Consider the following 57,671-nt stretch of genomic DNA (forward strand, 5'->3'; position numbering starts at 1 on the left):
GTAGATTAATTTTAGAATCATAATATTTGGTAACCCGAAAATTGGATTTAATTTTCGGGTTATTTTTTTTATCTTCGCACAGAATTTCAAAATTTGACTTTTAAATAGTATTTTTAAAAACAATATTGTCACCCTGAGCGAGTCGAAGGGCTTCTTGTCAAAATAGCTTCAGCCTGACAAACTATAGTAATAGTCGAGAACAAATTCCAAATAGATTTCAATTAATAGGCTTTGGCTTATTTCAAATAAAACATAAACATGAGTTTACAAACACAAATCATGGACGAAATTAAAAACGCCATGAAAGCAAAAGATACTGTAGCTTTAGAAGCTTTAAGAGCTGTAAAATCTGAATTATTATTGGCTTCAACAGCTTCTGGATCTAAAGAAGATTTATCTGAAGAAGATGAAATTAAATTACTTCAAAGATTGGTTAAAACTCGTAAAGAAAGCGCAAGAATCTTTACAGAGCAAAATCGTCCAGATTTAGCAGAACCAGAATTGGCTCAAGTTGCTGTAATTGAGAAGTTTTTACCAGCTCAATTAAGTGAAGCAGAAGTAGAAGCTGTAATCGCAAAAATTATTGCTGAAACAGGAGCTTCTGGAATTGCTTCAATGGGTAAAGTAATGGGATTAGCATCTGCTCAACTTGGCGGAACTGCTGAAGGAAAAACCATTTCTACAATTGTAAAGAAATTATTATCATAAATAATTTTAGATTTTAGAGTGTAGATTTTAGATTTCAATAAGCAATCTAAAATCTGCAATTTAAAATCATAAATTAACTGACCTCGTAGTTCAACTGGATAGAATATCAGATTTCGGCTCTGAGGGTTGGGGGTTCGAACCCCTCCGGGGTCACTATAAAATTTGAAAGCCTGCAAAGTATATATTTTGCAGGCTTTTTTGGTTCGAAAATTAGGTTCATAATTTTTATTCTGTATTTACGCTAATTTTGGTTTGAACTCTGTCAAGTTTCTAAAATTTCTATAAGAACGTTTTATTTGCATATTGACCATAAAGTTATTAAGTTCACTTTATCAAATAATAGTTTAAAAGATTGATTTGACATTAAAATTGGTTCTATTTCACAATAAAAGTAAATGCAAAAAGAATATTCTACAAACTTAACAGATCACTATAATTCCTATTTTGGAATTGTTGGAAAAAAAATGAAATGGGAAATAGGTCCTACGTGGAAAACTCATCCTGAGTTCTTCGTTTTGGAATTTGCTCCAAATAAAGTTCACAACATGTGGACATATTGTACTGTTGGAATGTCAGCCGATTTAATAGATGATAACTTAATTGAGTTAGTTATTTATTCTCCGAGACAAGATAATTCTTTGGTTGAATTATTGACTGTTCATGCTTCTCATCACAGACTGACACCTTTTAATATTCACCATACCTCAAATATTGGAAGGCCTTGGCTTGAAAATTCTATTTGTGACCATGCATTTATTTCATTTCCCTATCTTGACGGAGATAATCTTGAAATTTTTCATTTTCAAGAAAAGGTAATTCATTGTTATTGGCTTATTCCGATTACACAAGTAGAAAGAGATTATAAAATTGAGTATGGTTGTGAGGCATTAGAAGAATTGTTTGAAGAGAAACAACTTGATTACTTAAATCCATTGAGAAACTCATTGGTGTAAATTATCGATTAGCAAAATAAAAGATTAATGCAGTTGATAAGAATGTTTATATCATATATCGAATAGTGCTTTAAATAAATGAAAGTGAAACAAATTATATTAATGCTAATTCTCATCGGTTTAACTAATTGTTCTAACAATTTGAAAATAAAACAATACAATTCTGAATATAATTATTCCATGAATCTTCCTGAGAATTGGAGTGAATATGAAACTGATGAAAAAAACACTAACGCCTTTTTTGATACTACAAGATGGACAGGAAACTTACGAGTAAGTCCCATGGATTATAAGGTTAAAAATCCAAAAGAATTCTTAAGAGAAACGTTAGCTGAAAATAATGGACAGGATATTAAATGGAATAATATCAATGGAGTCTATTATATTGAAAATGAAAAAAATGAGGTAATTCATTATTGGTATTTGATTGAAAATAACAAATTTTACGTTTGTTCCTTTATTATTGGAAATCTTAACGGAAAAACTGAAATAGAAGAAGAATTAAATAGGGTTATTGAAATATTAAAATCAATTAAATCAAAATAACATCATTGTTACTAATTTAAAATCCGCCTACTTAGTAATTGACAGAAATATAAAATTTATATGGATTTTTTTGAAAAGGCAGGTTTTGAACTCCAAAAAGAGAGACCAATATTTCATTCTGAAGATGATTTGTAGCTAGTTCTTGCTGCAGTAGGTTTGGAATACATTGTATTTGTCATCTGCTGTTTTTTCTATTTTGTTATTAAATCTTCGGGATAATATCCATAGCGCATATATACTTTTCCTTCATTAATTTCAAAATAAGGCTCTGGATAAGTGACTTCTAATTTTTGGTGAGATTGCCAACGAGTAACAGTGATTGGTTCAGCCATTTCAACTTTATGCGGTTCTTTGTTGCTTTTTCTTTTAGTCGTATCATATTCCTCAAAAACAGGTATGGCCCACCTTCCATTTTTCATTTTGTAGACGGGCTGATATTGATATTTTTGATGAATTAGTTCATTGCAATATTTGCCAACAAATAAGAGAACATTTTCAAATTCATCGTATCTCACCATTGAAGCATGGTCGTATGATACAAAATCAATAATCTTAAAATCAATATTTTTAGAGAACTTTTTTAAAATTTTATACTTTGATTTATTTTTTGAATCAAAAGGGAAACTATTGCAATATCTTTGATTCTCCACAGGACTAACTTCTATTTTTTTTCCAATGAAAATATATATATCTGGGTCCACTTCATTGCAAGGAATATATTCTACACAAGGTTCACGCTGTAAAATTACTTTTATCGAATCTTTTTTGGAGAGAAGATCAGATATTGTGTGAGTTTGTGAAATATAATCTAGTTCACTAAAAACCAATTTGTCTTTGATGTCTGCAGTAAAAGAAAAATTGCCATTATCGTCCGAAAACCTTACTAAGTCCTCATTTTTCCATATTTTTTGATATTCTAAAGTTGGAAAATTTTTGGGTAGTTTTTGTAAAGTATCATTTAATACAATTAATATATTTCCCCGCTTATCTGAAGTTTGCGCAATGCCTGACACGTTAACTTTTTGCGAATACGATATTTGTAAACTAAAAAATAGGGATAATAAAAATAGTATTTTCATTATTTGATTTTATAAATTAGTTTAAACAATTAATTAGTTTAAACAATTAATTAGTTTTTATGTATTACGTTTCTATTTTGTTAAAATAGGAGATGATTTGTATGGGGCTGACAAAATAGTAAGTTTCATATGTTATCAAATATAAATATAATTACGGATTATAATACATGGTTATTTCAAATTATAATCATAGGTTTACATCTATCAACTTTATTAAAATAATGGACGAGATCATAAATTATTATCCTAAAAAAAATAAAATCTCTACAGATAGTACATCTTCTATTAGTAAAATTAGAGAAGTCATTACAGCTAAAGAATATAGGAGAGAAGCTATTGTAAACCGGACATTGCATGGAATTTCATTTCATACCACTGAAAGTTTTTTTTCTATTGTAATTTACCTTTATGGTGATCATAGATATTCTTTTCATATCTATAAAGATAGTTTTCGCACCTTTCCTGATAAACTTTATATTGCTTATGATTTTGATACATTCGATCTAATATTGGATTATAGAGTTTTTGATGATAAAGGTAAAAGACATCATTACGAAGGATATGATTTTACGAGGGAAGATTTGAATTATGACGAGAAAATAAAATACAGCTCTGAAGTGCTGCAGGTTTATTTTGATAATAAGGAAATTTTTCATCAGAGAGGCTTATTTGTAGGTTCTTATTCGAGTCACAACAATCCGTTTGGTCTCACTCGCGAAGCAGATGAAGCACGTTTAGGAAAAGCATTGTATGGATATTTGGTTCAGGAAAGCATGAAAGAAGTATTAGGGCATACGGTAGAAGATGATTTTATGGAAAAATATGTTCTTCAGAACGAAATTGCCGAAAAAATCATTGCCGAAGATCAAATTGAAAATCCAATAAAATATATCGCAGGTGTTAGCGTGGCGTATGACGATATAGAGCAAAAAATGGTTTCGGCTCTAATGGTAATGGATGTTGAAACGCAAGAAATTGTCGATCAAGCATTTTCAGAATCAGAAGATATTACCGTTCACGTTCCTGATTTATTTGCCTATAATGAAGTTCCTTCGGTCGTGAAAACATTTGAAAAACTCAAAATAAAACCGCAATTAATCTTTTGTGACGGACATGGTATTGAACATCCAAGAAATGTTGGCTTAGCGACTCATTTAGGAATCGAATTGAATATTCCGACAATTGGCTGTCCGAAGAAAAGGCTTGTTGGTTATTATGAGAAAAGCAATTTAGGACCTGTTAGAGGAGATCGTGAAGATTTGTTTTTTGATGATAAAATCGTTGGCAAGGCTTTGCGAACACAAGAAAACAGCAATCCGATTTTTGTTTCTATCGGACATAAAATAAGTCTAGAAACAGCAATGGACTGGGTTATAAAAACAACAACTCATACTCGAGTTCCTGCCGTAGTTCAAGAAGCTATTAATTTGACAGAACAGCTTTTACCGCAAAGAATTAGATATGATTTTCAAGATGATGAAGTAAATAAATATGGAATTATAAAAAATTAAAAAGCCTATTTTCAGGTTGAAATAGACTTTTTATAATGTTTTTACTTCTTCTTTCCAGAATTTTTTATCAAATAATAAACAGAAAATACAAATACAACAATATAAATAACTGCCAATGCAGGATTCTCAAATTTTAGACTTTTGAAATCAAATTGTTTGAATAAGGTTACGCCTAAAATGATCGCAATGATCCAAAAAACAAATGTGATTGGTTTTTTATTTTCCATGGTTGTTAAATTTTAAAATTAATAATCTTCAAACGACTTATCTTTATCCCATTTTTTCTGATTTAAATATTTCCTGCAAGAATCATAACGTTTTATTATGGCTTTTTCGGGATTTGTATTGTATTGAAAAATCCATATTTCATTTTCTATAATTTTGAGTCTGCGAAATTTCCGTGTGTCACAGGCATCTAATGAACAAATGTGTACAGATTTTTTCTTTAAAATTGTTTTCCCATTTGTGTCAATTATCCGATCGACAATAATAATTTTTTTGTGAGGTAATTTCCAAAAAATAAATTTTCGATCTTTCTCTTTTACTTCCGATTTTACAGTTGCATTTTTAAGAGAGCAATTGTGTGTTTTGAGATTAACAACTTTATCTCTATTAGATAATTTATTAGCATTTACTGTTTGAAGTAAAAAGAAACTAATTATAATTAATAATGTTCTAAACATTTAATTAAGTTAAGATTTACAATTTATCCTGTTTTGTCCTTAATAAGTCCGATATTTTTTCATTCTTAAAGTTCTCTAGAAATAAATTCACTAGCGGTACCGTTGGACTTTTCGGATATTTTTTTACAAAACGATCAAACTCTTGAATATTTTCCGGATAGATATAGATATTATCTGTTGCACGTTCTGCTGTCGGAGTATTATCCTGACCAATCAGATAATCCATTTGATAATTTTTGTATTCTTCTTTTACAGCTGGAATCAATTTTGAATTGGGATATTTAGCCATAAAATTTTCCCAAGAAATGACTCTGTCGCCCAAATCTTTAAATGATATTGCAAGTCCTGCATCTGCTGAGTAAAGCGATTTGTTTTCTTCGCTTTTTAAATACAAATAATCTTTATAATCGTCGGTAACATAGTTTTTGAAAATGGTATAATAGAAATCGGGCAGAGGCTCAATTTCAACATATCCTTCTCCAATTTCCCAATATCGCAATTGATGTTCAGTAAGGTTTTCGCCTAAAAGCTGTACCGCTTTTTTGTCGGCTTCATCTTCATTATAAAATTTATCCAATACTCCAGTTTCTTTTCCGGCTATCTGCTGTAATAAAGTACCGTTTTCTTCAAAATATTTTTCATACAAGGCGTTGGCAGCTTCTTTATTAGGCAATGATTTTAATTGATGTACAACTTCATTTTTGTTTTTAGTAAATAATCGAATCAAGTCAGAATCTGATTGTCCTGTTTGTACAGAATTATGAACTTTAGTGCTGTCTTTCTTTTTTACTTCAATTTTGTCAGCAACGCTTTTGTTATCTGTTTGTTTGCAAGAAGAAAGTAAAATTACAGCTGTAATTGCAATAATGGATTTTTTCATTTTATAGGTTAAATTTATAAGCGACTTCGAAAAAGTTTTTTAAAATAAAAAGGACAAAAAAGATAAAATTCTTCTTTTGTCCTTTGTGTTTTTTACTGATTTTAAAGAAAGTTAAAGCGAAATTCGTTTAAATTCTTTCATTCCTTCAAATTCTTTATATTCTTGATATAGGTCAATTCCAAGAATGCTCCATTTTCTAGTTCCTCCAATATGATACTGAAAAACACCTTTTCTTTCAGTTTTATTGATATCAATGTATAATGTAGACCATTCTGTTCCACTAAGAAAACCAGTTCGTCTAATTAGTGCTGAGCGTACATTTTCGCCATCAGTAATTGCATTCAATTTAAATTTGGAGCACACATCATCTTCAAGAATAATGTCCGAAATAAACGTGTCACGATTTGAAGACTGCGTTTTTGTCTCTCTGTTTTCAAATTCAAATTTTTTATCTTTTTCTTCATTGTCTGGTCGTGTAACAAAAGATAAAGCAAAAAATGAAAAGAGAATAGCAACAGGTAACCCCACTTTTTTACGAATCTCTGCCGCTTTTTTTGCAGAAAAAACAAAAAGCCCGATAAACAGTCCAAGATTTAATATTCCCCAAATTAATTGTATCATGATTTTTATTTTTTGGTATATCAAAAATACATTTTTATTTTAAAAATAAGAGAATACTTATTTTTAATTGTTCATGAATGCATATTATTTGGAAAGTGAATTAGTTTATTTCTTCGAAAACAAATTCTCGACCACCCAAGCAGGACCAATCAATAAAAACTGAAGATCTTTTAAGAAAGAAGGTTTTTTGCCTTCGATATTGTGTCCATAAAATTGACCAACCCACGCCAAAGCGAAAACAATAAGCGAGAAAATCCATAGCGGAAAAAGTTGAGAGATGTAATAATTAACAACTAAGCAAAGAATAGAAAAAATGGCAATTTTGATTGCCATTGCAATTGATAATCTGATGTAGAAAACCAGAACAAAAAGCAAAACAAGAAATGCCCAATTTTCGATAATAGGTGCATTCAATTGTAAAGTATTAGCGATTATCGCACTCGGAATACTCATAAGTAAACCAACAATCGAAAAGTAAATGGCAGGAACACAAATATAATGTATTGCCTTGTTTTTTGGGTTCTGATGACTTACGGCATATTCTGCAAACCATTGATCTAATGTTCTCATTTTTGTGGTTTTAAGGTTAGATGCGTAAATCTAATGAAATTTCTTTTATGTTGTTTGAGAACTAACTTTCTGATTGTACTGAAAAACATTGTCCCACAATTCGTCAATGGCAATAAGCGCTTCTTGGAGCGGAATTACAGTCCATTTCCCATTGTTTTCAATTCCTAAACCAATGCTTTTTAATTTTAGTAAAGCGTCGTTTACGTCAAAATCTAGATCGGTATTTAGTTTGGTTTTAAACCAAGATTCAATTTGATTGTCTAGTTCTTCAGCAGTTAAAGATTCTTCGCTTTTATGTAAAAAAGTGTAGGCTAGAATGGTTTCTTTTAAAGCTTCTTCTTCCGAAGAATTTAATAAAGAATAAAATGCACCGCTGTTGTTTCCAACATTTTTAAAATACAAACTGTCTGAAAGTGTTTTTGAATATCGAATTTTCTTGTTGATGAAATTGTTGTATTGGCGAAAACAATACGCTCCCAAAATTCCCAACGCAATTAAACCTTGGTTTAAGGAAGTTTTGCTATTTAATAAATCGATTGTTTCGCCTGTTTGATACGCTTCGTACATATTAATCAAGGCAGGAATCACTTTGGCGCTTAATAATGAAAGTCCACCAAAAACACCTGGAACCCAAAGCAGTAATTTATCCTTCAAAGACATTTTCGGGATGGCATTTGGGAAAATAGTTTCAAGATCGTTTTTAGGCACGCGCTTAAAAATCTTCAATGCGATAGAACCTGGATCAATTGGCATTTTGCCTAATTTGACTTTCTTTTCTTTAAGATAAGCTGCATCGCTGTAATTCAAATAAATTAGAACACGATCGTAATATTCGATTTCAACTTCCTTGGTCCAGAAAAAGTATTTTTTTATTTTTTCTTTCGTTTTATGATGCCCTCGCGCGTAGAGTTCGAAATCTTTAAAAGCATTGAAATCAATAGAAAGGTTTAGACCAATCAAATCAGATTCGTTAAAAGCGTCGTTCAGAGCTTTCTGATTGATTCTATAATAATTTCCACGTTCCAAAACTTTAAGCAGCGTTTCTTTAAAGACAGGAAAATTGCTTTTATTGATAAACTGTTCACGTTCTTTTTCGCTTAAATCGGGATCATAAAGTGCGTAATGCTGTTTTAAATTTCGATTAAGATTAAAAGACTCGTAATGATAATAATGCTCGATTATTTCGAACAGCTTCTTAAAATCACTAACCTTTTCTCCATCCTCAGCAAAAGTTAAAATTTGCTGTTCTAGTAAAAATTCTTTGTTAAACGGAATGTAATGTTCTCTAGTCATTTGGGCTTCAATTTCACGGCATTTACAGAACGCAAAAATACTGCCTGAAATTTGATTTTACAGTTTAAGAGGGATATTTTTTTAACCGAAAATGCGCAAGATTATTTTCTAATTGGATTGTCTACAATTGCATAGTTCGAAAAGTTTTGTGGTAAAATAGTTTTCCCGCAGATTTTGCAGATTAAGCAGATAAAATGAAATCTCTTAGATCTGCCAAATCTGCGAGAGAAAAATTTAACGGACATTTCGTAATCCTTTGCGAACTTAGCGATTAAAAACAAAAAAAAGTGAAATTTCCAATCGGTACCAGCGATTTGAAATTCCACTTTCTGTTCCAAAAAAAAAGTGACAAAAAATTAAGAAGTCTTCTCGAAGAAAACTTTATAGAAACTAAAAATTATTCAGTACAATATTATCGCTAAATAAAAATGTAGGTAAGAGTATTTATACCTGTTTTTTATAAAATGCTTTTCTTTAGTTTTTAAAAAGAATTTAGATTGGAATTACTTTTTTAAAACATAATATTTTACGGAGGCGATTTTCATCGATTTTATCAATCCAATATTTAATGAACTTTCTTGGTCAAATGTAAAAATGCAACTTGATTTGGCCTCAATTCCATTACATGGTGATGAGGCATTTGACGCAAAACTTCCAACAGATTCTTTTCCATCAACATTCAAAGTAATATACGGATAACCAACAACATTAAAGTTATTAAGATTGTTCAATTTTATTTCCATCTGTAGTCGATTCGTATTTTTACCTGTGTCTGGAGTAAAGACGAAATTTAAAATTTCATAAGAGAAATTCTCAAGTTCTTTGGTGTTTTCTTCCAGAGGTTTAATTTCAAAATCACAAGGTACTTCTTTCTCATATGCGGGTATATAAGACGATCCCGATGGTGTTTGAACAACGACTTCAGGTATGGTGATCATTTTTGTACAATCTCCTGAGGAACATCCCAAAAGCAATATAAAAGATATTGCTAAAAAAAGCGATTTTAAAGTTCTAATCATATGTATATTGATTTGCGAATAATGTGTGGAAAATAATCAAATTATAGTATTTGATACTTTCAAAAATGATAAAAGTGGAACTTTTTAGTTCAATTCAGATTTTTTGAGATCGATTACACCTTGAATGTATTTTATTAGTTCTTCTTTGGTTACAGCAAAATTTGCTTTCTCGGCTTCGGTGTTTAAGTACAAATTGGCAATGTTTTCTGCATCAAGATTTTGAGTAAGGAAATGATGCTCTGCGAATGCGATAAGATGATCTACAAAAACTTCGCGTTGTTTTCCTTTTTCGACAGTTTCAGGATCGCCTTCTTTTATTTTTTCGATTGTAGATTCTGGTAAATCTATTGTGAGGTACATGCAGTCAACAGCAACTTTCGAAAGTATTTCTTTGGGGACTCTTCCTGTTGCATCGCAGTAGGCGCATGGCGCGGGAACCCATTTTAATTGTCGGTTTAAACGGCGAATATCATCCCAATCAACAAATCTTTTTCCAAGACATCTGGGACATTTTATAGTAGATCTTGTACGGAAATTAAAAATGCGCATTGGTTTGTAATAGGTTAGGGGGTTGGTTACGCAGCGAATTTAAAGAATTAAGTAGGAAAAGTTGCTTGTTTAAGCATTTTTTTTAAGAAAACAATTAACAAAATTGCAAGATTGTAAATTGGTTAAACGTAGGAATATTCAAAAAACAATATGGGTATTAAATAAAAAAGCTTTTGAAAATATACAAAAAATCTCACTTTATTTCCTTTAAATTTGATAGAGAATTCATTTATAAAAAATAATCTTTACATATGGAAAATGTTAAAACTTCAAAACTGCAGAATGGTATTCGAATATTTTTGGGATTGTTTATGATAACAGCTGCGATCGGACATTTTACTTTTCAGCGAACAGATTTTCAGGCGCAGGTTCCCAATTGGGTTCCAATGGACAAAGATTTGGTTGTGATACTTTCTGGAATTGTCGAAATTATTTTAGGTTTGGCAATGGTATTTTTAACCCAATACAAAGTGAAAGTCGGAATAACGCTGGCCATATTTTACGTTTTAGTTTTCCCTGGAAATATAGCACAATACCTAAACGGAACTTCTGCCTTTGGACTCGGCACCGATCAGGCGCGTTTAATACGATTGTTTTTTCAACCCGTTTTAATTTTTCTGGCTTTATGGTCAACTGGGGCACTTGCTGCGTTGTTTGGAAATAAGAAATATTGAGAGTGAATCTTCTGGCGTTGATTTACATTTTGGATTTTGAATGTTCGATTAAACAAAAAAGCCCAACTTTAAAAAAGTCGAGCTTTTCAAAAATTATCTAATTATCTAATTGACAAATTATCTCAATTACCGAACAGGTAAATTGTTTAGCAGAATCTGATATTTCCTTCCCACAGGAATTATTTCGTTATTGCACATCGTTAAAGTTTTCGAAGTTACACTTGCAATTTTTTCTGTGTTAACAATATATGAACGATGTACTTGTACAAAATTTACACTATCAATTTCTGAAGCAATACTCGAAAGCGAACCGTAAATAATATGCGGTAAATTGAGTTTGGTGCTGTACAATTTCATATAGTTTCCTAAACTTTCAATATACAGAATATCGCAAATGGGCATTTCTATATTTTGTCCGTTCAGGCGATACGAAAATACTTTTGCGTTGGTTTGGACCTCTTTTTTAAGACTGTTTCCAGAAAAATAGGTTTTGGCTTTTTCTATAGCCTTGGCAAATTTGTCAGGCGAAATTGGTTTTAAAAGATAATCGATCGCATCGTTTTGGTAAGCAGAAAGCGCATAGTCAGAATAAGCGGTTGTGACAATCGTAAGCGGACGATTGGGTTGCAATTCCATTAATTCTACACCCGAAATTACAGGCATATTTATGTCTAGAAAAATAATATCATATTGGTTTTCGTTGAGCAGTTTTATGGCCTCCATACCATTAAAAGCGCTTCCAGAATGTTCCAGTTCGTCAAATTTGGAGATGTGCGAAATCAAGGCTTTGTGTGCCGGCGATTCGTCATCAATTATCAGACAGCGGTAGGTAAGTGCCATATGCTCAATTTTACAATAAATAGGTTCTTTTCTTTTTTACAGCTTAAAGTATGTTTTAAACCATAAACTTCCAAACGTCTTTTTAGATTTTCAATTCCGATTCCTGTGCTCGAAAGTCGAGATTCTGTATCCAAACAATTATTTTTAAGCGTAAAACACAAACTTCGGCAATTTACTTTTAAATCGAGATTTATAAAGGGCTCAGCCGTTTCGGCAGAAAACTTTACCGCATTCTCTACCAAAGGCAGAAAGAACAAAGGCGGAATCTCGATTTGATCGTGAACGCCCTCAATATTTTGTGTTACAGCGAGTCTTTCGTTTCTAAACGTATAATATTCAATATATTTTTTTATAAAACCGATTTCTTCCTCCATTAAAACAAAGTCTTTTTTAGAGGCTTCAATTTGGTAGCGTAACAAATCTGAAAGATTCAGTATTCGATCGGGAACTTTGTCAGGTTCAGCAAGCGCTTCTCCGTAAAGGTTGTTCATAGCATTCAATAAAAAATGCGGGTTCAGCTGTTGTTTTAAAAACGAAAGTTCCGACTTGAAATTCATAATGTCTTTATCGGCCTGACTCATTTTTTTGCTAATAACGATGTGCAGAAAATAGAAAAAACATCCGTTTATGATAAGTGATACAATCTGTAGCGTTTTTAAATTTCCTAATCCGACAAGAGGGAAAAACCAATTCATAAAAAAGTAAAAACCAGTCCAGTAAACCGCAAGAAGCGTGAAAAAGATTTTAAATCTCTTATGAAATAAAAAAGGATTGATAATGCAGATGTTGAAAACGGTAATCCAAACAATACACGGAAAATAACCCACAGCAATTTTGCCGAGAATATACGACCAGCTATGTCCGTCGAGTCTTATTTCGTCATAAATACAGGCCAAAATGACCAAATAAACGAGGGTATTTACGATTAAGTTTCTGAGAAAAAAATTCTGGTAGATTTTTGCAATTGTCATAGTGGCAAAAATAATATAATCATATAGTTTGGAAGCATTTATCAAGAATAATTTATACCAACGCCATTCGTATAAATCATACGCCGTTAGTATAAAAATGCTGTATTGATAGCGGTTTGTAGTTTATTTTTGAATTAAAATTTCTATAATCTTTTTAATAAAAAATAAAATGTACCAGTTTAAAGAATTACAAGAGGCAGATTTTGCAGTAGAGATTTTTAAAACCAATATTCAGAAAGAATCCGATTGCGATTATGTCATAGCGGTGATACAAAATCAGTTTCCAGATTATAAAATTAATTTTGATCTAGAAGATTGCGATAAAATATTAAGAATTGAAGGTGTTGATTTACAATATGATAATATTGTGAGTCACGTTTGCGATTTGGGTTATACTTGCGTGAGATTGGAATAATTATATTTTAAATCAGGTGTAAATACGCTAACGTATTTGCTTTTTTTGTAAGTATTTTGTGCAATATTCTAACTCTAAAAAATAATACTGAAATGATAAGTTTTATACTTTCTCTTTTTCTTTTTCTTGTTGAACAGTTATTCTGATTTAGCTGTTTTTTTCTTTATAAGTTCCCTTAATGCTTTTTATCATATAAAAGGTTTGTTCTTTTTTGCGTATAATTTGTTTAATTTTGCGCCATGAAAAAAGCATTCCAACTCTTCGATTTTAGCCAAAAAATCAATTATAAAAACGAAATTTTAGCAGGTTTAACTGTAGCAATGACCATGATTCCAGAATCGTTGTCGTTTGCTATTTTAGCAGGTTTTCCGCCTTTGGTTGGACTGTACGCTGCTTTTATTGCCGGTTTAGTTACCGCTATTTTTGGAGGTAGGCCAGGAATGATTTCGGGCGGAGCAGGAGCAACGGTGATTGTTTTAATCGCCTTGATGAAATCGCACGGAATAGAATATGTTTTTGCAGCCGTTGCGCTTGGTGGCGTTGTCCAAATTTGTATCGGACTTTTTAAACTTGGAAAATTCATTCGATTGGTTCCGCAACCCGTTATGTTTGGTTTTGTAAACGGTTTGGCAGTCGTGATTTTTATGTCGCAATTGGAACAGTTTAAGACAGTAATTAATGGGCAGGTTTCTTGGCTTCAGGGAACTCCGCTCTACACTATGTTAGGTTTGGTTGCTTTGACGATTGCTATAGTTTTAATTTTTCCGAAGATTACAAAAGCAGTTCCAGCATCTTTGGTTGCCATTATGGTCGTTTTTGCGTTGGTAATTGTTTTTAATATTGAAACCAAAACGGTAGAAGATATTGCCTCAGTTCAAGGCGGATTTCCTCCGTTTCATATTCCGAATATTCCAATTTCTTTTGAAACTTTTAAAGTCATATTTCCGTATTCGGTTATTGTGGCAGCTGTTGGTTTAACGGAAGGTCTGCTTACGCTGAATTTAGTTGATGAAATTACGGGTACAAGAGGAAACAGTAATAGAGAATGTATTGCGCAAGGAAGTTCAAACATCTTAAACGGTTTTTTCTACGGGATGGGAGGCTGTCCTATGATTGCACAAACTTTAGTTAATCTTGGAGCAGGCTCAAGAGCAAGACTTGCTGGAATTATTGGCGCTTTGACTATTTTAATGATTATTCTTTTTGGTGCTCCTGTAATTGGGAAATTGCCAATGGCAGCTTTGGTTGGAGTCATGATGATGGTTGCTATTACGACTTTTGAATGGGCAAGTTTTAGGATTATTAATAAAATGCCGAAACACGATATTTTCGTCGGAATTCTAGTTGCTGTAATTACCATTGTATTGCATAATCTAGCTTTGGCAGTGTTAATTGGTGTAATTATTTCAGCGTTGGTTTTTGCTTGGGAAAGTGCAAAAAGAATCCGTGCAAGACATTATATCGATGAAAACGGAATAAAACATTACGAAATCTACGGACCGTTATTCTTTGGTTCAACCACTACTTTTTTAGAAAAATTCGATATTCAGAACGATCCGAATCATATTATAATTGATTTTAAAGAAAGTCGTGTTTCAGATATGTCAGCAATTGAAGCTTTGAATAATTTGACGAAAAAATACAATCAGTTACAGAAAAAAGTGGAATTAAAACATTTAAGCGAAGATTGCAGACAATTGCTAAAAAATGCTGATGCCGTTATTGATGTAAATGTGATTGAAGATCCGACGTATAAAGTGGTTTCTTAATTAGAGAATGTGTCAATTTGATAATTGGAAAATTATCTTAGCAAACGTATATTATTTGTTGATAAACCCAACCCGACAGGTTTTTAAAATCTGTCGGGTTTATTGTTTTATAAGGAATCAAGTTTTGTCAGGCTGAGCCCATTCGACTTCGCTCAGGGTGACAGATAGGATGTCTAATTTTCTAATTGACACATTCTCAAATTATCTAATTAAAATAATTTGATTTTTATAACTTTGTAAAATGAAGCTAACAGAAACATTAGAAGATTTTTACACGGTTAAAATCAACGGAATGCCTGAGAATCTGAAAAAAGAAATCGGACATTTTAATGTTTTTAAACTGGATGAATACGTTGGAAGTACTTGCAGTCCATTGCCTTATACTCGAAAAGACTTTTATAAGATAAGTTTAATCATTGGTAAAAATAAGGTTCATTATGCAGATAAAGTCGTAACGATAGAAGATCAGGCTTTATTTTTTGCAAATCCGCAAATTCCGTATAGTTGGGAACATATTGATGAAAATCAAACTGGGTTTTTCTGCATTTTTACTGACGCATTTTTTAGCCAGTTTGGGAATTTAAAAGAATATCCTTTGTTTCAGCCAGGCGGAAATCCTGTTGTTCCCGTTTCTGTGGAATTAGCAGAATCTTTAAAGACAGTTTATTTAAAAATGTTGGAAGAAATCAATTCTGATTATGCTTTTAAATATGACGTGCTTAGAAATCTGGTTTTTGAAATTATTCATTTAGCATTAAAAACACAAACTGTAACGGCTTCATTATACAGTAAATCGAATGCTACCATCCGAGTTTCTTCTTTGTTTTTAGAATTATTGGAAAGACAATTTCCTGTAGAATCCATTTCGCAGCAAATTAATTTTCGTTCGCCTTCAGAATATGCGAGTCAGTTAAATGTGCATGTGAACCATTTAAATAAAGCCTTAAAGGAAACAACTGGAAAAACTACTTCTCAAATTATTTCAGAAAGAATAATTCAAGAATCCATGATTTTGCTGAAACAGACCAATTGGAATATTAATGAAATTGCGTGGTGTTTAGGTTTCGAAGAATTGTCTCATTTCATTAATTTCTTCAAGAAAAATGTTCAAGTTTCACCCAAAACCTATCGATTAGCAGAAATTGATTGATTTTTGTAACTTCTTGCTTGATTGCTTTAATTTTTAAGAAGCACTTCGCCAATATCTTTGTCCTGTAATTATAAACGTAAAAATTTAAAATCATGGGAAATAACAAAGTTTGGTTTATCACAGGTGCGTCAAAAGGACTTGGATTAGAATTAGCTAAAAAATTATTAGCAGAAGGTTTTAAAGTTGCCGCAACGTCAAGAAATGAAGTTTCTTTAATTTCAGAATTAGGAAATGCGTCAGATAATTTTCTTCCTCTTGAAATGGATTTAGTTAATGAAAAAAGCGTAAAAATAGCAATTGATAAAACTATAAATCATTTTAAAACAATTGATGTTTTAGTAAACAACGCAGGTTACGGATTGTTAGGAGCTTTAGAAGAGCTAACAGATGCTGAAGCTAGAAAAAACTACGAAGTAAATGTTTTCGGATTATTAAATGTAATTAGAAATACAATGCCAATTCTTCGTGCGAATCAATCGGGACATATTTTTAATATTTCTTCTGTTGGAGGATATTTTGGAGAATTTCCAGGTTGGGGAATTTATTGCTCTACAAAATTTGCGGTTGCAGGTTTAACAGAATCTTTAGCAGCAGAAATAAAACCTTTTGGAGTTCATGCTACAATTGTTTATCCAGGTTATTTTAGAACCGATTTCTTAAAAGATAGTTCGCTTTTAGTGCCAGAAAATCCAATTGAGGAATACAAAGAAGTAAGACAATCTCAAAGTGCGCACAAAGATGATATAAACGAAAATCAACCGGGAGATCCAGTAAAATTAGCTGAAGCTTTAATTAAAGTGAGTCAAGATCAAAATCCGCCTTTGCATTTATTTTTGGGTGAAGATGCTTTTAATATGGCAAATCAGAAAATTGCAAGTGTTCAAAGTGAATTAGGGAAATGGAAAGAGGTTTCTGTTGGAACTAATCTTTAATTAGAAAATGTGTCAATGTGGTAATGTGTCAATTTGATAATTAGATAATTAGATAATGATTTGACATATCGCATATCTGTAGAGAAGCACTGCAGTGCGTCTAACATTTGCAAATTTAAACCCGACAGGTTTTAAAAATCTGTCGGGTTTAGTTCTTTTTATTTGTTTATTTTGAATTACCTCCAGATTTATCTGGAGGAATAAGATGAATAATGAAAAAGGGCTTTAGCCAAACTTTGTAGTTTGGCTAAAGCCCTTTCGTATTCTATAAATTAACCTCCAGATAAATCTGGAGGCAATTGATTTTTTTAATTAAGAGAAATTTTCTAATTGACAAATTTTCTAATTACCTCATTATTTCAGCATTGCGTCAACATCACTTAATTTTCCATCAATTTCTCCAATTTTTAAACCTAAAATTTCAGCAATTAAAGGATAAACCGATACATTCGGGAATGTTTTTACTTTTTTATTTACTTTAAAAGCTGGGCCTTTAGCATAAAAAATGGCGTGCATATCTTTTTCATTATTGTCATAACCGTGAGTTCCACCTTTAATATGTGTGCTTTCTTTGCTTACTAAGCTCCATCCTTTTTCGGCTTCAATAACAAAATCATGTACACGCGGATTTGTTCCATAATGCAATCTTTTAGGTACTTCAGTCGATTTCCAGAATTTAATATGTGGCACTTTTTTCAACGCAGTAGCAATTGAATCTTGATAACCAGGCTTTGCCTGTAAACTCATAATTGGGTTAACAACATCTTTGTAACCCAGCCATTCTGGTTTTAAATAATCTAAAACGGCTACTTTTTTATCATTACTGATATTTGCCATTCCATGATCTGAAACAATAATTAAATTGATTTGTTTTCCAATGGGCAACTGATCTAATCTTCTAGAAATTTCACCCATAATTGAATCCATTTTAATTACAGTTTTTCTAGTTTCTGTCGAAAGCGGACCAAAATTATGTCCGGTATGATCTGGCTCATCAAAATATAAAGTAACCAAATGAGGTCTTTGTTTTTCAGGTAGCTGCAACCATTTCATAACTGTATCGATTCTAGCTCCGTATGGAACTTTGCCATCGTAATTTTTGAAATAACTCGGGTTTCTTTTGTCGATATCAGAACCTGGCCAAAAGAAGGAAGCTGTTTTTACGCCTTGTTCTTCTGCCAAATTCCAAATAGGATTTCCGCCATAAAAACGAGAATCATTTTTTGCATTGCTTGATAATGAAAAGGATTGATTTAGCGAAGAATCGTAAAAAACATTATTGATGATGCCGTGATGATCTGGATAAAGTCCAGTTACAATAGAATAATGATTCGGAAAAGTTTTGCTTGGATAAGAAGGTTTCATTGATTTGGCATGAACGCCTTCTTTTTCAATTTGCTTTAAATTAGGAAGATTAAATTGTTTCCCATAATCCCAACGAAATCCATCCATTGAAACTAAAACAACATAAGTGTCTTTATTATTTTGGGCTTGTAAAAAAGTGGTAAGAAGTAAGAATGTAAAAAATAAAAGGTGAGTAGTGAATTTTCTCATTTTGCAATTTTAAATAGAACTGCAAAGGTATTAATATCACATTTTTTAAAGAGAAAGAGAATGTTAAATAAAAAAGTTTGCCACAAATTGCACGAATTTCCACTAATTCTTTGTGTAAAAAGTTGCCACAGATTAAAAGGATTCTCACAGATTACAATCTTTTAATTAGAAAAAATAATTGTGAAAATTCGTGCAATTTGTGGCAAAAAAAAAAAACGCCAGACATTTATCTGGCGTTTAAGTTTTAAGAAGAGAATGAATTACATCATTCCTGGCATTCCGCCTCCCATTGGCATTCCGCCACCTGCGTTTTCTTCTTTAATATCAATTAATGCACATTCTGTAGTTAAGATCATTCCAGAAACAGATGCAGCGTTTTCTAATGCAACACGAGTTACTTTTTTAGGATCGATAATTCCAGCAGTAAGCATGTCTACATATTCGTCAGTTTTTGCATTGTATCCAAAATCACCTGAACCTTCAGAAACTTTAGCCACAACAACAGAGCCTTCAAGACCAGCGTTTTCAACGATAGTTCTCAATGGAGCTTCAACAGCGCGAGAAACGATTTGGATTCCAGTTGCTTCATCCGCATTGTCTGCTTTCAAATCAGCTAAAGCGATTTTAGCTCTTAATAAAGCTACACCACCACCAGCAACGATTCCTTCTTCTACAGCAGCGCGAGTTGCATGTAAAGCATCATCAACTCTATCTTTTTTCTCTTTCATTTCAACTTCAGAAGCTGCACCAACGTAAAGAACTGCAACACCTCCAGCTAATTTAGCCAAACGCTCTTGTAATTTTTCTTTATCGTAATCAGATGTAGTAGTTTCCATCTGACCTTTAATTTGGTTCACACGGTTTTTAATGATATCTGCTTCACCAGCACCACTAACAATAGTTGTATTGTCTTTATCGATAGAAACTCTTTTTGCGTTTCCTAACATTTCGATAGTTGTATTTTCTAGAGTATAACCTCTTTCTTCAGAAATTACAGTTCCACCAGTTAAGATTGCGATATCTTCTAACATTGCTTTTCTTCTGTCTCCGAAACCTGGAGCTTTTACTGCAGCAATTTTAAGAGCGCCTCTTAATTTGTTTACTACTAAAGTAGAAAGCGCTTCACCATCTACATCTTCAGCGATAATCAATAATGGTTTTCCTGATTGAGCAACTGGCTCTAAAACTGGAAGTAATTCTTTTAAAGAAGATACTTTTTTGTCGTATAATAAGATGTATGGAGAGTCTAATTCAACTTCCATTTTCTCTGGATTTGTTACAAAGTAAGGAGAAAGGTATCCTCTGTCAAACTGCATTCCTTCAACAACGTCAACGAAAGTATCCGTTCCTTTTGCTTCTTCAACAGTGATAACACCTTCTTTTCCAACTTTAGCGAAAGCTGTAGCGATTAATTCACCAATAACTTCGTCGTTGTTAGCAGAGATAGAAGCAATTTGTTGGATTTTGTCAGAATCGCTTCCAACAACTTTAGCTTGTTTCGCAAGGTCAGCCACGATAGTTTCAACAGCTTTGTCGATACCGCGTTTCAAGTCCATTGGATTTGCTCCAGCAGCAACGTTTTTCAAACCTTCTTTTACGATAGCTTGAGCTAAAACAGTTGCAGTTGTAGTTCCGTCTCCAGCTAAATCATTGGTTTTAGAAGCAACTTCTTTCACCATTTGCGCTCCCATGTTTTCTAGAGCGTCTTTTAATTCGATTTCTTTTGCAACAGAAACACCATCTTTAGTAACTGTTGGTCCACCAAATGATTTTCCGATAATTACGTTACGACCTTTTGGTCCAAGAGTTACTTTTACAGCATTTGCTAATGCATCAACACCACGTTTTAAACCGTCACGTGCTTCAATATCAAATTTTATATCTTTTGCCATTTTAATTTTGTTTAAAGTTTGATTTGTTTCAAGTTAACGAAGTTCTTAATTGTTAATACTTCGTGCTTTAGACATTTTATTTTTTAGATAATCGCTAAAATATCATCCTCGCGCATGATTAGATAATCAGTGCCTTCAAGTTTTAGCTCTGTCCCTGCATATTTTCCGTAAAGAACAGTATCTCCAACTTTTACAGTCATTGTGTGATCTTTAGTTCCGTTTCCTACTGCAACTACAGTTCCTTTTTGTGGTTTTTCTTTGGCAGTATCAGGAATAAAAATACCTGAGGCAGTTTTAGTTTCAGCTGCAACAGGCTCAATAAGTACGCGGTCTGAAAGCGGTTTAATGTTTAAAGCCATGATTTTATATTATTATAAGTTATACGTTTTTTTTCTGTTCTATAAACTTTCAGAAACTATGCCATGCTAGAAAAACTGACATTATTTCTTAAAAAAAATGCCAGCTTTGACAGGCTGGCATTAGATTTTTATATCGACTAAAATTATTTAGTAGCTGGTGCTGCTGGAGCAGGAGTATTTCCTTGTGCTGGAGCTGCAGGTGCATTTACAGGAGCTTCAGTTTTGTCAATGATTTTAGATTCAGTATCGCTTAGAGATCCTGAGAAGCTTAAGCTTGAAAGTAAAATTAGCACAATTAAAACAGTAGCTAAAGTCCAAGTACTTTTATCTAAAAAGTCAGTTGTTTTTTGTACTCCACCTAACATTTGCGTTCCGCTGATAGTAGAAGACAATCCGCCTCCTTTAGGGTTTTGTACCATGATAACGATGATCAATAGAAAACAAACTATTGTAATTAAAACTAAAAAAATTGAAAATGTGCTCATTACTTAATTATTGTTATTGTTATTTTGTTGTAAAATCTTTATATCCGATATGCGGTCTGCAAAGAAAGTAATTTTTTCTGGATATTTCAAAATTAATATTTCATATGCCTGAATTGCCTTCGTATATTTCTTTTGTTCCAAATAAACTCTAGCCAAAGTCTCGGTCATTAGGTATGAATTATCCTCAGAACTGCTTTCAATTTGCACTGCTGGAGCATTGCTTCCGGGTTTTATTGGAGAGATTTTCGGATTACTTTCGATAAATTTATCAATAATTTCAGCCTTCTTTTGTCTCTCTTCTTCTAGTTTTGCTTTTTCTTCTGCTTCTTTCTCCGCTTTTTCTTCCGGCGACATTTCGTTTGAACGGTCAATAGGTTCTGTTCTAGATAATTGCAGCCATTCTTGAAAAGAGTGTTTTTCGCTAAGAGAAAAATCCAAAGGTTTTCCGATTTCTAAATGTTCTGCAGCTGTTTTGGCTGGTTCATTAGATTCTTCTTCTTCGATTATTTCTTCAATCGACTCTTCATTTTCCTCTTTGATTTCTTCTTCCTTATCTTCAGATTTAATTACCTCTTGAATTTCTGCTTTTGGTTCTTCAGGAACTTTTGTTTCAGCTTCTCTGATAGAAGAAAGAATTGATCTTTCAATGGTATTCATTTTAAATTCTGGAATAACCATTTCTTCGATAACACTGTCATCTTCCTCTTCTTCAATTGCATTTAAAACAGGTTCTGCGGCAGACTCTACTATAGAAGGCTCTTCCTCTACTTCTTCTGTTTTTGCAATTTGTTCAGCAGTTGCCGCTTCAGCTTCTTTAATAGAACTTAAAATAGAGTTTTCGATGCGGTCGTTTTTAGGTTCCTCTTTTGGTTCTTCAGCTTTTATTGGATCTGGAGCAGAAAGTGTTTCAGCAACTTTAATAGAGCTTAAAATAGAATTTTCAATACGATCCATTTTAGGTTCTTCAGTTTGTATTGTTTCTATAAACGGAGCTGTTTCAATTTCTTCTGCTTCATCCGAAATAGTAGATGCAGCAATCTCGATTTTCTGCTCAACCTCTTCTGCAATTGCTGGTTTTCCATAAGTAACCGATTGCGCTTCTTTTATTACTGAAAAAATTGATGGATCTATTTCAGGAAGTGGTTTTGGCTCTTCTTGCTTTGTAGTTGGTTTTTCAAAAGTTATAGTCTGCGCTTCTTTTATTGCTAAAAAAATAGAAGGATCTATTTCTGGAAACTTTTTAGGCTCTTCGCTAATTACCGGTTCCTGCTTTTTTATTTCTCCAGCTTGTATTGGCTCTTCAGGTTTTACTGCTTCTTCAACTTTGACAAAATCTTCAATTTTTACAGGTTCAACAGCCGAAGGTATCTCAATAGAAGTAGTTTGCACTTCTTGGCTTGTATTTGAAACAGGCTGTTCTTCAACATCTGTTTTTATTTCAATTGCCTTTTGAATCTGTTCTGGCGAAATAATTTCGCTGTCAAAAACAGTAATTTCCAAAAGATCTCTCAGCTTTTGTTCGTAAAAATCATTTTGAATAGAAGTGAAAGCCTCAGAAGTTATAAAATCAAATAAAACAGAACGATCAGCAGTATATGCTGCCGTAACTTTTAAAGCATAATTATACTTAAAGCTGTTTTGATTGTAAAGTCCTTTTAATCGCAATGCACGCGCACTTTGAAAATACGGAAATTCATTCAAAACACTTCCTAATGCGTCCGCCTGCTTTTCTGTGATAGCATCGGGTTTGTTCATTAAGTAGGTATAATCGCTAACGTTCATTCTTTTTTGTTTAATCGTTTATTTGTTTAATCATTTATTTGGTCTAACTGTTTAATCGATTAAACGGTTTAACGATTAAACGATCTAACAAGCAAAATTACCATTTAGCTAATGATTCATTAAAGATATCTTGAGTGATTCTTTCAAAAATCGTTGTGATAGCTGTATTTAAAACCGATCCTGTAGGAAGGTCTCGTCCAGGGAAATCATAGTAGAATTCAAAAGATTTTTCAAAATCATCCGTTTCTTTTCTTTTATTCATAAATCGCACATTAACACGAATCGATAAACGGTTTTGTGCTGCTCCTGCTTGACCATTTGCATCCACAGCAGTTGCAGTCATTGGCGTTATTCGGTAATCGACAATTTCACCCTCATAAACCAAATCGCCGCCATTACTAACTAAGTTTAAGTTAGTCTGATTCATGATTAGATCCTGTAATGTCAAGGTAAAGGTTCTGTCGATTCCTGGCTCAATTAAGTCTGCATTATTCTGGAAGAAGTTAACCTGAAATGTTTTAGCGTCGATTTTTCCTGTTCCCGTAAAATTATAAACAGAACAGCCACTCAACATAAAAAGGCTTAATAAGGCAAAAAGAGAATATATTTTTTTCATAATATTTAAGAGGAAATTCCAATTTTTAAATTCCAAATTCCAATTGTGCCAAATATAGGTAATTGGAATTTGGAATTTCGAAATTGTAATTTAATTATTTTTATAGGTCGAATTGCTTGATTTTACGATAAAGAGTTCTTTCAGAAATACCCAATTCATCTGCCGCAGCTTTACGTTTTCCTTTGTTCTTTTCTAATGATTTTTTGATCATTTCGATTTCTTTCTGCTCCAGACGTAAAATTTCCTCTTCTTCGATAGTTTCCGCAAACAAATAATTATCATCTTGCATTTGATAATTGTCTTCACGAACAGAAGGAGTGGTCATCACAGCTGTTCTAGGCTCTTCTTCAAAATCAATTTCGCTGTCATTTTGCTGATTTCCGTATATTTTCTGAATCAAATTCGGATTGATGTCTTGAACTTTTGAAGTTCCGTTTTTCATCAGTTCGAGAGTCAGTTTTTTCAAATCGTTCAAATCGCTTCTCATGTCAAAAAGCACTTTGTACAAAATGTCTCTTTCAGTACTGAAGTCACTTTCTTTTTTGCTATCGCTAATTACAGAAGGTAAATTGCTTCCTTCAGCTGGCAAATAGGATTGTAAGGTTGCAAGGCTAATATCACGATTGGTTTCTAAGACTGAAATTTGCTCGGCAACATTTCGAAGCTGACGAATATTTCCGCTCCATCTGAATTTTTGTAAAAGCTGAACAGCATCGTCATCCAGCCTCAAAGGAGGCATTTTGTATTTATGGGCAAAGTCGGCTACAAACTTTCTGAACAACAAATGAATATCGTCATTTCTTTCTCTTAAAGGAGGTAAAGTGATTTCTACAGTACTTAAACGATAGTATAGATCCTCACGGAATTTACCTTTTTCGATAGCATTAAATAAATTCACGTTGGTTGCTGCTACGATACGAACATTTGTTTTTTGGACCTGAGATGAACCTACTTTTATAAATTCACCATTTTCCAAAACACGAAGTAATCTTACTTGAGTTGTTAGCGGAAGTTCACCAACTTCATCTAGGAAAATTGTTCCGCCGTCTGCCACTTCAAAGTAACCTTCGCGTGTGCTTGTTGCTCCTGTAAAAGCACCTTTTTCGTGACCAAAAAGTTCACTGTCAATGGTTCCCTCAGGAATTGCACCGCAGTTTACGGCAATATATTTACCATGCTTTCTGTGCGAAAGCGAATGTATAATTCTCGGAATATTTTCTTTACCAACACCACTTTCCCCAGTTACCATTACTGAAATATCAGTTGGAGCAACCTGAATGGCTTTTTCGATAGCACGATTTAATTTCGGATCATTACCAATAATCTCAAATCGTTGTTTTATTGCTTGAACTGTTTCCATGTGTATTTTGTTTCAAGTTTTTTATTGTTTCAGGTTTCAAGTTTTATACTTTGCCCTTAACTTTAAACTTCTGGCTGATAAATGATTTTTAACTTCTTAATTTCTTTTCTAAGTCTAATTTCTGAATTAATTCTTTAAAATCAATAAGTTGTTGTCCAGAAAAAAAACGTTTTGGAAAAAAATCAGTTTGATAATTATTTTGTTTTACAAGAAAATAATTTTCTGTTTCCACAATAGATTTATAAGAAGTCCAAGGTTTTTTTACATCAGAAAGTTCTTTTTTTATTCTAAAATAATCTGAATTAAAAATAAAAAGGATTTCTTCGTCTTTTTGTTTCTGAACTGCTTTTTTTAGCATTAAATAGATAGAACTTGGAAAAATTATAAATACTAAAACTGGAAGTATTATATTAAAAATTGGAATTCCATTAGAAAACGGTACTAAGTTACTGGTTTGAAATAAATATACTAAATCCAATACTACCATCAATAAAGCAATTATAACTATAAGTTTAGTGCTCCATTTAGAAAATAAATTTTTATATGTAAAATGTAAATATTCTTTTAGTGTATAGTTGGGTTTTATTACTATTCCATTATCCATAAAATTCGTTCTTTTTAATTCATTTCACTCAACCCCACAGCTTCACCTTTTAAAGTTCCACTTGTACAGCTTGTGATTTTTACGTTTACGAAATCTCCGATTTTATAATTCTCTTTTGGGAAAACAACCGTAATACTTTGAGAGTTTCTTCCTGAGAATTCATCTTTAGATTTCTTAGAAACTTTTTCTACTAAAACTTCAACTGTTTTTCCAACAAATTCCTCGCTTCTAAACCAAGCGTGTTTTTGTTGTAAATCAACAATTTCTTGTAATCTTCTTGCTTTGGTTTCTTCCTCGACATCATCTTCCATTTTTCTTCCCGCAAGAGTTCCTGGGCGTTCAGAATACGAATACATATAACCAAAATTATATTTTACATATTCCATCAAACTCATTGTATCTTGATGATCTTGTTCAGTTTCGGTTGGGAAACCAGCGATCATATCTTGCGAAATCGAGGCATCGGGAACAATTGCTCTAATTTTATCAATTAAAGCCATATATTCTTCACGAGAATGCAGACGATTCATTTCTTTTAAAATTCTATTGCTTCCAGATTGAACTGGCAAGTGAATGTGTTTACAGATATTTGGATATTTCGCAATGACATGCAAAATGCTTTCGTGCATATCCTGCGGATTCGAAGTCGAAAAACGAATACGCATTTTAGGAAAACCGACAGCAACCATTTCAAGCAATTGATCAAAATCAACTGCAGTTGCTTTTTGCATTTCAGAAGCGTTTACGAAATCCTTTTTCAATCCGCCGCCGTACCAAAGGTAGCTGTCAACGTTTTGTCCAAGAAGCGTAACTTCTTTATAGCCATTATTCCATAAATCTTGAATTTCATTCATAATACTTTGCGGTTCACGACTTCTTTCACGACCGCGTGTAAAAGGAACAACGCAGAAAGTACACATATTATCGCAACCACGAGTGATCGAAACCAAAGCCGTAATTCCGTTACTCATCAAACGAACTGGCGAAATATCTCCGTAAGTTTCCTCTTTTGATAAGATTACATTGATAGCATCACGTCCTTCTTCAACTTCTGCTAATAAATTCGGAAGATCTTTATAAGCATCTGGACCCACAACAAGATCCACGATTTTTTCTTCTTCCAAAAATTGGCTTTTCAAACGTTCTGCCATACAGCCCAAAACACCCACTTTCATTTTTGGGTTGGTGCGTTTTACGGCATTGTATTTTTCAAGACGTTTACGAATAGTCTGTTCAGCCTTGTCTCGAATTGAGCAAGTATTAACTAAAACCAAATCGGCTTCTTCTAAAATCAAAGTGGTATTATATCCTCCGTCAGATAAAATGGAAGCCACGACTTCACTGTCCGAAAAATTCATCGCACAGCCGTAACTTTCTATAAATAGTTTTTTAGTATTCTCAGGTTTGTTTTCCAGAACAAGACTTTCGCCCTGTTTGCTTTCTTCAATAATCTTTTCCATTGTAAAAATTCAAAGTGCAAAGATAGGTTAATTGAAACGAATATGACAAGATGGCAGAAAAGAATTTTAGATTTTAGATTTGAGATTTCAGATTGATCAAACAGAAAAAAGCGCAGCTTTTTTAAAATCTAAAATCTAAAATCTAAAATCTAAAATCTAAAATCTAAAATCTAAAATCTAAAATCTAAAATCTAAAATCTAAAATCTAAAATCTAAAATCTAAAATCTAAAATCTAAAATCTAAAATCTAAAATAAAAAGCACATTTCTTGGTCAAGAATCACTAAAAGTTATACCTATATATATTATCGAGATTATTACAGATAAATCTGCAATTTTAAGTTTCATAATATCAAAATACTTCAAAAATGCATTCGTAAGGTTAATATTTAAAAAAAATAGATACTTTTGTTGCAGAAAAATAGAGCAATGGCAAAGAATTTAGTAATAGTAGAGTCACCTGCAAAGGCGAAAACGATCGAGAAATTCCTCGGTAGCGATTTTCAGGTGGAGTCGAGTTATGGACACATAGCCGACCTACCGTCAAAGGAAATAGGAGTAGATGTTGAAAATGGTTTTAAACCTAAATATGAAGTATCTCCCGATAAAAAAGCCTTGGTAACAAAACTAAAATCACTTTCTAAGAATGCCGAGACGGTTTGGTTAGCAAGCGATGAGGACCGCGAGGGAGAGGCTATTTCATGGCACTTGGCGGAAGAATTAAAGCTAGATACAAAAAAAACCAAACGTATTGTTTTTCATGAGATTACAAAATCTGCGATTCTTAAAGCAATTGACAATCCAAGAGAAATCGATTATAATTTAGTAAATGCACAACAAGCACGTCGTGTTTTAGACCGTTTAGTAGGTTACGAATTATCTCCGGTTTTATGGAGAAAAATCAAAGGCGGACTTTCAGCAGGTCGTGTACAATCTGTTTCTGTACGTTTGATCGTAGAAAGAGAACGTGAAATTCAAAATTTTAATGCAGTTGCAACCTATTCAATTGTTGCAGAATTTGTAAACGAAGCAGGAAAAGCTTTTAAAGCAAAACTTCCAAAAAACTTCAATACTAAAAAAGAAGCCGAAGATTTCTTAAATCAAAATATCGATTCTAAATATAAGGTAGCCGATTTAGAAACTAAACCTACCAAAAAATCTCCAACAGCACCTTTTACAACTTCTACGCTGCAACAAGAAGCGGCAAGAAAATTATACTTGCCAGTTGGAATTACCATGCAATTAGCACAGCGTCTCTACGAAGCGGGACTTATTACGTATATGAGAACGGATTCGGTAAATCTTTCTAAAGAAGCAATGGACGCTGCCGAAGCTGAAATCATTAAGTCTTACGGAAAAGAATTTTCTAAACCGAGAGTTTTTGCTAATAAAAACAAAGGAGCACAAGAAGCGCACGAAGCAATTCGTCCAACCGATATGTCTCGTCACTCTGTAAATATTGATCGTGATCAAGCTCGTTTGTACGATTTGATCTGGAAAAGAACGCTGGCCTCTCAAATGAGCGATGCGCAATTGGAAAGAACAAACGTAAAAATAGAAGCAGATAATCATAGCGAAATTTTTACAGCTTCTGGAGAAGTATTGCTTTTTGAAGGTTTCTTAAAAGTGTACTTAGAGGGACATGATGATGATGAAGAAGAGCAAGAAGGAATGCTTCCTGCTTTAAAAGTAAATGAAAAACTGGCTAATAACTATATTACAGCCACAGAAAGATATTCAAGACCGCCTGCACGTTATACAGAGGCGTCTTTGGTTAAAAAGTTAGAAGAACTTGGTATTGGTCGTCCGTCTACTTATGCTCCGACTATTTCAACAATTATCAATAGAAATTATGTTGAAAAAGGAACTTTAGAAGGTCAGGAAAGAAATTATACGCAGCTTACTTTGCAAAATAACAAAGTTGGAGAGAAGTTGTTAAAAGAAAACACAGGTTCTGATAAAGGAAAATTGGTTCCAACTGATATCGGAACTATTGTTACGGATTTCTTAGTAAAGAATTTTGAAAATATTCTGGATTACAATTTTACTGCAAAAGTGGAACAGGATTTTGACGAAATTGCAGAAGGAAATATTGACTGGGCTAAGATGATGCAGGACTTTTATAATCACTTTCATCCAAATGTAAAAGAAGTCGAAGCAAATGCTGAACGCGAAAGTGGCGAAAGAATTCTAGGAAAAGATGCCGACGGAAGACAAGTTTCAGTTCGTTTAGGGAAATTTGGGCCAATGGCACAGATTGGAGAAGCAGATGATGAAGATAAGAAGTTTGCTAGTTTAATGGCAGACCAAAATATAGGAAACATTACGCTTGAAGAAGCTTTAAATTTATTCTTGCTTCCAAAAAGTTTAGGTGAATATAAAGGCGAAGAAGTAGAAGTGAACAATGGCCGTTACGGTCCTTATGTGCGTCACGGAAGCGTTTTTATTTCGTTGCCAAGAGGAGAAGATCCGCTTAATGTTTCTAAAGAAAGAGCGCAAGAATTAATTGATGAAAAAGCACTTGCTGACGCACCAATTGCAGTTTATAAGGGAGAAGCAGTTCAAAAAGGGGTCGGACGTTTTGGGCCATTTATCAAATGGAACGGACTTTTTGTAAACGTAAGCAAGAAATACAATTTTGATAATCTTTCTCAAGCTGATGTTGAAGAGTTAATTGAAGATAAACTTCAGAAAAACATTGACAAAGTTCTTCATAATTGGGAGGAAGAAGGAATTGTAGTGGAAAAAGCCCGTTGGGGACGTTCTGTAATTCTAAAAGGCAAAATCAAAATTGAATTAAGTAAAGATGTTGATGCAACAAAATTAACATTGGCTCAAGTTCAAGAAATGATTGCGGCAAAAACACCAGCAAAGAAAACTGCTGCTAAAAAAACAACAACGGCTAAAAAAGCACCAGCTAAAAAAACAGCTGCTAAAAAGAAATAAATATAAATGGAATTTGATTTTCTAGAACCAGTTAATGACGGAATTGTAAAATTCGTCGGAGCACTGTCTTCACAAGAGCTTGGAAGTAAAGTTGTCTTTCATACCCAAGATCAGTTTCCTGATATTGCACAGATTAATATCGCTATAATTGGTGTTTTAGAAGACCGTACCAATATTAATATGGTTAACGAAGTTAATCTTTCTGCTGTCCGTAAAAAGCTTTACGGTATGTTTCCTGGCAACTGGGATGCTTCAATTGCGGATCTAGGAGATATAATTGCAGGCGATTCTGTGGAGGATACTTATTTTGCATTAAAGAAAGTTACGGCAGCATTAATTAAGAATAAAGTCATTCCTATAGTCCTGGGAGGTTCTCAGGATTTGACCTATGCAATGTATCGTGCCTACGATGATTTGGAGCAGATGGTGAATTTGGTTGCAGTCGATAATAAATTTGATTTCGGTAAAGAAAATGAGTCAGTTTCAGCTAATTCATATTTGACGAAAATTATTATTGATGAGCCAAATAACCTTTTCAATTACTGCAACATAGGATATCAAACATATTATAATTCACAAGAAGAAATCGATTTGATCGAAAAGCTGTTTTTTGATGCTTATCGTCTGGGTGAGATTTCGAATAAAATTACTTTGGCTGAACCGGTTTTCAGAGATGCTGATTTGGTTAGTATAGATTTGAATTCTGTAAAATCTTCAGCTTCAGCAAACATGGTTACTTTTGAGCCAAACGGATTTAATGGGAAAGAGATTTGTGCTTTAGCAAGATACGCTGGTATCAGTGATAAAGTTTCTTCTTTTGGAATATTCAATCATAACAGTACAACGGCTGAATCGGCTATTATTTCACAGATTGTATGGTATTTTATTGAAGGATATCACTATCGTTCGAAAGAGTATCCATTTGGAAGCAGAGCAAACTATTTGAAATATATCGTTCCGCTGGATGATGAAGAGTTGATCTTCTATAAAAGTGATAAAACAGATCGTTGGTGGATTGAAATTCCGTTTGAATCAAATGGTCACAATAAATTAAAAAGAAATACGTTATTACCCTGTTCTTACGACGAATATTTGTCGGCTTGCAATCAAGAATTGCCAGAAAGATGGTGGAAAGCGCAACGAAAAAATGCTTTGTAGATCAAAAATTTAAGTGAATTCTTAGGTTTTTAAAACCTGATTAAAAAGGTTAAAATTAATTAGTAGGAAAATAAGTATAAAGTATAAAAATTAACGTTTTACATCGATTTTTTGTAACAGTTTATCGATAAAATATTTTTTTTTTATTTTATTTAACATTATTTTTGAACGGTAAAATAAATTCGCAAATAGGTATTGTTTTTTAGATAAATAATAAATACGTTTACGGACTTTTAATAATGAATAGATAATCCCAAATTTATATGAAGAAGTTTATTGCATTTGCAGCAATGTTAACACTAGTAATCGGCTGTGGTAAGTCAGGTGACAAAGGTGAATTGGTTGGTGTTACAGGAGGGAAATGGCATCCTGAGAAACCTTACGGAATGACATTAGTTCCTGGCGGATCTTTTATAATGGGTAAATCAGATGCTGATTTAGCTAACGTAGAAGATGCTCCAACTAAAACTGTAACTGTTCGTTCATTTTACATGGATGAAACCGAGATTACAAATAGTGAGTATCGTCAATTTGTAGAGTGGGTAAAAGATTCTACAATGAGAGTTCGTTTAGCAATCTTAGCAGACGAAACTGGACAAAAAGCTACTGATGGAAAAGGTAAAAAAGGTGGAAGTATTGCTGACTACGCTTTTAACGATTCTGATCCAGAAAAAATGACCGCTTATGATAAATACATGTACGATAACTACTATAGTGTGGGTACAAAAGATGATCCATATGCTGGAAGAAAATTAAACAAAAAAGTTAAGTTAATTAAAGATACAAAAGCATATCCGGATGAGTATTATACTGAGGTAATGGATTCTATGTATCTTCCAATTGAAGAGTCATACAATGGTTTAAGAACAATTGACGTAAATAAATTGAAATTCCGTTATTCTTGGATGGATATTCAAGCTGCTGCAAAAGCTAAAGTTGGAAAAAGAAGTGACTTCGTAAAAACGGAACAAGTAAATGTTTACCCTGACACTGCTGTTTGGATTAAAGATTTCGCTTACTCATACAATGAGCCAATGCATAATGATTATTTCTGGCATAAAGCTTATGGGGATTATCCTGTAGTAGGTGTTACTTGGAAACAAGCTAAAGCGTTTTGTGCTTGGAGAACCCTAAACAAAAACAGTTATATCAAATCTAAGAAAAAAGGGCGTGACCTTGTAAATGCTTTCAGATTACCAACTGAGGCAGAGTGGGAGTACGCTGCTAGAGGAGGTCTGGAGTCTGCTACTTACCCATGGGGAGGTCCTTATACTAAAAGTGATAGAGGTTGTTTCTTAGCAAACTTTAAACCAAGTAGAGGAGATTATGCTGCTGACGAAGCGCTTTACACTGTTGAAGCTAAATCTTATGATGTAAACGGTTACGGATTATACAATATGGCAGGAAACGTTTCAGAATGGACAGATTCAGCTTATAATCCAAATGCTTACGAGTACGTATCTACAATGAATCCAAACGTAATCGATGGTAAAAACCAAAGAAAAGTTGTGCGTGGAGGTTCTTGGAAAGACGTTGCTTATTTCCTACAGGTAAGCACTCGTGACCACGAATATGCTGATTCTGCTAGAAGTTATATCGGATTCAGAACTGTACAAGATTACATGGGAACGCAAGTTACCGGAAACAGAAAAAAGTAATTTATAATTTTATCAATATCCAACAAATCTATTTTAAACCTAAAAAAAAAGTATTATGGCATTATTAAGTAAAAAAGCAATGAATTTCGCTTATGGTATGGGAGCGGCAGTGGTAATCGTTGGAGCGTTATTCAAAATTACTCACTTTGAGATTGGACCGTTAACTGGTACAGTTATGCTTTCTGTAGGATTAGTAACTGAAGCGTTAATTTTCGCTCTTTCTGCTTTCGAACCAGTTGAAGAAGAACTAGATTGGACTTTAGTTTACCCAGAATTAGCTAATGGACAAGCTAGAGAGAAAAAGGTGAAAGCTGAGAACCCAACTGAAGCTCAAGGGTTATTATCTCAAAAATTAGATTCATTATTAAAAGAAGCTAAAATTGACGGTGAATTAATGTCAAGTTTAGGAAATTCAATCAAAAACTTCGAATCTGCTGCTAAAGGAATTGCTCCAACTGTAGATTCAATCGCAGGACAAAAGAAATATTCTGAAGAATTGTCTTTAGCTGCTGCTCAAATGGAATCATTAAACAGTTTATATAAAGTACAATTAGAAAGTGCTTCTAGAAATGCTGAGGCTAACAAAGAAATCGCTGAAAATGCTTCTAAATTAAAAGAGCAAATGGCATCTATGACAGCAAACATCGCTTCTCTAAACAGCGTTTACGGTGGTATGCTTTCTGCAATGAGTAACAAAGGATAATTAGTTTTTAACTAAATATTAAATTTATTAATAAGAACTAATTAGAAAAAAATGGCAGGAGGAAAATTAACCCCTAGACAGAAGATGATTAACCTGATGTACTTGGTTTTCATCGCGATGTTAGCAATGAACGTATCAAAAGAAGTAATTTCTGCTTTTGGTTTGATGAATGAAAAATTCGAAGGAGCTAATACTACTTCAAATACGGCTAATGCTGGTTTATTGACAGCTTTAGATCAAAAAGCGGCAGAAGCAAAAGGAGAATTTGCTATGGCTGCAGCTACAGCGCACAAAGTTGAAACAATTACAAAAGATTTTTATGATTATATAGCTACTCTAAAAGCTCAGGCTGTTAAAGGTTTCGAAGTTGATAAAGAAACTGGAAAAATGCCTTATGAGTCTATGGATAGAGGAGATAACATCGACGACTGGTTTACAGGAGACGGTTATACTAAAAAAGGTAATGAAATTATCTCTAAAATCGAAAAATATAAAGCTGATATCAAAGCAGCTTTAGGAACAGATAAAAAATACGCAGGAATCATTGCGGAGGTTGAGAAAAAATTTGATGTTTCTGATGTAAAAAACAAAGAAGGCATTAAAGAAAAATACTTAGCGTACCACTTCAAAGGATTTCCAGCAATCGCTACAGCTGCAAAACTTTCAGCTTGGCAAAATGACGTTAAGAAAGTTGAAGCTGACGTTTACAACAGTGCATTAGGTAAAGCTGCAGTTGCTGCTGCTTCTTACAGCAACTACCAAGCAATCGTTGTTTTAGATAAAAATGCTTATTTCCAAGGTGAAAAAGTAACAGGTAAAGTAGTTTTAGGTCGTTATGACGAAAACACAACACCTACTTCATTCCAAGGTCCTGGACAAATTGTGAACGGACAAGCTGTTATCTCTTTAACTGCTGGTGGAGTTGGAGAACAAGACATCAATGGACAATTTACTTTCTTAGAAGATGGAAAAAACATTCCATTAAAATTCTCTGGAAAATATGTTGTGGTTCCAAGACCAAACGCTGCTACAATTTCTGCAGACAAAATGAACGTAGTGTATAGAGGAGTGGTTAACCCAATCTCTGTATCTTTTGCGGGAGTTGATGCTAACAAGATTGTTGCTAGTGCTCCAGGTTTATCTTCTGCTGGAAAACCAGGAAAATATAACATGAGCCCAGGTCAAGGTACTGAAACTACAATTTCTGTAACAGGTACTTTACCAAATGGTGACAAAGTAACTGATAAGAAAACATTCAGAATTAAAGGTATTCCTGGTCCAACAGGAACAATTAGAGGTGAGATGGGAGTTGTTAAAGGTCCTAAATCTAACTTAGAGATTGCTACTATTGGTGCTAAACTTCTTGATTTTGATTTTGAAGTTGGTTTAGATGTTGTTGGATTCAATATGAAAATTGCTGGACAGCCTACAGTTGTTGTTACAGGAAACAAAATGAATGCACAATGTAAACAAGTACTTTCAAGAGCAGGTAAAGGAGACCAAGTTACTATTTCTGAAATTAAAACTAAACTTGTTGGAGCTGGTAGTTATTTATTGCCAAGAACTGCTCCTGTAATTTACGAAATACAATAATAAAGGTAGTGTAAACTACATTCAATATCTTATAACGATACCACGATGAAAGTAAGAAATTTTTTAATAGCTATTGTTTCTATCGCTGGAGGTTTTGCTTCTAATGCGCAATCTAATTTGCTAAATGCAAAGACCCCAGATCAGATTGGACTTAAGACTCCTGCTCAATTAATCTCTGATAATGATAAACCATTGGCTTATGGTTATGTAGATGATAGAGATATCTTGATGGGAAAAACAACATGGGAAATCATTGATTTAAATGAGAAAATTAACTTCCCAATGTATTTTCCGGTAGATACAGCTAATATTGGTCCGAACAGACGTTCTCTTTATGACGTTTTAACTAAAGCTATTAAAAGTGGAAAAGTAACAGAAGTGTATACTGATAGTTATTTCAACACTAAAAAATCTATGAAAGACATCGAAGGGTCATTATCTCGTATTGATACAACAGATGCTGGTAGAGAGTTAATTAACCAATATCCTGATGACTACAAATCACGTGTTGTGAAGAAAAAAGTAGTTTCTGGTAAAGGTAAAAACAAATCAGTTTCTTATGTTGAAGAAACAGTTGGACCAACAAGAACAGTTCCTGCTGAATATATCTTGAAACAAGATTTAACTGCTGCAGATGTTTCTCAGTATAAAATTAAAGGATACTGGTATTTTGATAAACGTCAAAGTGAATTAAAATATCGTTTGCTAGGAATTTGTCCTGTAACTCCAGACGTTTATACTATGAATAGTGATGAAAAGGATTATATTGAATTGTTTTGGGTTTTCTTCCCAAATGCCAGAGAAGCATTGCATGAAGCAAAAGCTTTCAATGACAACAACTCAGCTCTTCCAATCTCATTTGATCAGATTTTAAATTCAAGACGTTTTAATGCTGTTGTTTACAAAGAGGAAAACCTTTACGGAGACAGAGCGATTAGCGATTACATGAAAGACAACGCTCAAAATCAGTTGTTAGAATCTGAAAGAGTGAAAGAAAAAATTCGCAACTTCGAACAAGATATGTGGAACTACTAAGTTGATACATAGCATAATAATTAAAAAACTCTTACTACCTTTGTAGTAAGAGTTTTTTTTATGTCAATAAATTAATAAAGCTGCTTTTCTAATTTTAGCGGATTATTTTTTTATTTATGTAAGAAAAATAACAATATTTATAATGAAATTTCGTTTAATGTCTTGTAAAAATTATCATGATGAAAGTAAGAAATTTATTAATTGCTATTGTTACTGTTCTTGGAGGCCTACCTTCTAATGCTCAGTCTAATTTACTTAATGCCAAAACTGCCGATCAGATAGGGGTTAGGACACCTGCTCAAATGATATCTGATAATGACAAACCATTAGCATATGGTTATGTTGATGATCGTGATATTTTGATGGGGAAAATGGTTTGGGAAATTATAGATTTGAATGAAAAGATCAACTTCCCTTTGTATTTTCCTGTAGATACTGCAAATATTGGTCCAGACAGGCGATCGCTTTATGATATTTTAACGAAAGCTATGCGCAATGGAAAGATAACAGAAGTGTATACCGATAGTTATTTTAACACCAAAAAAAGTTTAAAAGATATTCAAGGCTCATTGTCGCGTGTTGACACGACAGATGCTGGTCGAGAACTTATTAATCAATATCCTGATGATTACAGAACACGTGTTGTTAAAAAGAAAGTAGTTACTGGCATTGGTAAAAATAAGAAAGTTACCTATGTTGATCAAACGGTAGGGCCAACTAGAACCGTTCCTGCTGAATATATTTTGAAACAAGATCTAACGGCTGCAGATGTTAGTATGTATAAGATTAAAGGGTTTTGGTATTTTGATAAAAGACAAAGTGATTTGAAATATCGTTTGCTTGGTATTTGTCCAGTTACTCCTGATGTTTACACAATGAACAGTGATGAAAAAGATTATATTGAATTGTTTTGGGTTTTCTTTCCGAATGCGCGAGAGGTCTTGCATGAGGGCAAAGCTTTTAACGATCAAAATTCAGCATTGCCAATTTCATTTGATCAAATCTTAAATTCTAGACGTTTTAATTCTGTAATTTATAAAGAAGAAAATGTGTATGGTGATCGAGAGATAAAAGATTATATTAGAGATAATGCGCAGAGCCAATTGTTAGAATCGGAAAGAGTAAAAGAAAAGATTCGTAATTTTGAAGAGGATATGTGGAATTACTAGGCTTGTATGATAAAGAATAAGAAAAACTCTTGCTACCTTTGTAGTAAGAGTTTTTTTATTTTATTTATATACTTCACAATGCTTGATTATTTAATTATTGGATCTGGATTAGCTGGAATTTCTTTTGCCGAAGTTGCCCTTAAAAACAACAAAACTATTTTGCTTTTAGATGACAAATCTCAGAATTCTTCGAGAGTTGCTGGTGGTTTGTATAATCCTGTAATTTTAAAGCGTTTTAGTGAGGTTTGGAATGCAAAAGAACAATTGGTAATAATGAATGAGTTTTATAATCTGGTAGAGGATAAACTAAAAGAAAAATTCAATTTTAAAATGCCGGTTTTAAGAAAGTTCTTTTCAATTGAAGAACAGAATAATTGGTTTGCCGCTTCAGATAAAATCAATTTGGCGCCTTTTTTATCGACTAAGTTAATTTCAAAAAAATACAGTAGCATCGATTCTCCATACGATTACGGAGAAGTTTTGCATACAGGTTATGTAGATACTGCTTTATTGTTGGATCACTATAAAAAATATTTGTTGCAAAATAATTTATTGAAAGAAGAATCTTTTGATGTAAATGCGATAGAGTTTTTAGATTCAGGAATTCAATACAAAGGTATTCAAGCTCAAAATATTATTTTTGCGGAGGGTTTCGGAATGCATAAAAACCCTTATTTTAATTATCTGCCTTTAGATGGTACAAAGGGAGAGCTTTTTGTTATAAAGGCGCCAGACTTGAAGTTAGATGTAATTGTAAACACAAGTGTTTTTATTTTGCCTCTGGGAGACGATTTATTTAAAGTAGGCGCTACGTACAACTGGCAGGATAAAACAGCTGAGCCTACAGAAGAGGGTAAACAAGAGCTTCTAGAACGTATTAAAGAAATTATTACTTGCGATTTTGAGATCGTGAAACACTTTGCAGGAGTTCGTCCAACAGTTGCAGATAGAAGGCCTTTGCTTGGAACGCATGAAAAACATAAAACACTACATATTCTTAATGGCTTGGGAACTCGTGGTGTAATGTTGGGGCCTGCAATGGCACAAGCTTTATACGATCATATTGAAAATAAAATTCCATTAGATCGAGAAGCTGACATTAAGAGATTTCATAAAAGGTATCTGAAGAGCCTTATTTCTGACCAGCTTTAAGATCGTAAGAAACAAACATATTAATGTATAAGTTTCTCGAAAGGCGTAATACGAAAGGAAACAAAACAACTAATGTTAGGATAATTGCGATAAAAGACTGTTCGATCGTGGCTCCGAAAAAGACAAAAGAAACAATAAAAGCAGCAATTCCAACCGCTACATTTAGGCCGTAACTCACATACATGGCGCCATAAAAAAACGAAGGTTCAATTTGATATTTGAATCCGCAATGACTGCAATGTTCGTTCATTTTGAGAACCTTACTTAAATGAAGTGGATTTTTGTCTTCGTACATGCTTTCTTTTTGGCATTTTGGACAACTTCCTGTTACGATACTATTTAGTTTGGAACCTCTTTTGAACATTTTAAGTAAATTTTTATAGTCTTTAATTCACTTCAATTGTATTTGGATACAGTGTGAATAGGAGAATTTATTTGAGCAAATATAAGGTATTTTCAGGCTTTAAGCTATTTAATCAGGATAAAAACTTACAGCTTTTCTTGGTTTGGTTTTGGATGCGACAGTTAAGGATGTGATTTTCCCTTTTTTTTCTATAAAATTCAAAATTAGATAAGATTTTAGTTTTTGAATTTTCCAAAAGCTATTCTTTTTCAGTATAAAAACTTCAATTAAAAGTTATACTTTTGCACTTTCAAAATTGTAACGGGCAATTCGCTTATTTACAAGGTATTTAATTTCTAGATTTTTCAGCAATACATTATGCTTAATATACACAATCTTTCCGTTTCTTTTGGTGGAACCTATTTATTTGAAGAAGTTACATTTCGTTTAGGCGCCGGCGACCGCGTAGGTCTTGTTGGTAAAAACGGAGCTGGTAAATCGACGATGCTAAAAATGTTAGCGGGAGATTTCAAGCCAGACTCAGGGGTTATTTCTCAAGAGAAAGATATCAGAATGGGATTTCTTCGTCAGGATATTGATTTTGAACAAGGAAGAACTGTTTTAGAAGAAGCATATGAAGCTTTTACAGAAATTAAAATTGTTGAGAAAAAACTAGAAGAAATCAATCATCAGTTGGTTACTAGAACCGACTATGAAAGTGAAGAATATGGACAAATCATTGAGGATTTGTCTGATTACACACATCGTTTTGATCTTCTTGGCGGTTACAATTATGTTGGAGATACAGAGAAAATTCTTTTAGGTCTTGGTTTTAAAAGAGAAGTGTTTAATAATCAAACTGAAACATTCTCTGGAGGATGGAGAATGCGCATCGAATTGGCTAAATTATTATTGCAGTCAAATGATGTATTGCTTCTGGATGAGCCTACTAACCACTTAGATATTGAAAGTATTATTTGGTTAGAGAATTTCCTTCGTAATTATCCTGGAGTTGTAGTTATTGTATCGCACGATAAAATGTTCTTGGATAATGTTACCAATAGAACAATCGAAATTTCTCTTGGAAAAGCCTACGATTTCAATAAACCTTATTCCCAATATTTGGAATTGCGTCATGAAATTCGTGAGAAGCAATTAGCAACACAAAAGAACCAGCAGAAAAAGATTGAAGAAACAGAGAAATTAATCGAGAAGTTCCGTGCAAAAGCTTCAAAAGCTTCTATGGCGCAATCGTTGATTAAGAAATTAGATAAAGTAGAAAGAATTGAAGTCGATGAAGATGATAATTCGGTGATGAATATCTCTTTTCCCGTTTCTAAAGAACCAGGAAAAGTAGTAATAGAAGCGGAGCATGTAACGAAAGCGTACGGAGACAAAACGATTCTTAAAGATATTAGTTTGTTAGTTGAAAGAGGAAGTAAAATTGCTTTTGTTGGACAAAATGGACAAGGGAAATCAACTTTTATTAAAGCTCTCGTAAACGAATTTGAGTATGAAGGAAATATCAAATTAGGACACAATGTTCAATTAGGATATTTTGCTCAAAATCAGGCTGAATATTTAGATGGAGAAATCACTTTGCTTCAAACAATGGAAGATGCTGCAACCGATACAAATCGTATGAAAGTTCGCGATATGTTGGGTTCTTTCCTTTTCCGTGGAGATGACGTAGAAAAAAAAGTGAAAGTGCTTTCTGGAGGAGAACGTAACCGTTTGGCACTTTGTAAATTGTTGTTACAGCCAATCAACGTGTTGCTGATGGATGAGCCTACGAACCACTTGGATATTAAATCTAAAAACGTTTTAAAAGCGGCACTTCAAAAATTTGGAGGAACTTTATTATTGGTTTCTCACGACAGGGATTTTCTTCAGGGAATGTCGAATATAGTTTACGAATTCAAAGACCAAAAAATCAAAGAATATCTTGGCGATATTAACTTCTTCTTAGAGCAGCGTAATTTGGAAAATATGCGTGAAGTGGAGAAAAAAGATGTTGTTAAAGCAGCTGCTCCCAAAGAAAAAGAAGTTGCAAAAGTGTCTTACGAGGATCAGAAGAAAACAAAAGCACTTCAAAATAGATTAAGCAAAATCGAAAGCCAGATTCAGCAGTTAGAAAAAGACATTCAACACGATGACAAAGCGTTAGAAACGAATTATGATAAACATATCGAAGATGCTTCATTTTTTACTGCTTACAATAAAAAGAAAGAAGATTTAGAGCAATTGCTTATTGATTGGGAAATCGTTCAAGAAGAGATTGACAGCTTTAATGCTTAAGTTTTTTTAGGTTTCAAGTTTCAGGTTTCAAGTTTGCCTAAAATCGTATAAGTCTTTATCAAAGTTTTTAAACTTTGATAAAGACTTTTTTAGTTTAAAAAGAAACGGCTGAAAATTTTGATCGCACAATCAGTTATTCCGAGGCACGAGGAATAACTTGAAACTTGAAACTTGAAACTTGAAACTTGAAACTTGAAACTTGAAACTTGAAACTTGAAACTTGAAACTTGAAACTTGAAACTTGAAACAAAACTATTTAATAATCCCAATAGATCGAGAATGTTCAATCGCTTTACTGCTTTCTTTAAAATAGCAAACGGAAACATTCAGGCTTTCTAAATTGCTTAAAATCTTTTTGACTTCATTTTTTTGAGTTTTTCCAGTTTGCCTAATGTAGACGGCAATTACGGTAACGGGAAATATTTTGCAGATTCTTTCATAAAGCATTGGGTCGTGCTGTGAGTCGTCGCCCATTAAAACATATTTTAAGGTTGGGTAGAATTCAACTACATGTTTTATTTTTTCGAATTTATGATCATGATTTCCTCTTCCGCTCATGAAAAAATCGGTAATACCACGCTTGATATCTTTTAGAAGGAAGACTGCTTTTGGCAGACGATTTAGTTTAGTGAATTTGGCAATAAATCGATATAAATTCCATTCGCTGCTCGAGATATAAAAAAAAGCATTTACTTCTTCTATGCTATCTCTTCCGGCAGAACTTAAAGCTTGATAATGTGGTACGACATCTTTAAAAACTTTCCGATCGTTTACATTTTTAAAAAGCAAAATATAAAGCTTTCGAAAAAAGTTATTTGTGTGCGAAATCAGGAATGTGTCATCAATATCAGATATAATTCCGAGTGTCCCTTTATGCGGTCGGATAAAACTGCCTTTGCAAATTGTGGTTTTGTTTTCGTATTTCAAACTAACTTCGTATGGCATCCATCCAAAATGAGTTTCTTTTTCTAACGGAATGCAAAATTTAAAATAACCGTCATCTAAAGTCTTCGTGTGAATTATTTCGTTGTTATAATGCAGGTAAACATCAAAATTTTGAATGGTTTTTATTCGGAACAATTTGAGAATCGAAGTGGCATTTTTTAATTTCCTTTTTTCGAAATTGTAATTTTGTTCTCTTTTTAAAACGTGTCCCATTACAATTAATTCTTGCTCATTTGCATAACCTCGATATAATTGTAAAATTGGTTTCATTAATTCCGTATATTTATGTAACTGTAATTTACTTATTTTAATTGGTTTTAAAAATAAAATTTTGAAAAAGAATATCATATTTGTTGTAAATCCTATATCTGGGGATCTTGATAAATCGGAATTAATCGAGGCTGTAGAAGAATTTGCAACTACAAATCATTTTAATCTGAAAGTTTATGAAACTACAGGTAAAAATGATTCTAAAGCAATACAAACATTGTATGATCAGCACGATCCAGAACGAATAATTGTGGCTGGTGGCGACGGAACCATAAAAATGGTGGCCGAAGCTATGGAAGAGCAAGATGTTATAATTGGGATTTTGCCAGCAGGTTCTGCCAACGGACTTTCGGTAGATTTAAATCTTCCTGATGGAATAGAAGAGAACCTTAAAATAGCGTTTTTGCACCACTATATCGAAATGGACATGATTTGTATCAACGGTAAAAAAAGCATTCATTTAAGCGATCTTGGCTTGAATGCAAACTTGGTTAAGAATTACGAGCAAAGTGATGTTCGAGGATTCTGGGGTTATGCATTGCAGGCTTTTACAACACTAAAAGAATCGGAAGAGCCTTTTGTAGCCAAAATTTCTGCAAATAATAAAACAGTCGAGCATGTGGCGAGAATGATTGTAATTGCGAATTCGCAGAAATATGGAACAGGCGTCATTATTAATCCGAATGGTGCTATGAATGACGGTAAGTTTGAACTTGTAATTTTAAAAAGTCTCGATCTGCTTTTAATTGGAAAAATAATTACCGGAAATATGCCAATTGATTCTGATGATATTGTGATTATTTCAACTGAAAAAGCAGAAATAAAAACCGATTATCCTGTTAATTTTCAAATTGATGGAGAATATTGCGGGGCACAGACTTCTTTAGAAATTCATATTCTGCACAAGCAAATGAAAATTGCGGTTCCATGATTTTGTATTCAAGGAATATTTTGGTCCGCAAATGTGTCGCTCCGCTGGAGCTTTTTTAATTTTACAACCAATTTTTCTATAAATATTTCGCTCTTCCAGGGCTTAAAAAAAGCTCCGTTAGGAGCGAAATATTTATAGAAAACGTTTGATTTACAAGGTTTAAAAGCTCCAGCGGAGCGACATTTTTTTATTTAAACGGATTGCGTTCCTGCCATTCCGTTTTTGGTTCCAAATAATTGAAAAATCTAGAAATGTTATGATTAATTAAAGCATTGCTGTGTGTAATTAAGCCATACATTTTTACAGGTTTTGCTCCAACAGAACTTTTAATTTCAAGTGCAGTTCTAGCAAAAACAATTTCGCGGAAACCCTTTTTGATAGAATAAGCAATCATATCATAAAGCATATTTAAATACAGCATCTTCTCGCGCTGCACACTTTCGTCATAACCTAAAAAATAGGTATCCATGACATCTCCATTTTTGATTAAAGTGTTGAAGCCAATCAATTTTTCGTTTAAGAAATAACCGTATAGGAGAAAGTTTTCTCCCATGATTTCTTTAAAAAAACTAAAATGATTTCTGGCCAAGAAAAAAGTATTGAAAGGCGCATTTTTAGCAACATGAAAATACAAATCGTAAATCATATCTTCATATTGTTTGATGTCAGAAAGCGACATTTGCTGCTTTACAATCCCTTCTGATTTTTTGCGTGCACGTTTGTACTGATCACGATATTTTTTGGACAAAGCATCAATGTAATCTTGTTCTGATTTCCAATTTTCATTGATTTTAAAAATCATATTGGGTTGAGTAGAAAACGTGTAATTGTTTTTAAATTCAGCTTGAAGCGGTTCGATTTCTTTGGCTGTAAAATCTTTTATGCTGGTAATGTGTACTTTCTTTCCGCTTTCTTTTAAATCCTTTTTTAACTGATTAATTGCTTTGTGAAGTGTTTTTATCGCTTTGGATTCTTTGACGGTTTTGTCAAAAATAAAAGCATTTTGACCTGTGAGCATATTGTTTCCAACGAATAAAACGTGCGAAGCAAAATTCTTTAAAGCAAAATTGCGGACCGAAGTTTTTAAACATTTATCGCGCTCTCCAAAAGACTCCAGTTTTTCTGCAAATAAGAATTGCGTTAAAACAATACCGATTAGTTTTTTTTCTTCAAAAAGTCCTATGAAATGGCAGGTCATGTTTACTGGAGAAGAATTTTCCAGTACTTCGAGATATTCTCGTGTCAAAAAAATGTTATTTGCTGCAAGCGAGTTCCATTCTAAAGGCAATAGCGATGCGCTTTTGTAAATCTGGAAAGAATATGTTGTATTCAAAAGAGTGAGCTAGTTTCTCCAAAATTAGATAATATTTACAATAACTAACGGGCTTTAAGTTATTATTGTGAAAAACCCGCTTGAAGTAAGTTTTTCAAGCGGGTTTTGTATGTTGTTATTTAAGCAAATCCGCAGATGATTCCGCCCATAAGTGTTAGTGTAAGCATCCAATATCCGGCATGAATGAAAATATATTTCCAAGATTTTCTTTCGAATAAACCGTTAATTCCAATTAGCGGAAACGCGAAGAATAATCCAGACATAAAACCGTGAAGCGCGCCATGTTTAAAAGTTCTATAAGCCATTCCATAATCTGCCATAAAAGCGGCAAATGATGGTTTTGCGCTATCTAGTAGAGGCGGTCCGCCTACCATTCCGATTGCGCCAGACTGATGGATTGTTAGCGACATTAAAGTCATTGTAATCATTAAAGAAAAAATGTACGTTAATCCGAAGATTTTAAGCATGTTTCCTTTTCTTAGCTCTTCTTGAGTAAGATTATTTTCTTTCATCCAGATCGTTCCGAATACTTTTGGACTGTACCAGATAAAACCGGTTACGAGTGTTACAATTGCAGCAATAAATAAAGCGGCGAAGTTAATTTGCATGATGTGAGGTTTTTAGATTAGTTAATCAAATGTAATTAAAAATTGAACAGCTTTTTGAAAATAATAAAAAAGCAGCTTAAATCTTATAATTTTAATTTTTTTCAACACTTTGCCGATATTTAGTGCATTATAACTATGAATTGTATAATTTTACGCACGTAACAAATCCCAAATCTGTTATGAAAATTTTAATTACATTTTCTTTAGTATTTGCTTTTTCGCTTAGCGTCTTGGCAGATACCGTTTCGGACAAAGAAAAAGAAGCGCTTATAAAATTGTATCACGCAACAAATGGTTTGCAATGGAAAACAAAATGGGACTTAAGCCTGTCTGTTTCTACGTGGTACGGAGTTAAAGCTGAAAACGGAAAAGTTGTGGCTCTCAATTTGGCAGATAATAACCTGCAAGGAGAATTGCCCGAAGCGCTTTACGATCTTGTAAATTTAGAATCGCTTAATCTGGAAAAGAATAAAATTGAGGGAAGTTTGTCTTCTTCTGTTTTAAATCTGAAAGAGTTAGAGTTGCTGAATATTGCCGACAATAAATTATCGGGCGAAATTCCAGCTTCTATTTGTCAATTAGTGAAATTAAAAGATTTAGAGCTTTTTAGAAATGCTATTTCAGGAGAGCTTCCGTTGGAAATTGGAAAGCTGAATCAGTTGGAAGTATTAGCTGTTTTTGATAACGAAATCAAAGGAAAGCTACCTGCTTCTATTTATAAAATTTTGGGATTAAAAGTACTTCTTTTAAATAATAATAAGTTATCGGGAAGTTTAACTAGTGAGATCATTAATCTAAATGCGTTGCAGAATTTCAGTTTGTTTGATAATGATTTTACAGGTGTAATTCCGCTCGAGATTGAAAAGCTTGCTAATCTGGCAGAATTGAATCTTTCGTATAATAAATTTACAGGCGAAGTTTCAAAAAAGATAGCGCTTCTGGATGCTTTAAATGTGACAATGATGGACGAAAACGGAAATCCATTTTTATTAGAAATAAACCAAGAAAATAAATTACAATAGTTACCCAAAACCAATCGATGCTTATGAATGAATTTTACATTTAGTTAATTATTAAAACCGTAATATTTTACGGTTTTCGTTTTTTTAGATGTAAAGGTTTCTTGAAAAAAATAACATATAATTTAGAAAGGATTTTTTATGTTTGTCTGAAATTTTTATAACTTTAATATAAAGTATCTAGAGAACCAAAAGCCGAGCAATTGGCGGTATTACTAATCACTTAATAAAAAGAAATCATGACGCTACAATATCAGGGAGAACAATACGGAAAATCAACCACTTTTACAATTAGAATTATTGGTAATAACTTGTCAAAAAGCAGTTCAAACTACCAGATTGATCTTTTGGTGGGAGATAAAAAATTGCCAACTTTTACAACTGAAATTCACCAAAGCCTTTCTAATTGCTTGAAAGAAATTTATTTGTTTAGAAAGCACAACGGAATTAAGTTTAACGAATCAACAGAGAAAATAGTTTCGCTTTATGTTCCTTATGATAAAGTTTTGTACAACTACAATAAATATGCTTTGTTTAGAGCATAATTTTCTCAAAATAGAATAATAATAAAAAAAGACCATTGAAAAATGGTCTTTTTTTATTATCTGATGATCTTTAAATAAGCGCTATAAGGATTGTCTGTAATTGAGGTTCGCATATAATATACGTTTTCGTCTTTTTCTTTGAGATCAAATTGAATTAAACCTGCATCGCAATAATAGTAAAGCAAGTTATCATCTGCAGGAAATTCAATGTTTGAAATAGGCAGTGTAGTTAATTTTTCTTCAAAAGCGATTTCACCGTTAGATAAGTCCAATTCAAAAAGTTTCTTGTTGCGAGTATATCCCCAAAGATTATCAACCTCTTTAACAATGTATTCGACATTGTCGCCTTTAAAATCTGTTTTCCATAGCTGTGTTCCGGTTTTAGAATCAACGGCGTAGATCGACGAAACCTCAGTGCCTTGCGCTGCAAAATAGAGTTTTTTGTCATGGCAAACGATACGTTCTTTAACGTTGTTTTGGTTTTCTTCTATTTTAAACTGCCATAAAACATCTAGACTATTTGGCTTTAACGCGTACAGCCAATTTTTGTCGCCGGCCACGAAAACACTTTCGCCGTCTGTAACCGGTTTTCCTGTCATGATTTCGTCAAAGCTTTTTTTATTAAGCAGTTTTCCTGTATTAGCTTCAAAACAGTACACATTGTTTCCGCTTTGGGTAAAGATCTTATTATCGAAAAATAGTGGCTCTATGTCGTTGTTTGGCGTGTCTAATTTATAGTTCCATGCCAAGCTTCCGTCTTTTAAGTCCAAAGCGTACAAGTTGCTGCTCTGATTTTGATTTTGAGCGGTAATAAAAAGTTTTCCATTAGCTATAATAGGAGTCTGATCTTTTAGTGCAATTTGGTCGGTACTATTTCCTAATCTAGATTTCCAGAAAATAGTTCCTGTTCCGTTGTCTACGGCATAAATTTCGCCATTAATAAACGGAATATATACAACACCATCGTGAATGGTGATTTTGTTGGCGCACATTTCGGTATGAGCATCTGCAGCTTTTATGCTCCAAACAATGCTTTCTACTTCTAGATCCCATGAAAAAAGAGTGCCATCGTAATCGTAAATTAAAATAGAAGAGTCGTCTAGAGAGATTTTCTTAAGCGGTTTTAATGATTTATTAGTAACAGCTTCTTCTGGAGGTAATTTGCTGTTGCTATAATTGGTTTTGCTGTCGGGCGCTTGTCCAAACATATTTGCAGAGGCGAATACAAATAAAAGGGCAATTAGATTGTGTTTCATTGTAGGATTTGGGTTGGTTTTTTTTATTGTCTTTTCTAAAACATTTTAACGAAGTAAATATAAACAAAAAAAGCTCCAGATTTCTCTGAAGCTTTTTGACTTAGTAAGTAGTCCGTGGGGGAATCGAACCCCCCTTACCAGGATGAAAACCTGGCGTCCTAACCGATAGACGAACGGACCTGCTTTGCTATTGCGGGTGCAAAAATGCAACTATTTTTGGATTGTACAAAGCTTTTTTGAAAAAACTTTTTTAGCAATGTTAAGAAAAGAACTGCTTTAATTAATTTTTATTCGTCAGGAAATAAAGTTAATGTTTGTATATCGCTTTGATTAATAATTGTTTGTTTTGAGTTTGTAAAGTAGAAAAGATGGGTTTGCTGCATTTTTTTAAGCGGAAAATATTTTTTAAAAATATTAAAAAAACACACTTTTAAAAGAATATTCTTATAAGTTTTTATTAGGAAACTACTACTACGAGAAGTGTATTTCTTCTGTATATTTATTTAATCAAGGTCAATTGGACTACAATTTTTAGAAAGAAAGCAATATATTCGCAACATTTTGACAACTCATTAATTCCTTCTGAACATTAAAATGGATAAAAAGCTTATCATTAAAAATTTTACGTTTACTAGTATTTTCAATTTAGGCGGTCCTTTGCTTTTTCTATTTTTTATATTGTATTGTGCTATTGCTGTTGGATTGGGAGATGGAATACTGACGAAGATTTTGGTGTTCTTATACCTATTTGGCGCTATCATGGCAATAGGCTTGGCAAATTATTTTTCTGAAGTTGTTACAGTTGATAAAAATGGGGTCCAAAAGAATAGCTTGTTTTTTTCTCATTTTATAGCTTGGAGCAATATTAAAAGCTTAGATATTATATTGGTAACAGGAGACAGATTTGTAAATAAATTAGATAAAAAAGAATATTTTGATGAGTTCTATATTGGCACAAAAGAAATCATAATAAGTGATGTAGAAAAACCAATGAATGAACTGATATGGATAAGAAAGAAAAAAACGATTCGGTTGCCTTTTAATAAAACGATCATTGGAATTTTGCACGATAATAATCAGCTGCTGCATCTTGGTAACTAATATTTCAAAAGAAGAATTAAAAGATGGAAATAATAATTAGAAAATCTTATTTATTTTGGGATGGGGACGCCTACAAATATGGCGGATTTGGACAAATAGTGGAGAAATGTTCTTCTGTTTCTGAAGCCGAAGATGTAATTAAAAAACGGACTGTTGATTTTCTAAGAAATGACAATCCGATTATTAAAGACTTTGTTTTTTCGAATAACAATTATGTTGAATTGATCGAAAAGATAACTTATTTTTTTGAACAAGAATTTAAACTAAATTTCGATACTGATTTTTGGCTGCCAGCAAGCGCAACTGATAGTCAGATATTGGAATTGTCAAAGCTTTTTCCGTTTCCGTTTTATTCTATAATTGAAAAAGAGAATGATCATTTTTATATAAATGAATTGAACGATGCTTTTTGGACTGAAAGCGAAATAACAGCAATAAAAATCTCTAGTTGGGATTTTACTACTATTTGCCCAGGAATGACAGGAGCTATAAAGCAACTTTATAATGATGCTGCAATGGCTAAAAAAGACGGAATAAAAAAACTGGTTTCGTATATCATTAACGAAAATGAGGGACTTTTCAGTAAACTCGAAAATGTAGAAGAACTAGATTTTGTGCGCGACTGGCACAATCAAGTAGATTATTATACTGCGATTTTGCCAAACAATATTGTAAGTGAAAAAACAAAAGAAATTATAGAGAGAATTAAAAGCATAATTACTATAGAAGACGCTTTTATAACTAAAGAAATTTCATTTGAAGAAGCAATTGCGTTTGAAGAAATTATGTAAAAAGAAAAGCTCCAGATTGCTCTGAAGCTTTTTAAGTAGGAGAGAAGAGCTTTATAGTCTGCTATCTGTGTTATTTAATTCCAAGATTACCATCAAAAGTATTGAAATCGTCGCTGCGTTTTGGTTTGGTAATCAGTAGATTGTATAGTTGATGGCAAATTGTTTTTAATTCCATTAAGTTGCCGTTGTTTATGGCTTTTTCTCCTAATTCGATCAATTTGCTGTGTTTGGATCTGTCTTTGAAAGCGCTTGGATCTTCAAATCGAAAATTATAAAAATAATTCAAATAGCTTTCATCTTGATTGATGTAAATGTTCTCTAACAGGTTTTCTAATTCTTTTTTCTTTTTACGAATCAAGTATTTATTGCTTGACTGAAGAAATTCCTTTTCGTTTTTGATGATCTTTTCGTACTCTTCTTTTTGGCGCGGACTTCCTTTTTCGACATAGGAAGAAAGGGCTTCTTTTATGTTGTTGTATTCTTCAAGTTCAGATAATATGTGTTTATGTCTTACCAGATCATCAAATTCCTGAATGTAGATTTTTTTCAATTCATCAATCTGGTATTTTTTATCTGTAACAGCATCTTCTTTATTTTCCAAAGCCTCGTTGTACAGAATAGTCAGCGATTCTTGTGATCTTTTTAGTTTGGCTAAATATTCATAGTTTTCTTCTCGCTCTTCGGTTCTTATTTCTTCCAAAATGGTATCTAAAGCCTCCTTGATTTCTGCTGAAACTTTATCAATCGAAATTTTTCTTTGGTGCGGATTAAAGACTTCGCTTATTTCCAAATCTAAAGCACTTATATAAACGTCGATGCTAAGATCTCGAGATTCTGAAACTTTAAAATTCAGCTCAATATCCATTCCTTTCAAGAGATCCTGTTCAAACTTGCTTCCGCATATTTCAATGTAACCAATAGAAAGATTGCTCCCCACCATGCTACCAGCATTTCCTTCTACTACATTGATGATTAGTTTTTGGTCAGAATTTCTTAAAATGTTTTTAGAACAGGTTTTATAAATCGTTTTCTTTAAAGGTAAAATGTCATTTTTCTTAAAGATAATTTCCATGTGGCTTTTTCCCGTTTCTTCGTCTAGTTCTAAACAGATATCATTCGGAATTGGCTGTCCTGTAATACTGTACAATCCGTTTGTGATTTGAATATTCGGATTGCTAAACACTTGTTTCTGCTGATTATCATATAAAAACAGCGTAAACTGATTGGTCGCTTTTTCCAACAAAGGAACAAACTCTGCTATTTTTTTATTTGCTTTTAGAAGTCCAGTATCAAAACCGCCATCAGCTCTTGTAATTCTATAATAGCCATCAAAAGATTCTTCCAAAAGTACGACAATCAGTTCTTCTGAATCTTTAGAATGCGGTTCGTAGATGGTTTCAACTTGAATGCTGTTTTCTTCTGCGACAGGTTTATTCGCAATTTCTTCTTCAGTTAATTCAGAAGGTTTTGAGCCTGCGTAATAAGCCGCTCCAATCATCACTGCTGTTGTAGGGTCTAAATTGCTTTCTACCTGAATTTGAGTTCGCTCTTGCAATTGCTGGCGTATATACGGAATGTAAGTTGTACCGCCAACTAATATAATGCGCTCAATATCTGAGAAATGTAAATGATTTTCTTTGATTAATCTTTCGACCAAATTAAAAGATTCTTCAAATTTAGGTTTGATGATGGCTTCAAATTCTTCTCGACGGATATCGATATCTAACGAAATGGAAAGTTCGTCAAAATCAATTTCGATGCTTGAAATTTCTTTTATCGAAAGTTCTTTTTTTGCTTCTTCTGCTTTATAAAGAAGTTCAAAAAAGAGTTTATTGTAAATCGGATTTTCTTTGGCAATTATTTTCGACCAAAGACCACTTTCTTGAGTTGCTTTTTCGATTTTCGGACATATTATTTTCTCCACAAATAAAGTGTCCAAATCTACTCCGCCCAAAAAGTTATTTCCTTTATGGTCAAAAACTTTCAGATCTCGTTCGTTAATGTTTACCAACGCAATATCAAAAGTTCCGCCTCCAAAATCGTAAACCAGCCATTTTTGGTCTGATGTGATTTCGATGTTTAAAGAATTAGAATATGCCAAACAGGCAGCGATAGGTTCTTGCAGTAAAACTATTTCTTCAAAACCTGCTTGATAACCCGCTTTTTTGGTTGCATTAGACTGAATCGTATCAAAAGAAGCCGGAATTGTAATAACAGCAGATTTTAAAGTTTCGCCTTGAGCGAAATTGATAAGTTCTTTTAAAACCATTGAAGACAACTCAATCGGACTGCAATTTTTGTCCAGGTCTTTGATGAAATATTCTTCATCAGATCCCATTTTCCGTTTAAAAGAAGAAAATACATTTTCGGCATTTGTTGCGCTGTGTTCTCTTGCTTTTTCGCCAATTTGAATACGTCCTTTTCGAAATGAAACTACAGACGGAATAGTATCTTTAAACCCAACAGGATTTTTATAGATAGTAATTTTTCCGTTTTCGTATTTTGCAATTCCTGAATTGGTTGTTCCTAAATCAATTCCGATATTGATATTCTTCATAATGATGATATTATTCTACGATAACTACTGCTTTTTGAATTAGCTGCAGTGCGTCATTTTCTGTTTTATAAATTGCAGGCTTAATAACTTTCGTTATTTTTTTTGAATTCGAATTCATAATATTGGCGTCAATGGAGCTGTCTCTTTCGTCATAATTTGTTCCCAGCGGATTTATAATTTTATATCCTTGCTCTTCCAATTCGCTGTAAATTCGTTTTAAATTGCGATCAAAGCCGTTAAAGTTTTGTTCTTGCGCCTTTTTTTCAATTTCAAATAGTTGATTTATGATTACATTCATGCCTTAAAATCGGATTTGTATGAATCAGCAATTTACAATTTATTTAATACGATATTAATTATGAATATTATTTTTTATCATTGTCCTAATTAATTTATGTACGATGAACATCATTCAATTGTTCTCTTTGTTGGATTTGAAAAGAGATGAAATTTTAAAATTTGATTCTGAAGATTACATCAGGATTGAGAAGAAGATAAATTTCGAAAAAAAGATCAATCCAGAAATAGATTCTAGAACGAGCGAAAATTTAATTTTAGCATTAAAAGAATACAAAGAAGAACTACTGTTTGTATTATTGAATCGTATACTTTTTAATTTTCTTAATCAGAGCAATTTTTCTAAAAATAACTTTTCAGATTATGATCTGACGGTTTCAGATGAAAAGATAAAACACTTTATTTCTCTTTTTTAGCAGATGATTTGGTTTCTTTTTTCGGTTTAAAATTGTCAAAAAACAAATATAATACTCTTGAAGAACTTAGTGATTTGCTGAATTTCAAAGGATATTTTCCAGAAGAGATTCTTCATAAAATGGCATTACTTGTTTTTTCTAAAGTAGATTTTGTTAATTCTCAATTAGTTTCGAGTGAAAATGTAAACTCGAATATTTATTATATTGAGTTTAATCCTTTCTATGATTTGTTATCACATTTTTCAGGAATTGAAATGGATCAAAAAGTAGCTAATCTGCTTTCGGTCGTTTTCAAATTTTACAAAAGAAATAAAAATGTCCTTTTTTTTAATTCTGTTTTGCGTTCTATGGCGTCATATACAGCTTTTAATGAAAATTTGCATGAACTTCTTATCAAAAATAGAGAGGCTGTATCTAAGACAGGACAAGGTATTGAGGCAGAAATTAATCATCCTGCAATGGGTATAGCGCTTGCCGTGATTTGTGCTCTTATACCTTTTATAGTTACTAAATGTTCCTAATTTATTTTTTATTTAATCTTTTTGCAAAACGCTTAAAAAGATTATGTTTGTGCTATAAATTAACACTTAAGGATGAATATAATAGAGTTATTTGAAGAGTTAAAAATAGATAAAAGCAATATTCTGTTATTTTCGCCAGAAGATATCATTCGAACAGAAAAACAAATTAACGTTGAGAAAAGAATAAATCCAGATATAGACGTTAATGTAGCCAATAATCTGATTTTGGCTTTAAAAGAATATCGACAAGAACTCTATTTTATAGTGTCAAATCGAATTCTATACAATCTTTTTTCAAAGAAAAACTATTCCAGAAATAATTTTCCCGCTCCGCAAAGAGAATATGATTCGGAGAAAATACAATCTTTCGTATATCAATTTCTCAACGATGATTTGGTCTTGTATTTTGATCAGCATTTGGCTCAAAATAAATTTGATTTTATAAGTGATATTTTTGATTTTAAAGACTGTTTTCCAGAAGATGCGCTTTTTCAGCTCAATAAAAAATTAAATGGAAAAATAGATGCTATATTGGTAAATATAAGCCAAATTAATTTGACTAACTTGTCTGCAATTCCATACGCCGAATATCGAAGTTTTTATGTTTTGCTGTCTTATTTCAGTTCGATCGAGATGGATAATAAAATCAGAAGTCTTGTCAATATAGCTTCACAACGTTATAATGCTAATAAAACATCTAATTTTTATAGTTCGTGCATCATCGCGATGCAAGGATATGTTGCTTACGATTCTCATTTGACAGAGGTATTGGTTGGCAATAGAGAAGCTGTTCTTTCTAACATTGACGGCAACGGCAGTTCGTCTAGCGATTCGGGAAGCGGAATGTCAGGAAAAACAATTTTCTTTATAATACTTGCTGTCTTAAAACTGATAGCCTTATGTGCTAAGTGTTCAAGCCATTAATCTTTCAATATAAAAGCTTCAGATCTCCCTCAAAAGTCTAATTTCGTTAAATGCTTATTAAAAACAACTGATACTACCTTTCAGTATAAATAGGATGAACAGGGAAATTGGATAGAAAGAATAGAAATTTATAGAAATGAAATATTAAATTCATAAGAGCATAATACAAACAATACCATTTTATGTATACGACCTTCAATTTTGAAATATATTTTGACAAGAAAATGAGTGATGAAGAATCAACTCTATTCTGTAATATATTTGGTGATGCACTCCGAAATCAGAAATTGCTAATTTGGGAGGCTGTTGGTGAAGATTTTATAAAAGGCTTTGTAGATTATGGACAAAGCGGAATGAGTAAAGAAGATTCTATAAAATACTTTACAGAACAACTCAATAAATTAGATTATAAATTTGAGATAAAGAATGTTGTTTAGTGTCGTTTCAAATCACTTTACTTTTATCCAAAATTGATATAAAACACAAAAAGCACAATTCTTTAAAAACTACCGAGGCAATATTCATTTCTTTTTTCTCAGATGGATTGCTGTCATTTTGTTCTTCATTTTGAATTTCTAAATCTCATTGTTTTCTTCCCTTTAATTTTTTTTTGGTTAATATCCTTCTGATTAGTTGTTGCTAATATAGATTTTTTTCAATATCAAAAAGAGAGTGAAATATTCATTTGTATAATGAAAATCAATATCTTAGATGTAAGTATTTTTATTGAAAGGCAACTATTCAATTAAAAAAGATTAAAATGGCAAAAGCAAAAGAAGACGTAATATGGATTACTGGCGCTTCGTCTGGCATTGGAAAAGCAATGGCCATTGAATGCGCTAGATTAGGATATAAAGTAGCGCTTTCTTCAAGGCGAAAAGAACTATTGGATAAAGTTGCCGACACGATTCAAGATTCGGGCGGAGAAGCATTGGTCGTTCCCTGCGATATTATGGAAGAAACTTCGATTGGAAATACAGTCCAACAAATCGTCACAAAATGGGGGCGATTGGATATAGTGGTTGCTAATGCAGGTTTTGGCGTTTTTGGAAGTATCGAAAACTTAACTGCCAAAGATTGGAATAGACAATTGCAAGGCAATGTTACAGGCTTAGCGTTAACGGTAAAATATGCGCTGCCACATTTAAAGAAAATGAAAGGAAGAATTGGTTTGGTTGGAAGTGTAGGCGCTTATCTTCCTAATCCTAATGTAGGTGCTTATGGCGCTTCAAAAGCGGCTGTAAATTCTATTGGTCTGACTTTGCAAGCTGAATTAATGGGAACAGGCGTAAGTTGCACTACAGTGCATCCGGGATTTGTAGTTTCGGAAATTGCACGGGTTGACAATGACGGAGTTTGGCATCCGGAACAATCAGATCCGCGACCATCAAATTTAATGTGGCCGACAGATAAAGCGGCGAAAGTAATGATAAAAGCCATTTTGAAACGAAAGCGAAATTACGTTTTTACAGGTCATGGCAAACTAGCGGTATGGCTGCAAAGATGGTTTCCTGGCGTGATGCGGACTATAATTTCAAAAGGTCCGAAACCAGATTTATAATTTCAAGAGCCCTCTTTTTCGGGATTAAATCTATGTTAAAAGAGAAGCTTTCAATAAATATTAATTTGAAATTTGTGAAATGTCTAATAAATAATTGAGATATTATGGAAGTACAGATTATAGAGCTAGAAAAAAAATACTGGCACGGAGTTGAAAATAATGATTATGAAACAGTAAAAAATCTAACGTCGTTTCCGTGCATAGTGGCGGGAAAAAACGGAGTTCAGAGTATCAGCGAAGCCGAATTCAAAAAAATGTTCGATTCTGGGCAAACCAACAAAATAAAAGTGCTGAATATCTACGATGTACAAGAAAAACTAATTTCAGAAAATACTGCCGTAATAGGATATTATCTGGATTTTACAATATTAGACGACAGTCAAAAAATACCTATAAAATGTGTCTGCACTTCGACTTGGATTAAAGAACACAATAAGTGGGCGTGTGTGATGCATACCGAAACGGAGTTGGAGAAAAGTTAAAGGCTTAAAACTTTACTGCGCAATGCTCCTTGAAGAGTTCAACTGAAACGCGGCGCAATCCCGAAAGCTTTCGGGATTGCGCCGCTTATATGACAGCACTTTGCAGAGCTGAGAGGGGTTAAGTATTATGCTTTTGAAAGAAACAAAAAAAAGCTTCAAAGAAATCTGAAGCTCTTTAACTGTTTTATTAATTGTAATATTCTTTCAATTCAAAAGCATGTTTTTCTTGTTGCCATTTTAATTCATTTATTAAAAAGTATCGATGGTAAAAACCAATTAACGCAACAATTTTCTTATTAGGATATTTGCTTTTCCATTTTAAAATATTGTCAATTATAGTTCTATTTCTTAACTCTTCAAAGTGGCAATATCTTCTATATAATTCTTGTAATGAAATGAAATCTGTAGAAGTTTTAATTTTCAATTCTGAAAATTCCTTATTCTCGTCCACAATTTCTTTTAGTTTTTGATATTGATAAAATTGTCTCTCTTTGACTAAATTGTCTGTAGACGTTTTGTTTAAATCTTTTAGCGTGCTATTGTCTACTTCGTTTAAAGAATAGCATAATTCAATATATCTATTCCAGATTTTTTTATGTTTTTCTGGGAGAATATTTAGAGAGTCAAGAATGTTTATTTCGTTGAACACAGCGTCAGTATTTTGAATTCCGTTTTGGACTCTGTAGGCATTTCTTCCTTCAAATTCCATTGGTCTAAACAAAGTGTTTTTATGATTGGCTCTGTATTTTACAATTGCATTCCATTCGTTTTCATCATAAGTTTTT

58 protein-coding genes and 2 tRNA genes (2 of these 60 running past the window's edge) are annotated in these 57,671 nt (G+C 32.9%); 31 read left to right on the plus strand and 29 right to left on the minus strand.

Annotated features, from left to right (window positions below; all coding sequences use genetic code 11):
- The 5 genes from ftsZ to ABTV69_RS08890 form a co-directional block, all read left to right on the plus strand.
- A protein-coding gene (ftsZ, locus tag ABTV69_RS08870) for a cell division protein FtsZ (RefSeq protein ID WP_433835530.1) crosses the window boundary here: on the plus strand, nt 1–9 show its 3' end. The gene continues 1,986 nt to the left of window position 1, outside the view; 9 of the gene's 1,995 nt are visible here — the last part of the coding sequence; the start codon falls outside the window, past its left edge; it ends in the stop codon at nt 7–9.
- Nucleotides 10–258: 249 nt separating this feature from the next.
- Nucleotides 259–708 carry a GatB/YqeY domain-containing protein gene (locus ABTV69_RS08875; RefSeq protein ID WP_433835532.1) on the plus strand — a complete coding sequence of 150 codons (450 nt, stop codon included), beginning with the start codon at nt 259–261 and terminating at the stop codon, nt 706–708.
- 79 nt (nt 709–787) lie between these two features.
- Nucleotides 788–861: transfer RNA gene (locus tag ABTV69_RS08880), tRNA-Arg, on the plus strand.
- Nucleotides 862–1,103: 242 nt separating this feature from the next.
- The gene (locus ABTV69_RS08885) at nt 1,104–1,661 is read left to right on the plus strand and encodes a suppressor of fused domain protein (protein WP_433835534.1); all 558 of its coding nucleotides are present in this window, start codon (nt 1,104–1,106) and stop codon (nt 1,659–1,661) included.
- Between the two features lie 84 nt (nt 1,662–1,745).
- Nucleotides 1,746–2,207 (plus strand): DUF3805 domain-containing protein, encoded by a 462-nt coding sequence (locus tag ABTV69_RS08890; RefSeq protein WP_433835536.1) that lies wholly within the window; start codon nt 1,746–1,748, stop codon nt 2,205–2,207.
- Between the two features lie 191 nt (nt 2,208–2,398).
- On the opposite strand, the gene ABTV69_RS08895 is transcribed toward ABTV69_RS08890, so the two are convergent.
- The gene (locus ABTV69_RS08895; RefSeq protein ID WP_433835538.1) at nt 2,399–3,286 is read right to left on the minus strand and encodes a hypothetical protein; all 888 of its coding nucleotides are present in this window, start codon (nt 3,284–3,286) and stop codon (nt 2,399–2,401) included.
- A 221-nt stretch (nt 3,287–3,507) separates the two neighbouring features.
- Between ABTV69_RS08895 and ABTV69_RS08900 the strand changes: the two genes are divergently transcribed.
- Nucleotides 3,508–4,797 (plus strand): endonuclease V, encoded by a 1,290-nt coding sequence (locus ABTV69_RS08900; RefSeq protein ID WP_433835540.1) that lies wholly within the window; start codon nt 3,508–3,510, stop codon nt 4,795–4,797.
- 41 nt (nt 4,798–4,838) lie between these two features.
- Here ABTV69_RS08900 and ABTV69_RS08905 read toward each other — a convergent pair whose 3' ends face one another.
- From ABTV69_RS08905 to ABTV69_RS08940, 8 genes are all read right to left on the minus strand, one after another.
- A complete protein-coding gene (locus ABTV69_RS08905; protein ID WP_433835542.1) occupies nt 4,839–5,024 on the minus strand; it encodes a hypothetical protein in 186 nt (61 codons plus the stop codon).
- Between the two features lie 18 nt (nt 5,025–5,042).
- Nucleotides 5,043–5,480 carry a hypothetical protein gene (locus ABTV69_RS08910; RefSeq protein WP_433835544.1) on the minus strand — a complete coding sequence of 146 codons (438 nt, stop codon included), beginning with the start codon at nt 5,478–5,480 and terminating at the stop codon, nt 5,043–5,045.
- Between the two features lie 16 nt (nt 5,481–5,496).
- Complete coding sequence (locus ABTV69_RS08915; RefSeq protein WP_433835546.1) at nt 5,497–6,360, minus strand: hypothetical protein; 864 nt, start codon at nt 6,358–6,360, stop codon at nt 5,497–5,499.
- A gap of 111 nt (nt 6,361–6,471) precedes the next feature.
- A complete protein-coding gene (locus ABTV69_RS08920; RefSeq protein ID WP_433835548.1) occupies nt 6,472–6,981 on the minus strand; it encodes a hypothetical protein in 510 nt (169 codons plus the stop codon).
- A 105-nt stretch (nt 6,982–7,086) separates the two neighbouring features.
- The gene (locus ABTV69_RS08925) at nt 7,087–7,551 is read right to left on the minus strand and encodes a DUF962 domain-containing protein (protein ID WP_433835550.1); all 465 of its coding nucleotides are present in this window, start codon (nt 7,549–7,551) and stop codon (nt 7,087–7,089) included.
- Nucleotides 7,552–7,596: 45 nt separating this feature from the next.
- Complete coding sequence (locus ABTV69_RS08930; protein WP_433835552.1) at nt 7,597–8,844, minus strand: TMEM143 family protein; 1,248 nt, start codon at nt 8,842–8,844, stop codon at nt 7,597–7,599.
- 503 nt (nt 8,845–9,347) lie between these two features.
- Nucleotides 9,348–9,782, minus strand: coding sequence for a hypothetical protein (locus ABTV69_RS08935; RefSeq protein WP_433835554.1), 435 nt, complete (start codon nt 9,780–9,782; stop codon nt 9,348–9,350).
- Between the two features lie 165 nt (nt 9,783–9,947).
- The gene (locus tag ABTV69_RS08940; RefSeq protein ID WP_433835556.1) at nt 9,948–10,412 is read right to left on the minus strand and encodes a hypothetical protein; all 465 of its coding nucleotides are present in this window, start codon (nt 10,410–10,412) and stop codon (nt 9,948–9,950) included.
- Between the two features lie 251 nt (nt 10,413–10,663).
- Between ABTV69_RS08940 and ABTV69_RS08945 the strand changes: the two genes are divergently transcribed.
- On the plus strand, nt 10,664–11,086 hold the full coding sequence (locus tag ABTV69_RS08945; protein WP_433835558.1) for a DoxX family protein: 423 nt from the start codon (nt 10,664–10,666) through the stop codon (nt 11,084–11,086).
- Between the two features lie 126 nt (nt 11,087–11,212).
- Here ABTV69_RS08945 and ABTV69_RS08950 read toward each other — a convergent pair whose 3' ends face one another.
- On the minus strand, nt 11,213–11,926 hold the full coding sequence (locus ABTV69_RS08950; RefSeq protein WP_433835560.1) for a LytR/AlgR family response regulator transcription factor: 714 nt from the start codon (nt 11,924–11,926) through the stop codon (nt 11,213–11,215).
- The gene (locus ABTV69_RS08955; RefSeq protein WP_433835562.1) at nt 11,902–12,897 is read right to left on the minus strand and encodes a sensor histidine kinase; all 996 of its coding nucleotides are present in this window, start codon (nt 12,895–12,897) and stop codon (nt 11,902–11,904) included. The genes ABTV69_RS08950 and ABTV69_RS08955 overlap by 25 nt, the downstream gene beginning before the upstream one ends.
- A gap of 169 nt (nt 12,898–13,066) precedes the next feature.
- Here ABTV69_RS08955 and ABTV69_RS08960 point away from each other — a divergent pair, with 169 nt between their 5' ends.
- The 4 genes from ABTV69_RS08960 to ABTV69_RS08975 all read left to right on the plus strand — a co-directional run bounded on the left by ABTV69_RS08960 (nt 13,067) and on the right by ABTV69_RS08975 (nt 17,163).
- Nucleotides 13,067–13,312 (plus strand): hypothetical protein, encoded by a 246-nt coding sequence (locus tag ABTV69_RS08960; protein ID WP_433835564.1) that lies wholly within the window; start codon nt 13,067–13,069, stop codon nt 13,310–13,312.
- Nucleotides 13,313–13,551: 239 nt separating this feature from the next.
- A complete protein-coding gene (locus ABTV69_RS08965; protein ID WP_433835566.1) occupies nt 13,552–15,081 on the plus strand; it encodes a SulP family inorganic anion transporter in 1,530 nt (509 codons plus the stop codon).
- 241 nt (nt 15,082–15,322) lie between these two features.
- Nucleotides 15,323–16,231 carry a helix-turn-helix domain-containing protein gene (locus tag ABTV69_RS08970; RefSeq protein ID WP_433835568.1) on the plus strand — a complete coding sequence of 303 codons (909 nt, stop codon included), beginning with the start codon at nt 15,323–15,325 and terminating at the stop codon, nt 16,229–16,231.
- Nucleotides 16,232–16,323: 92 nt separating this feature from the next.
- Nucleotides 16,324–17,163: an SDR family NAD(P)-dependent oxidoreductase gene (locus tag ABTV69_RS08975; RefSeq protein WP_433835570.1), complete on the plus strand. Its 840-nt coding sequence runs from the start codon at nt 16,324–16,326 to the stop codon at nt 17,161–17,163.
- A 354-nt stretch (nt 17,164–17,517) separates the two neighbouring features.
- Here ABTV69_RS08975 and ABTV69_RS08980 read toward each other — a convergent pair whose 3' ends face one another.
- The 9 genes from ABTV69_RS08980 to miaB form a co-directional block, all read right to left on the minus strand.
- Complete coding sequence (locus tag ABTV69_RS08980) at nt 17,518–18,717, minus strand: ectonucleotide pyrophosphatase/phosphodiesterase (protein ID WP_433835572.1); 1,200 nt, start codon at nt 18,715–18,717, stop codon at nt 17,518–17,520.
- 260 nt (nt 18,718–18,977) lie between these two features.
- Nucleotides 18,978–20,609: a chaperonin GroEL gene (gene groL / locus ABTV69_RS08985; RefSeq protein WP_433835574.1), complete on the minus strand. Its 1,632-nt coding sequence runs from the start codon at nt 20,607–20,609 to the stop codon at nt 18,978–18,980.
- Nucleotides 20,610–20,692: 83 nt separating this feature from the next.
- Nucleotides 20,693–20,968 (minus strand): co-chaperone GroES, encoded by a 276-nt coding sequence (locus ABTV69_RS08990; protein WP_008467105.1) that lies wholly within the window; start codon nt 20,966–20,968, stop codon nt 20,693–20,695.
- A 143-nt stretch (nt 20,969–21,111) separates the two neighbouring features.
- Nucleotides 21,112–21,453, minus strand: coding sequence for a preprotein translocase subunit SecG (secG, locus tag ABTV69_RS08995; RefSeq protein ID WP_433835576.1), 342 nt, complete (start codon nt 21,451–21,453; stop codon nt 21,112–21,114).
- A gap of 3 nt (nt 21,454–21,456) precedes the next feature.
- A complete protein-coding gene (locus ABTV69_RS09000; protein WP_433835578.1) occupies nt 21,457–23,235 on the minus strand; it encodes a hypothetical protein in 1,779 nt (592 codons plus the stop codon).
- A gap of 97 nt (nt 23,236–23,332) precedes the next feature.
- Nucleotides 23,333–23,851 (minus strand): LptE family protein, encoded by a 519-nt coding sequence (locus ABTV69_RS09005; RefSeq protein ID WP_433835580.1) that lies wholly within the window; start codon nt 23,849–23,851, stop codon nt 23,333–23,335.
- Between the two features lie 100 nt (nt 23,852–23,951).
- Nucleotides 23,952–25,211: a sigma-54 interaction domain-containing protein gene (locus ABTV69_RS09010; protein WP_433835582.1), complete on the minus strand. Its 1,260-nt coding sequence runs from the start codon at nt 25,209–25,211 to the stop codon at nt 23,952–23,954.
- An 88-nt stretch (nt 25,212–25,299) separates the two neighbouring features.
- The gene (locus tag ABTV69_RS09015; RefSeq protein WP_433835584.1) at nt 25,300–25,815 is read right to left on the minus strand and encodes a YcxB family protein; all 516 of its coding nucleotides are present in this window, start codon (nt 25,813–25,815) and stop codon (nt 25,300–25,302) included.
- A 14-nt stretch (nt 25,816–25,829) separates the two neighbouring features.
- Nucleotides 25,830–27,275, minus strand: coding sequence for a tRNA (N6-isopentenyl adenosine(37)-C2)-methylthiotransferase MiaB (gene miaB / locus ABTV69_RS09020; protein ID WP_433835586.1), 1,446 nt, complete (start codon nt 27,273–27,275; stop codon nt 25,830–25,832).
- 428 nt (nt 27,276–27,703) lie between these two features.
- Between miaB and topA the strand changes: the two genes are divergently transcribed.
- From topA to ABTV69_RS09060, 8 genes are all read left to right on the plus strand, one after another.
- On the plus strand, nt 27,704–30,220 hold the full coding sequence (gene topA / locus ABTV69_RS09025) for a type I DNA topoisomerase (protein WP_433835588.1): 2,517 nt from the start codon (nt 27,704–27,706) through the stop codon (nt 30,218–30,220).
- Nucleotides 30,221–30,226: 6 nt separating this feature from the next.
- Nucleotides 30,227–31,378 (plus strand): formimidoylglutamase, encoded by a 1,152-nt coding sequence (locus ABTV69_RS09030; RefSeq protein WP_433835590.1) that lies wholly within the window; start codon nt 30,227–30,229, stop codon nt 31,376–31,378.
- A gap of 263 nt (nt 31,379–31,641) precedes the next feature.
- Nucleotides 31,642–33,036: a gliding motility lipoprotein GldK gene (gene gldK, locus ABTV69_RS09035; protein WP_433835592.1), complete on the plus strand. Its 1,395-nt coding sequence runs from the start codon at nt 31,642–31,644 to the stop codon at nt 33,034–33,036.
- 55 nt (nt 33,037–33,091) lie between these two features.
- Nucleotides 33,092–33,739, plus strand: a complete 648-nt coding sequence (gene gldL / locus ABTV69_RS09040) for a gliding motility protein GldL (RefSeq protein WP_433835594.1) — start codon at nt 33,092–33,094, stop codon at nt 33,737–33,739.
- Between the two features lie 51 nt (nt 33,740–33,790).
- Nucleotides 33,791–35,332, plus strand: a complete 1,542-nt coding sequence (gene gldM / locus ABTV69_RS09045) for a gliding motility protein GldM (RefSeq protein WP_433835596.1) — start codon at nt 33,791–33,793, stop codon at nt 35,330–35,332.
- Between the two features lie 45 nt (nt 35,333–35,377).
- Nucleotides 35,378–36,367 (plus strand): gliding motility protein GldN, encoded by a 990-nt coding sequence (gene gldN / locus ABTV69_RS09050; RefSeq protein ID WP_433835598.1) that lies wholly within the window; start codon nt 35,378–35,380, stop codon nt 36,365–36,367.
- Nucleotides 36,368–36,546: 179 nt separating this feature from the next.
- Complete coding sequence (gldN, locus tag ABTV69_RS09055) at nt 36,547–37,536, plus strand: gliding motility protein GldN (RefSeq protein ID WP_433836685.1); 990 nt, start codon at nt 36,547–36,549, stop codon at nt 37,534–37,536.
- A gap of 78 nt (nt 37,537–37,614) precedes the next feature.
- The gene (locus tag ABTV69_RS09060) at nt 37,615–38,688 is read left to right on the plus strand and encodes an NAD(P)/FAD-dependent oxidoreductase (protein ID WP_433835600.1); all 1,074 of its coding nucleotides are present in this window, start codon (nt 37,615–37,617) and stop codon (nt 38,686–38,688) included.
- Here ABTV69_RS09060 and ABTV69_RS09065 read toward each other — a convergent pair.
- Complete coding sequence (locus ABTV69_RS09065; protein WP_433835602.1) at nt 38,669–39,052, minus strand: DUF983 domain-containing protein; 384 nt, start codon at nt 39,050–39,052, stop codon at nt 38,669–38,671. The two genes, ABTV69_RS09060 and ABTV69_RS09065, sit on opposite strands and share 20 nt — an antisense overlap.
- Nucleotides 39,053–39,409: 357 nt before the next feature.
- Between ABTV69_RS09065 and ABTV69_RS09070 the strand changes: the two genes are divergently transcribed.
- Nucleotides 39,410–41,329: an ABC-F family ATP-binding cassette domain-containing protein gene (locus ABTV69_RS09070; RefSeq protein ID WP_433835604.1), complete on the plus strand. Its 1,920-nt coding sequence runs from the start codon at nt 39,410–39,412 to the stop codon at nt 41,327–41,329.
- Nucleotides 41,330–41,581: 252 nt separating this feature from the next.
- On the opposite strand, the gene ABTV69_RS09075 is transcribed toward ABTV69_RS09070, so the two are convergent.
- On the minus strand, nt 41,582–42,544 hold the full coding sequence (locus tag ABTV69_RS09075) for an App1 family protein (RefSeq protein WP_433835606.1): 963 nt from the start codon (nt 42,542–42,544) through the stop codon (nt 41,582–41,584).
- Between the two features lie 61 nt (nt 42,545–42,605).
- Between ABTV69_RS09075 and ABTV69_RS09080 the strand changes: the two genes are divergently transcribed.
- The gene (locus ABTV69_RS09080) at nt 42,606–43,475 is read left to right on the plus strand and encodes a diacylglycerol/lipid kinase family protein (protein ID WP_433835608.1); all 870 of its coding nucleotides are present in this window, start codon (nt 42,606–42,608) and stop codon (nt 43,473–43,475) included.
- Between the two features lie 187 nt (nt 43,476–43,662).
- Here the strand turns inward: ABTV69_RS09080 and ABTV69_RS09085 are convergent, their stop codons facing one another.
- On the minus strand, nt 43,663–44,808 hold the full coding sequence (locus tag ABTV69_RS09085) for a GNAT family N-acetyltransferase (RefSeq protein WP_433835610.1): 1,146 nt from the start codon (nt 44,806–44,808) through the stop codon (nt 43,663–43,665).
- Between the two features lie 119 nt (nt 44,809–44,927).
- Nucleotides 44,928–45,416 carry a DUF1761 domain-containing protein gene (locus ABTV69_RS09090; RefSeq protein ID WP_433835612.1) on the minus strand — a complete coding sequence of 163 codons (489 nt, stop codon included), beginning with the start codon at nt 45,414–45,416 and terminating at the stop codon, nt 44,928–44,930.
- 179 nt (nt 45,417–45,595) lie between these two features.
- Here ABTV69_RS09090 and ABTV69_RS09095 point away from each other — a divergent pair, with 179 nt between their 5' ends.
- Together ABTV69_RS09095 and ABTV69_RS09100 are read left to right on the plus strand one after the other, a co-directional pair.
- Nucleotides 45,596–46,438 carry a leucine-rich repeat domain-containing protein gene (locus ABTV69_RS09095; RefSeq protein ID WP_433835614.1) on the plus strand — a complete coding sequence of 281 codons (843 nt, stop codon included), beginning with the start codon at nt 45,596–45,598 and terminating at the stop codon, nt 46,436–46,438.
- Nucleotides 46,439–46,674: 236 nt separating this feature from the next.
- Nucleotides 46,675–46,980 (plus strand): hypothetical protein, encoded by a 306-nt coding sequence (locus ABTV69_RS09100; RefSeq protein ID WP_433835616.1) that lies wholly within the window; start codon nt 46,675–46,677, stop codon nt 46,978–46,980.
- Nucleotides 46,981–47,036: 56 nt separating this feature from the next.
- Here ABTV69_RS09100 and ABTV69_RS09105 read toward each other — a convergent pair whose 3' ends face one another.
- Both ABTV69_RS09105 and ABTV69_RS09110 read right to left on the minus strand, forming a co-directional pair.
- Nucleotides 47,037–48,236 (minus strand): PQQ-binding-like beta-propeller repeat protein, encoded by a 1,200-nt coding sequence (locus ABTV69_RS09105; RefSeq protein ID WP_433835618.1) that lies wholly within the window; start codon nt 48,234–48,236, stop codon nt 47,037–47,039.
- 108 nt (nt 48,237–48,344) lie between these two features.
- A tRNA-Glu gene (locus tag ABTV69_RS09110) sits at nt 48,345–48,416 on the minus strand.
- A 414-nt stretch (nt 48,417–48,830) separates the two neighbouring features.
- Between ABTV69_RS09110 and ABTV69_RS09115 the strand changes: the two genes are divergently transcribed.
- A complete protein-coding gene (locus tag ABTV69_RS09115; protein WP_433835620.1) occupies nt 48,831–49,337 on the plus strand; it encodes a hypothetical protein in 507 nt (168 codons plus the stop codon).
- A gap of 23 nt (nt 49,338–49,360) precedes the next feature.
- Nucleotides 49,361–50,128 (plus strand): hypothetical protein, encoded by a 768-nt coding sequence (locus tag ABTV69_RS09120; RefSeq protein ID WP_433835622.1) that lies wholly within the window; start codon nt 49,361–49,363, stop codon nt 50,126–50,128.
- A gap of 70 nt (nt 50,129–50,198) precedes the next feature.
- On the opposite strand, the gene ABTV69_RS09125 is transcribed toward ABTV69_RS09120, so the two are convergent.
- On the minus strand, nt 50,199–52,685 hold the full coding sequence (locus ABTV69_RS09125; protein WP_433835624.1) for an Hsp70 family protein: 2,487 nt from the start codon (nt 52,683–52,685) through the stop codon (nt 50,199–50,201).
- Nucleotides 52,686–52,695: 10 nt separating this feature from the next.
- The gene (locus tag ABTV69_RS09130) at nt 52,696–52,983 is read right to left on the minus strand and encodes a hypothetical protein (RefSeq protein WP_433835626.1); all 288 of its coding nucleotides are present in this window, start codon (nt 52,981–52,983) and stop codon (nt 52,696–52,698) included.
- 103 nt (nt 52,984–53,086) lie between these two features.
- Here ABTV69_RS09130 and ABTV69_RS09135 point away from each other — a divergent pair, with 103 nt between their 5' ends.
- The 6 genes from ABTV69_RS09135 to ABTV69_RS09160 all read left to right on the plus strand — a co-directional run bounded on the left by ABTV69_RS09135 (nt 53,087) and on the right by ABTV69_RS09160 (nt 56,886).
- Nucleotides 53,087–53,398 (plus strand): hypothetical protein, encoded by a 312-nt coding sequence (locus tag ABTV69_RS09135; protein WP_433835628.1) that lies wholly within the window; start codon nt 53,087–53,089, stop codon nt 53,396–53,398.
- 32 nt (nt 53,399–53,430) lie between these two features.
- Nucleotides 53,431–53,919, plus strand: a complete 489-nt coding sequence (locus ABTV69_RS09140; protein WP_433835630.1) for a hypothetical protein — start codon at nt 53,431–53,433, stop codon at nt 53,917–53,919.
- Nucleotides 53,920–53,991: 72 nt separating this feature from the next.
- Complete coding sequence (locus ABTV69_RS09145; protein WP_433835632.1) at nt 53,992–54,843, plus strand: hypothetical protein; 852 nt, start codon at nt 53,992–53,994, stop codon at nt 54,841–54,843.
- 182 nt (nt 54,844–55,025) lie between these two features.
- Complete coding sequence (locus tag ABTV69_RS09150) at nt 55,026–55,280, plus strand: hypothetical protein (RefSeq protein ID WP_433835634.1); 255 nt, start codon at nt 55,026–55,028, stop codon at nt 55,278–55,280.
- A gap of 323 nt (nt 55,281–55,603) precedes the next feature.
- Nucleotides 55,604–56,404, plus strand: a complete 801-nt coding sequence (locus ABTV69_RS09155; protein ID WP_433835636.1) for an SDR family NAD(P)-dependent oxidoreductase — start codon at nt 55,604–55,606, stop codon at nt 56,402–56,404.
- Between the two features lie 104 nt (nt 56,405–56,508).
- On the plus strand, nt 56,509–56,886 hold the full coding sequence (locus tag ABTV69_RS09160; protein WP_433835638.1) for a nuclear transport factor 2 family protein: 378 nt from the start codon (nt 56,509–56,511) through the stop codon (nt 56,884–56,886).
- 187 nt (nt 56,887–57,073) lie between these two features.
- On the opposite strand, the gene ABTV69_RS09165 is transcribed toward ABTV69_RS09160, so the two are convergent.
- On the minus strand, nt 57,074–57,671 hold the 3' portion of the coding sequence (locus ABTV69_RS09165; protein ID WP_433835640.1) for a hypothetical protein. 224 nt of this gene lie beyond the right edge of the window; the window shows 598 of its 822 coding nt (coding positions 225–822); the start codon falls outside the window, past its right edge; its stop codon occupies nt 57,074–57,076.

Origin of the sequence: Flavobacterium anhuiense, from assembly GCF_050990855.1 — a bacterium.
Taxonomy (GTDB): domain Bacteria; phylum Bacteroidota; class Bacteroidia; order Flavobacteriales; family Flavobacteriaceae; genus Flavobacterium; species Flavobacterium anhuiense_C.

Excerpts from the sequence above, each read along its gene's own strand:
- ABTV69_RS08875 (WP_433835532.1), top strand. The coding sequence starts at position 259 with ATGAGTTTACAAACACAAATCATGGACGAAATTAAAAACGCCATGAAA.
- ABTV69_RS08885 (WP_433835534.1), top strand. The coding sequence starts at position 1,104 with ATGCAAAAAGAATATTCTACAAACTTAACAGATCACTATAATTCCTAT.
- ABTV69_RS08895 (WP_433835538.1), bottom strand. The coding sequence starts at position 3,286 with ATGAAAATACTATTTTTATTATCCCTATTTTTTAGTTTACAAATATCG.
- ABTV69_RS08900 (WP_433835540.1), top strand. The coding sequence starts at position 3,508 with ATGGACGAGATCATAAATTATTATCCTAAAAAAAATAAAATCTCTACA.
- ABTV69_RS08905 (WP_433835542.1), bottom strand. The coding sequence starts at position 5,024 with ATGGAAAATAAAAAACCAATCACATTTGTTTTTTGGATCATTGCGATC.
- ABTV69_RS08910 (WP_433835544.1), bottom strand. The coding sequence starts at position 5,480 with ATGTTTAGAACATTATTAATTATAATTAGTTTCTTTTTACTTCAAACA.
- ABTV69_RS08915 (WP_433835546.1), bottom strand. The coding sequence starts at position 6,360 with ATGAAAAAATCCATTATTGCAATTACAGCTGTAATTTTACTTTCTTCT.
- ABTV69_RS08920 (WP_433835548.1), bottom strand. The coding sequence starts at position 6,981 with ATGATACAATTAATTTGGGGAATATTAAATCTTGGACTGTTTATCGGG.
- ABTV69_RS08925 (WP_433835550.1), bottom strand. The coding sequence starts at position 7,551 with ATGAGAACATTAGATCAATGGTTTGCAGAATATGCCGTAAGTCATCAG.
- ABTV69_RS08930 (WP_433835552.1), bottom strand. The coding sequence starts at position 8,844 with ATGACTAGAGAACATTACATTCCGTTTAACAAAGAATTTTTACTAGAA.
- ABTV69_RS08935 (WP_433835554.1), bottom strand. The coding sequence starts at position 9,782 with ATGATCACCATACCTGAAGTCGTTGTTCAAACACCATCGGGATCGTCT.
- ABTV69_RS08940 (WP_433835556.1), bottom strand. The coding sequence starts at position 10,412 with ATGCGCATTTTTAATTTCCGTACAAGATCTACTATAAAATGTCCCAGA.
- ABTV69_RS08945 (WP_433835558.1), top strand. The coding sequence starts at position 10,664 with ATGGAAAATGTTAAAACTTCAAAACTGCAGAATGGTATTCGAATATTT.
- ABTV69_RS08950 (WP_433835560.1), bottom strand. The coding sequence starts at position 11,926 with ATGGCACTTACCTACCGCTGTCTGATAATTGATGACGAATCGCCGGCA.
- ABTV69_RS08955 (WP_433835562.1), bottom strand. The coding sequence starts at position 12,897 with ATGACAATTGCAAAAATCTACCAGAATTTTTTTCTCAGAAACTTAATC.
- ABTV69_RS08960 (WP_433835564.1), top strand. The coding sequence starts at position 13,067 with ATGTACCAGTTTAAAGAATTACAAGAGGCAGATTTTGCAGTAGAGATT.
- ABTV69_RS08965 (WP_433835566.1), top strand. The coding sequence starts at position 13,552 with ATGAAAAAAGCATTCCAACTCTTCGATTTTAGCCAAAAAATCAATTAT.
- ABTV69_RS08970 (WP_433835568.1), top strand. The coding sequence starts at position 15,323 with ATGAAGCTAACAGAAACATTAGAAGATTTTTACACGGTTAAAATCAAC.
- ABTV69_RS08975 (WP_433835570.1), top strand. The coding sequence starts at position 16,324 with ATGGGAAATAACAAAGTTTGGTTTATCACAGGTGCGTCAAAAGGACTT.
- ABTV69_RS08980 (WP_433835572.1), bottom strand. The coding sequence starts at position 18,717 with ATGAGAAAATTCACTACTCACCTTTTATTTTTTACATTCTTACTTCTT.
- groL (WP_433835574.1), bottom strand. The coding sequence starts at position 20,609 with ATGGCAAAAGATATAAAATTTGATATTGAAGCACGTGACGGTTTAAAA.
- ABTV69_RS08990 (WP_008467105.1), bottom strand. The coding sequence starts at position 20,968 with ATGGCTTTAAACATTAAACCGCTTTCAGACCGCGTACTTATTGAGCCT.
- secG (WP_433835576.1), bottom strand. The coding sequence starts at position 21,453 with ATGAGCACATTTTCAATTTTTTTAGTTTTAATTACAATAGTTTGTTTT.
- ABTV69_RS09000 (WP_433835578.1), bottom strand. The coding sequence starts at position 23,235 with ATGAACGTTAGCGATTATACCTACTTAATGAACAAACCCGATGCTATC.
- ABTV69_RS09005 (WP_433835580.1), bottom strand. The coding sequence starts at position 23,851 with ATGAAAAAAATATATTCTCTTTTTGCCTTATTAAGCCTTTTTATGTTG.
- ABTV69_RS09010 (WP_433835582.1), bottom strand. The coding sequence starts at position 25,211 with ATGGAAACAGTTCAAGCAATAAAACAACGATTTGAGATTATTGGTAAT.
- ABTV69_RS09015 (WP_433835584.1), bottom strand. The coding sequence starts at position 25,815 with ATGGATAATGGAATAGTAATAAAACCCAACTATACACTAAAAGAATAT.
- miaB (WP_433835586.1), bottom strand. The coding sequence starts at position 27,275 with ATGGAAAAGATTATTGAAGAAAGCAAACAGGGCGAAAGTCTTGTTCTG.
- topA (WP_433835588.1), top strand. The coding sequence starts at position 27,704 with ATGGCAAAGAATTTAGTAATAGTAGAGTCACCTGCAAAGGCGAAAACG.
- ABTV69_RS09030 (WP_433835590.1), top strand. The coding sequence starts at position 30,227 with ATGGAATTTGATTTTCTAGAACCAGTTAATGACGGAATTGTAAAATTC.
- gldK (WP_433835592.1), top strand. The coding sequence starts at position 31,642 with ATGAAGAAGTTTATTGCATTTGCAGCAATGTTAACACTAGTAATCGGC.
- gldL (WP_433835594.1), top strand. The coding sequence starts at position 33,092 with ATGGCATTATTAAGTAAAAAAGCAATGAATTTCGCTTATGGTATGGGA.
- gldM (WP_433835596.1), top strand. The coding sequence starts at position 33,791 with ATGGCAGGAGGAAAATTAACCCCTAGACAGAAGATGATTAACCTGATG.
- gldN (WP_433835598.1), top strand. The coding sequence starts at position 35,378 with ATGAAAGTAAGAAATTTTTTAATAGCTATTGTTTCTATCGCTGGAGGT.
- gldN (WP_433836685.1), top strand. The coding sequence starts at position 36,547 with ATGAAAGTAAGAAATTTATTAATTGCTATTGTTACTGTTCTTGGAGGC.
- ABTV69_RS09060 (WP_433835600.1), top strand. The coding sequence starts at position 37,615 with ATGCTTGATTATTTAATTATTGGATCTGGATTAGCTGGAATTTCTTTT.
- ABTV69_RS09065 (WP_433835602.1), bottom strand. The coding sequence starts at position 39,052 with ATGTTCAAAAGAGGTTCCAAACTAAATAGTATCGTAACAGGAAGTTGT.
- ABTV69_RS09070 (WP_433835604.1), top strand. The coding sequence starts at position 39,410 with ATGCTTAATATACACAATCTTTCCGTTTCTTTTGGTGGAACCTATTTA.
- ABTV69_RS09075 (WP_433835606.1), bottom strand. The coding sequence starts at position 42,544 with ATGAAACCAATTTTACAATTATATCGAGGTTATGCAAATGAGCAAGAA.
- ABTV69_RS09090 (WP_433835612.1), bottom strand. The coding sequence starts at position 45,416 with ATGCAAATTAACTTCGCCGCTTTATTTATTGCTGCAATTGTAACACTC.
- ABTV69_RS09095 (WP_433835614.1), top strand. The coding sequence starts at position 45,596 with ATGAAAATTTTAATTACATTTTCTTTAGTATTTGCTTTTTCGCTTAGC.
- ABTV69_RS09100 (WP_433835616.1), top strand. The coding sequence starts at position 46,675 with ATGACGCTACAATATCAGGGAGAACAATACGGAAAATCAACCACTTTT.
- ABTV69_RS09105 (WP_433835618.1), bottom strand. The coding sequence starts at position 48,236 with ATGAAACACAATCTAATTGCCCTTTTATTTGTATTCGCCTCTGCAAAT.
- ABTV69_RS09115 (WP_433835620.1), top strand. The coding sequence starts at position 48,831 with ATGGATAAAAAGCTTATCATTAAAAATTTTACGTTTACTAGTATTTTC.
- ABTV69_RS09120 (WP_433835622.1), top strand. The coding sequence starts at position 49,361 with ATGGAAATAATAATTAGAAAATCTTATTTATTTTGGGATGGGGACGCC.
- ABTV69_RS09125 (WP_433835624.1), bottom strand. The coding sequence starts at position 52,685 with ATGAAGAATATCAATATCGGAATTGATTTAGGAACAACCAATTCAGGA.
- ABTV69_RS09130 (WP_433835626.1), bottom strand. The coding sequence starts at position 52,983 with ATGAATGTAATCATAAATCAACTATTTGAAATTGAAAAAAAGGCGCAA.
- ABTV69_RS09135 (WP_433835628.1), top strand. The coding sequence starts at position 53,087 with ATGAACATCATTCAATTGTTCTCTTTGTTGGATTTGAAAAGAGATGAA.
- ABTV69_RS09145 (WP_433835632.1), top strand. The coding sequence starts at position 53,992 with ATGAATATAATAGAGTTATTTGAAGAGTTAAAAATAGATAAAAGCAAT.
- ABTV69_RS09150 (WP_433835634.1), top strand. The coding sequence starts at position 55,026 with ATGTATACGACCTTCAATTTTGAAATATATTTTGACAAGAAAATGAGT.
- ABTV69_RS09155 (WP_433835636.1), top strand. The coding sequence starts at position 55,604 with ATGGCAAAAGCAAAAGAAGACGTAATATGGATTACTGGCGCTTCGTCT.
- ABTV69_RS09160 (WP_433835638.1), top strand. The coding sequence starts at position 56,509 with ATGGAAGTACAGATTATAGAGCTAGAAAAAAAATACTGGCACGGAGTT.